Origin of the sequence: Thermosipho africanus Ob7 (genome assembly GCF_003351105.1) — a bacterium.
Classification (GTDB): Bacteria; Thermotogota; Thermotogae; order Thermotogales; family Fervidobacteriaceae; genus Thermosipho; species Thermosipho africanus.
Genome location: NZ_NKRG01000005.1, coordinates 57,672 through 115,342, shown reverse-complemented (window position 1 = coordinate 115,342; position 57,671 = coordinate 57,672). Strand labels below are relative to the sequence as shown.

At 29.3% G+C, this 57,671-nt stretch carries 48 protein-coding genes and 2 pseudogenes (2 of these 50 cut by a window edge); 8 read left to right on the top strand and 42 right to left on the bottom strand.

Annotated features, from left to right (window positions below):
• The 3 genes in view from OB7_RS06545 to OB7_RS06540 are tightly spaced (at most 54 nt apart) and all read right to left on the bottom strand, a layout consistent with a single transcriptional unit that may run on beyond the window.
• On the bottom strand, positions 1–184 hold the start of the coding sequence (locus OB7_RS06545; protein ID WP_114702811.1) for a carbohydrate ABC transporter permease. The gene continues 686 nt to the left of window position 1, outside the view; only the first 184 of its 870 coding nucleotides appear in the window; the start codon lies at positions 182–184; its stop codon lies off the left edge, out of view.
• Positions 185–238: 54 nt separating this feature from the next.
• Positions 239–532 (bottom strand): hypothetical protein, encoded by a 294-nt coding sequence (locus OB7_RS10040; RefSeq protein WP_249031042.1) that lies wholly within the window; start codon positions 530–532, stop codon positions 239–241.
• A 25-nt stretch (positions 533–557) separates the two neighbouring features.
• Complete coding sequence (locus OB7_RS06540; RefSeq protein WP_249031041.1) at positions 558–1,445, bottom strand: ABC transporter substrate-binding protein; 888 nt, start codon at positions 1,443–1,445, stop codon at positions 558–560.
• 277 nt (positions 1,446–1,722) lie between these two features.
• Here OB7_RS06540 and OB7_RS06535 point away from each other — a divergent pair, with 277 nt between their 5' ends.
• The gene (locus tag OB7_RS06535; protein ID WP_114702810.1) at positions 1,723–2,415 is read left to right on the top strand and encodes a hypothetical protein; all 693 of its coding nucleotides are present in this window, start codon (positions 1,723–1,725) and stop codon (positions 2,413–2,415) included.
• A gap of 52 nt (positions 2,416–2,467) precedes the next feature.
• Here the strand turns inward: OB7_RS06535 and OB7_RS06530 are convergent, their stop codons facing one another.
• The 14 genes and pseudogenes from OB7_RS06530 to OB7_RS06465 form a co-directional block, all read right to left on the bottom strand.
• The gene (locus tag OB7_RS06530; protein ID WP_114702809.1) at positions 2,468–3,295 is read right to left on the bottom strand and encodes a cytochrome b5 domain-containing protein; all 828 of its coding nucleotides are present in this window, start codon (positions 3,293–3,295) and stop codon (positions 2,468–2,470) included.
• Between the two features lie 20 nt (positions 3,296–3,315).
• Complete coding sequence (locus OB7_RS06525) at positions 3,316–3,690, bottom strand: hypothetical protein (protein ID WP_114702808.1); 375 nt, start codon at positions 3,688–3,690, stop codon at positions 3,316–3,318.
• A gap of 15 nt (positions 3,691–3,705) precedes the next feature.
• Positions 3,706–4,503 (bottom strand): thiamine pyrophosphate-dependent enzyme, encoded by a 798-nt coding sequence (locus OB7_RS06520; RefSeq protein ID WP_114702807.1) that lies wholly within the window; start codon positions 4,501–4,503, stop codon positions 3,706–3,708.
• Positions 4,503–6,173 carry a 2-oxoacid:acceptor oxidoreductase subunit alpha gene (locus OB7_RS06515; protein WP_114702806.1) on the bottom strand — a complete coding sequence of 557 codons (1,671 nt, stop codon included), beginning with the start codon at positions 6,171–6,173 and terminating at the stop codon, positions 4,503–4,505. Before OB7_RS06515 ends, OB7_RS06520 begins: the two co-directional genes overlap by 1 nt.
• Positions 6,174–6,342: 169 nt before the next feature.
• Positions 6,343–7,107, bottom strand: coding sequence for an SDR family NAD(P)-dependent oxidoreductase (locus tag OB7_RS06510; RefSeq protein ID WP_114702805.1), 765 nt, complete (start codon positions 7,105–7,107; stop codon positions 6,343–6,345).
• 16 nt (positions 7,108–7,123) lie between these two features.
• Positions 7,124–7,900 (bottom strand): metallophosphoesterase family protein, encoded by a 777-nt coding sequence (locus OB7_RS06505; protein WP_170128446.1) that lies wholly within the window; start codon positions 7,898–7,900, stop codon positions 7,124–7,126.
• Positions 7,901–7,943: 43 nt separating this feature from the next.
• Positions 7,944–8,981 carry an ACR3 family arsenite efflux transporter gene (arsB, locus tag OB7_RS06500; protein WP_114702803.1) on the bottom strand — a complete coding sequence of 346 codons (1,038 nt, stop codon included), beginning with the start codon at positions 8,979–8,981 and terminating at the stop codon, positions 7,944–7,946.
• Between the two features lie 4 nt (positions 8,982–8,985).
• Positions 8,986–9,330: an ArsR/SmtB family transcription factor gene (locus OB7_RS06495; protein WP_012580518.1), complete on the bottom strand. Its 345-nt coding sequence runs from the start codon at positions 9,328–9,330 to the stop codon at positions 8,986–8,988.
• A gap of 116 nt (positions 9,331–9,446) precedes the next feature.
• A complete protein-coding gene (locus tag OB7_RS06490) occupies positions 9,447–11,531 on the bottom strand; it encodes a hypothetical protein (protein WP_114702802.1) in 2,085 nt (694 codons plus the stop codon).
• 4 nt (positions 11,532–11,535) lie between these two features.
• Positions 11,536–12,960 carry an alpha-glucosidase AglA gene (aglA, locus tag OB7_RS06485; RefSeq protein WP_012580515.1) on the bottom strand — a complete coding sequence of 475 codons (1,425 nt, stop codon included), beginning with the start codon at positions 12,958–12,960 and terminating at the stop codon, positions 11,536–11,538.
• Positions 12,961–12,964: 4 nt separating this feature from the next.
• Positions 12,965–13,849 (bottom strand): annotated as a pseudogene (locus OB7_RS06480) (glycoside hydrolase family 130 protein).
• A 22-nt stretch (positions 13,850–13,871) separates the two neighbouring features.
• On the bottom strand, positions 13,872–14,702 hold the full coding sequence (locus tag OB7_RS06475) for a carbohydrate ABC transporter permease (RefSeq protein ID WP_004103036.1): 831 nt from the start codon (positions 14,700–14,702) through the stop codon (positions 13,872–13,874).
• On the bottom strand, positions 14,699–15,577 hold the full coding sequence (locus OB7_RS06470; protein ID WP_004103034.1) for a carbohydrate ABC transporter permease: 879 nt from the start codon (positions 15,575–15,577) through the stop codon (positions 14,699–14,701). The genes OB7_RS06475 and OB7_RS06470 overlap by 4 nt, the downstream gene beginning before the upstream one ends.
• 11 nt (positions 15,578–15,588) lie before the next feature.
• A complete protein-coding gene (locus tag OB7_RS06465) occupies positions 15,589–16,062 on the bottom strand; it encodes a substrate-binding domain-containing protein (protein ID WP_282956782.1) in 474 nt (157 codons plus the stop codon).
• 298 nt (positions 16,063–16,360) lie between these two features.
• On the opposite strand from OB7_RS06465, the gene OB7_RS06460 reads away from it, so the two are divergent.
• Entirely contained in the window at positions 16,361–16,972 is a 612-nt protein-coding gene (locus tag OB7_RS06460) for a DUF2202 domain-containing protein (RefSeq protein WP_004103016.1), read from the top strand.
• Positions 16,973–17,055: 83 nt separating this feature from the next.
• Here OB7_RS06460 and OB7_RS06455 read toward each other — a convergent pair whose 3' ends face one another.
• The 17 genes from OB7_RS06455 to OB7_RS06375 form a co-directional block, all read right to left on the bottom strand.
• A complete protein-coding gene (locus tag OB7_RS06455; RefSeq protein WP_012580493.1) occupies positions 17,056–19,215 on the bottom strand; it encodes a beta-glucosidase family protein in 2,160 nt (719 codons plus the stop codon).
• A 17-nt stretch (positions 19,216–19,232) separates the two neighbouring features.
• Positions 19,233–22,301, bottom strand: a complete 3,069-nt coding sequence (locus OB7_RS06450; RefSeq protein ID WP_249031038.1) for a hypothetical protein — start codon at positions 22,299–22,301, stop codon at positions 19,233–19,235.
• Positions 22,302–22,314: 13 nt separating this feature from the next.
• Complete coding sequence (locus tag OB7_RS06445; RefSeq protein ID WP_004103010.1) at positions 22,315–23,205, bottom strand: aldo/keto reductase; 891 nt, start codon at positions 23,203–23,205, stop codon at positions 22,315–22,317.
• A gap of 12 nt (positions 23,206–23,217) precedes the next feature.
• Complete coding sequence (locus OB7_RS06440) at positions 23,218–24,219, bottom strand: substrate-binding domain-containing protein (RefSeq protein ID WP_012580492.1); 1,002 nt, start codon at positions 24,217–24,219, stop codon at positions 23,218–23,220.
• Between the two features lie 12 nt (positions 24,220–24,231).
• Positions 24,232–25,071, bottom strand: coding sequence for a glycoside hydrolase family 16 protein (locus OB7_RS06435; protein ID WP_114702800.1), 840 nt, complete (start codon positions 25,069–25,071; stop codon positions 24,232–24,234).
• A gap of 24 nt (positions 25,072–25,095) precedes the next feature.
• Positions 25,096–25,926 carry a glycoside hydrolase family 16 protein gene (locus tag OB7_RS06430; protein ID WP_004103002.1) on the bottom strand — a complete coding sequence of 277 codons (831 nt, stop codon included), beginning with the start codon at positions 25,924–25,926 and terminating at the stop codon, positions 25,096–25,098.
• 10 nt (positions 25,927–25,936) lie between these two features.
• Positions 25,937–26,839 carry a carbohydrate ABC transporter permease gene (locus OB7_RS06425; RefSeq protein WP_004103000.1) on the bottom strand — a complete coding sequence of 301 codons (903 nt, stop codon included), beginning with the start codon at positions 26,837–26,839 and terminating at the stop codon, positions 25,937–25,939.
• Positions 26,840–26,852: 13 nt separating this feature from the next.
• Positions 26,853–27,704 (bottom strand): carbohydrate ABC transporter permease, encoded by an 852-nt coding sequence (locus tag OB7_RS06420; RefSeq protein WP_012580491.1) that lies wholly within the window; start codon positions 27,702–27,704, stop codon positions 26,853–26,855.
• Positions 27,697–29,937: a DUF5696 domain-containing protein gene (locus OB7_RS06415; protein ID WP_114702799.1), complete on the bottom strand. Its 2,241-nt coding sequence runs from the start codon at positions 29,935–29,937 to the stop codon at positions 27,697–27,699. Before OB7_RS06415 ends, OB7_RS06420 begins: the two co-directional genes overlap by 8 nt.
• Positions 29,927–31,918: a YIP1 family protein gene (locus OB7_RS06410; RefSeq protein WP_114702798.1), complete on the bottom strand. Its 1,992-nt coding sequence runs from the start codon at positions 31,916–31,918 to the stop codon at positions 29,927–29,929. Before OB7_RS06410 ends, OB7_RS06415 begins: the two co-directional genes overlap by 11 nt.
• A 15-nt stretch (positions 31,919–31,933) precedes the next feature.
• Positions 31,934–32,806 (bottom strand): carbohydrate ABC transporter permease, encoded by an 873-nt coding sequence (locus tag OB7_RS06405; protein ID WP_114702797.1) that lies wholly within the window; start codon positions 32,804–32,806, stop codon positions 31,934–31,936.
• Positions 32,807–32,824: 18 nt separating this feature from the next.
• Positions 32,825–33,709: a carbohydrate ABC transporter permease gene (locus OB7_RS06400; protein WP_114702796.1), complete on the bottom strand. Its 885-nt coding sequence runs from the start codon at positions 33,707–33,709 to the stop codon at positions 32,825–32,827.
• Positions 33,696–36,590 (bottom strand): extracellular solute-binding protein, encoded by a 2,895-nt coding sequence (locus OB7_RS06395; RefSeq protein WP_114702795.1) that lies wholly within the window; start codon positions 36,588–36,590, stop codon positions 33,696–33,698. The genes OB7_RS06400 and OB7_RS06395 overlap by 14 nt, the downstream gene beginning before the upstream one ends.
• 53 nt (positions 36,591–36,643) lie before the next feature.
• Positions 36,644–38,056, bottom strand: coding sequence for an ABC transporter substrate-binding protein (locus tag OB7_RS06390; RefSeq protein WP_012580488.1), 1,413 nt, complete (start codon positions 38,054–38,056; stop codon positions 36,644–36,646).
• 316 nt (positions 38,057–38,372) lie between these two features.
• Positions 38,373–39,767, bottom strand: a complete 1,395-nt coding sequence (gene pepV, locus OB7_RS06385) for a dipeptidase PepV (protein WP_004102978.1) — start codon at positions 39,765–39,767, stop codon at positions 38,373–38,375.
• A gap of 35 nt (positions 39,768–39,802) precedes the next feature.
• A complete protein-coding gene (locus OB7_RS06380) occupies positions 39,803–40,423 on the bottom strand; it encodes a hypothetical protein (protein ID WP_012580487.1) in 621 nt (206 codons plus the stop codon).
• A 64-nt stretch (positions 40,424–40,487) separates the two neighbouring features.
• A complete protein-coding gene (locus OB7_RS06375) occupies positions 40,488–41,252 on the bottom strand; it encodes a sulfite exporter TauE/SafE family protein (protein ID WP_004102969.1) in 765 nt (254 codons plus the stop codon).
• A gap of 218 nt (positions 41,253–41,470) precedes the next feature.
• On the opposite strand from OB7_RS06375, the gene OB7_RS06370 reads away from it, so the two are divergent.
• From OB7_RS06370 to OB7_RS10035, 3 genes and pseudogenes are all read left to right on the top strand, one after another.
• Positions 41,471–42,796 (top strand): GH1 family beta-glucosidase, encoded by a 1,326-nt coding sequence (locus tag OB7_RS06370; RefSeq protein ID WP_004102967.1) that lies wholly within the window; start codon positions 41,471–41,473, stop codon positions 42,794–42,796.
• Positions 42,797–42,859: 63 nt separating this feature from the next.
• A complete protein-coding gene (locus OB7_RS06365) occupies positions 42,860–43,195 on the top strand; it encodes a transporter substrate-binding domain-containing protein (protein ID WP_004102965.1) in 336 nt (111 codons plus the stop codon).
• Positions 43,196–44,398: 1,203 nt separating this feature from the next.
• Positions 44,399–45,175, top strand: a pseudogene (locus tag OB7_RS10035) (GGDEF domain-containing protein).
• On the opposite strand, the gene nadC reads toward OB7_RS10035, so the two are convergent.
• The 4 genes from nadC to hcp all read right to left on the bottom strand — a co-directional run bounded on the left by nadC (position 45,165) and on the right by hcp (position 49,399).
• Positions 45,165–45,980, bottom strand: coding sequence for a carboxylating nicotinate-nucleotide diphosphorylase (gene nadC, locus OB7_RS06345; protein ID WP_114702794.1), 816 nt, complete (start codon positions 45,978–45,980; stop codon positions 45,165–45,167). The pseudogene OB7_RS10035 and the gene nadC overlap by 11 nt on opposite strands.
• Positions 45,981–45,983: 3 nt before the next feature.
• Positions 45,984–46,886 (bottom strand): quinolinate synthase NadA, encoded by a 903-nt coding sequence (gene nadA, locus OB7_RS06340; RefSeq protein WP_198429592.1) that lies wholly within the window; start codon positions 46,884–46,886, stop codon positions 45,984–45,986.
• A gap of 12 nt (positions 46,887–46,898) precedes the next feature.
• Positions 46,899–47,633, bottom strand: coding sequence for an aspartate dehydrogenase (gene nadX, locus OB7_RS06335; RefSeq protein WP_114702793.1), 735 nt, complete (start codon positions 47,631–47,633; stop codon positions 46,899–46,901).
• Positions 47,634–47,740: 107 nt separating this feature from the next.
• Positions 47,741–49,399, bottom strand: a complete 1,659-nt coding sequence (gene hcp / locus OB7_RS06330; protein ID WP_004102940.1) for a hydroxylamine reductase — start codon at positions 49,397–49,399, stop codon at positions 47,741–47,743.
• A 227-nt stretch (positions 49,400–49,626) separates the two neighbouring features.
• Here hcp and OB7_RS06325 point away from each other — a divergent pair, with 227 nt between their 5' ends.
• Both OB7_RS06325 and OB7_RS06320 read left to right on the top strand, forming a co-directional pair.
• The gene (locus OB7_RS06325) at positions 49,627–50,904 is read left to right on the top strand and encodes an ArsB/NhaD family transporter (protein ID WP_004102938.1); all 1,278 of its coding nucleotides are present in this window, start codon (positions 49,627–49,629) and stop codon (positions 50,902–50,904) included.
• Entirely contained in the window at positions 50,868–51,794 is a 927-nt protein-coding gene (locus OB7_RS06320; RefSeq protein ID WP_373419053.1) for a DMT family transporter, read from the top strand. The genes OB7_RS06325 and OB7_RS06320 overlap by 37 nt, the downstream gene beginning before the upstream one ends.
• On the opposite strand, the gene OB7_RS06315 is transcribed toward OB7_RS06320, so the two are convergent.
• Both OB7_RS06315 and aglB read right to left on the bottom strand, forming a co-directional pair.
• Positions 51,767–52,471 carry a class I SAM-dependent DNA methyltransferase gene (locus tag OB7_RS06315; RefSeq protein WP_114702792.1) on the bottom strand — a complete coding sequence of 235 codons (705 nt, stop codon included), beginning with the start codon at positions 52,469–52,471 and terminating at the stop codon, positions 51,767–51,769. The two genes, OB7_RS06320 and OB7_RS06315, sit on opposite strands and share 28 nt — an antisense overlap.
• A gap of 1 nt (position 52,472) precedes the next feature.
• Positions 52,473–53,906, bottom strand: coding sequence for a cyclomaltodextrinase (gene aglB / locus OB7_RS06310; RefSeq protein ID WP_012580479.1), 1,434 nt, complete (start codon positions 53,904–53,906; stop codon positions 52,473–52,475).
• A gap of 84 nt (positions 53,907–53,990) precedes the next feature.
• Between aglB and OB7_RS06305 the strand changes: the two genes are divergently transcribed.
• Complete coding sequence (locus tag OB7_RS06305; RefSeq protein WP_004102930.1) at positions 53,991–54,713, top strand: SDR family NAD(P)-dependent oxidoreductase; 723 nt, start codon at positions 53,991–53,993, stop codon at positions 54,711–54,713.
• A gap of 31 nt (positions 54,714–54,744) precedes the next feature.
• On the opposite strand, the gene OB7_RS06300 is transcribed toward OB7_RS06305, so the two are convergent.
• Together OB7_RS06300 and guaB are read right to left on the bottom strand one after the other, a co-directional pair.
• Positions 54,745–56,442: a methyl-accepting chemotaxis protein gene (locus tag OB7_RS06300; protein WP_114702791.1), complete on the bottom strand. Its 1,698-nt coding sequence runs from the start codon at positions 56,440–56,442 to the stop codon at positions 54,745–54,747.
• Positions 56,443–56,725: 283 nt separating this feature from the next.
• Positions 56,726–57,671, bottom strand: the 3' portion of a protein-coding gene (gene guaB, locus OB7_RS06295) for an IMP dehydrogenase (RefSeq protein ID WP_114702790.1). It continues 506 nt past the right edge of the window; only the last 946 of its 1,452 coding nucleotides appear in the window; the start codon falls outside the window, past its right edge — the gene reads right to left on this strand; its stop codon occupies positions 56,726–56,728.

Below are 57,671 nucleotides of genomic sequence, written 5' to 3'. Positions count from 1 at the left end.
CTTTTTTGAAGTACTCATCTCTAAAAATTGTCAAGTAATTATTAATTGTAAAGACATTATTGTCGTCAAAAAAACTATAGTAAATTGCAGAAACAACTGGCCTTAACCAAAAAATTATATAGTAGATTAACGTTGGGGCAATAAGAAAATATGGAATCCATTTTTTTGAAAAAGTCTTTGTCAAAATTTATCACCTCTCATTTAAATAAGGGGGCATGCAGCCCCCAAAAATTTATTTTTATTTTCTTTGTGCATCAATTTGAAGTTGATAAAGTTCAAGCATATCAACATCCAATTTCCCTTCTTCAAGAATCATCTTTTTAAAAAGTTCATCATAGACAAGTTTTACTTGTCCCCAATCTTTCCAAATTGGTGCAATGTAAGAAAGAACTCCCTGATTCATAACTTTAATAGCATTTTTAATAACTTCATCTTGTTCATCATTTCCTAAATACTTGATTGCTTCATCAACTGGAGGGATAAATCCACCTGTTCCTTTATGAGATTTAACCATGATATCAGGTCTTGTCATATATTCTAAGAACTTTAAAGCGAGATCAAAATGTTTTGTACCATTGACAATTGCAAGACCACTTGTTCAGCAATTGAACCAATACCTGCAGGTCCTTTTGGAGCAGGGCAATAATAAATTGAGTTGGATTGCTCTTATAAACTTCACCAACACGAGCACAATGTGCAACAGTCATCCAAGTTTCTTCTCTTTTCATTGGAGGTCTTGTATCATCGTATGTTTTTACTGCAGGTGAAAATGCATCTTTCATTTTATAAATCAAATACCATGCAGCAACTGCTCCAGGATTATCTAAATTTGGCCAATGACCACCATATGATAAAGAAATTGCACCTATTTGGTAAATGAGTGATTTCATAGGAACACCAGTTACAGCAAATTTACCTTCTCCCTCACCTTGAGCAACTAAATTTGCCCATTCAGCTAACTGCTCCCAGGTAAGATTCTGAACATCAACGTCAGCTGGCTTATATTGCAACGCTTTTTTATTAATGAGCGTAAGATATACATCAGCTCCAACAGGGAGGAAATATCTTTTACCATTAAAAACAGTCATGGAATCAAAACCTTTAGAAAAGTGCCTATCGGTCCATTTGCTAACATAAGGTGAAAGGTCTACTACTAAACCATTTTCAACCCACTCTGGCATTTTAGTGGCATAAGCAATAATAACATCAGTAGTAATTTTTCCTGTTTCCTTTTGTACTTTTACTTGTTTTAACATTGTTTCATCATCCATTGTTTGGAAAACAACTTTAACGTTATACATTTCCTCAAATGGCTTGATAATCTCATTTAAAATAAATTCTTTTTCTGTTGGAGGAGTCCAAAGCCTTGAACTAACAACCAACGTTTCAACACTAAAAGCCATAATAACTGTAATTACTAATAACAAAACAAATAATCTTTTCATAACCCCACCTCCTCATGGAATAAGTTAGAATTATACAATTACTTTGAAAACAAATTTTATTGTCAAATATGTTAAAATAATTACAAGATTCTTTATAATCATCTAGTATTTTTTCAAAATATTGATAGATAGTTTTTCTAATAAAGTTATGGTCAACTTCAACTCGATAATACCATATTTAAATTTTGTAAAAAAATATTATTTATTTCAATTTTATGGAAATAATCTCCATTATATTCTAAAATTTGAAAAAAACTTTCTTTTATGGAGGTGTATTATGAAACTAAATTTTAATAAATATATCGAAAAGTTAAAAGAATTAAAGGAAAACTCATTGGTTAATTTACTAAAAGAATGGAATCCAAAAAATGAACTTTTTCTTAAGGTAGATGAAAAAGGTAACTATAAGGATTTCAAGGGAGATACAATTATTTTTTTCTTGGAAGAAGAAGAAGAAGATAAAAAAAAGGTTTTAAATATTCAAAAAAAATTATATTCTAAATTAGGCAATTATTTAGCACCCCCTTTATCAGAAAAATATTTTCATATGACATTACATGATCTTTGCAATTATAATATAACTAAAGAAATTGAAAATTGTATAATGAACAATAAAGAGAAGGCAAGAAAAATACTAGAAGAAATAAAATCAAGTAAAAAAATCAAGATGAAATCTTTAGGTCTCTACAATGGTGGCTCAGCCATTGGAATAATGTTTTCTCCAACAAATGAAGAGGAATTAAATCTACTATTAAATACTAGAAAAAAATTTGATACTTTGATCAAACAAAATGACTTTTACATTCCACATGTAACATTAGGATATTATTTGCCAATTGATTATAATGATAAAATTAGAAGAAAAATATACAACACATTAGTTCAAATTAATGCCGATCTTGAAATAGCGATAAATTTTAAAAACTTAGAGTATGTTATTTTTGAAAATATGGATATGTATAAAAAATAACATAAAAAAAATTCTCCCCCTTTGATATATAAAAAGGGGGAGTAAATTTGTTTTATTTTATAATGTAACCTATTAAATAACCATTTTTAAAAACTTTATTTTCCTTTATTGTATAATTTTCATTTTTTTGAAAAACTAAGTATCCTATTTTAAATACATTATCTAATTTTTTCATTCCATGTGGAGAAAATTTTATTATTTCATATGTTAACTCTTCGCCTGCCGAGTGTTTATTCATATGGTTTCCATTTTTCCATCTTTTTGAATATGTTACATCGTATATTTTTCCTTCAACTGCTACATATGCTTTCATACCATTTTTACCATTGTACATACTTAAATCTCTGTAAGGAATAATTAAAAGACCTACTTGATAAATATTATCCCAAGTTGTAAAGTCTGAATATTTTTTCTCTTTTATAAAATATGTTACTTCCTTATCTTCCAAATTAAAACCTATTTTTTCTTTCCAAGTTTTTGAATTAGTTACATCGTATACTATTCCTTCATATGAAATTAAAAATTTTTTACTATTGAATTTCTTTAAATCTTCAATAGTAAAACCTAATATTCCAATAGGCTTGTATTTTTCAACTATAGCTTTTCCATGTGGTGAAATAGAATATATTTCATAAGTGTATTCCTTCCCTGCTTTAAATCGTCCATTTGCATGCACACCGCCCACCCAAGCTTTTACATCGCTTAAATCGTATACTAATCCATTTACTGAAACCCAAGAAATTCCATTTTCACCATCATTCTTAGTAAGACTCTCATATGATATAACAAACATATTTTCATTATTTAACATATCTTCCAATGATAAAGAAAAGCCTAAAAACACAATAAAAATTAAGAATACACTAAATAACCTTTTCATAACTACCCCTCCTTCAAAAATTAAAATAGCCAAGGATTTAATAAGTGAATTAATAAAAATGCAACCAATAATACACCTAAGCTTCTATGAAAGTAAATCCACTTACGTTTTAAAAATTTCAATTTTCCTAATAAATAAAATAAGAACATCAAAATAATCATCCACCATAATAAACTACCTGTATGAAAATAAAAATTATATCCTAATGCTAAAAAACCATGTATAAAACCACTTATTACCAAAAAAATACCTGTTATTTTGTGATATTTTTTTAAAAATCTTATTAAAAATGTTAATTTGCCATTTTTTAGTTTTTGATTTAAAAGCCTTAGAGGAAATGAACTAAAGTTAAATACTAATAGTGATACATTGAACCAGCCTAGAAATTCAACCATTATAATCTCTCTCCTTTAGAATAATTCTATCCTTGGATGAAAATCTTCATATACATCTCTTGAATCATTTTTGTAAATTAGACCAAGTGCTAATTTACTAGTATCCATAGCAATCTCAAAAGCTTTTTTTCTATCAGTTGGGTCATAATCTTCTGGAAGAATATATGTATTTTCTTTGTACCATTGATATGTATTATATTTATTAAAAGTAACACACGGTTGTAAAATATCTATCAAAGCATATCCCTTATGGTTAATTGCTTTTTTAATTAATTCTACAGTTAATTCTGTATAACCCATAAACGTTCTGGCAACAAATGATGCATTCAAAGCAACTGCAACAGCAATCGGATTAAATGGATCAATATAAACTCCATCAAATTGTAATGTCGTTTTTACGCCTTTTGGAGTTGTTGGTGAAGCTTGACCTTTTGTTAATCCATATATCATATTGTCATGAACTATATTAACGATATTAGGATTCTTCCTTATTGTATGAATAAAATGATTACCTCCTTCTCCATATGTACATCCATCACCACTTTCGGCAATTACAACTAGGGAAGGATTTGTCAATTTTATTCCAGTTGCAACTGGTAGAGTTCTACCATGTAAACCATTAAACATATTCACATTAACGTACTGAGGCATCTTTGCTGCTTGACCAATACCTGAAACAATAACAACTTGATTAGGCTTTAAGTTTAATTCAGAAAGTGCAGTTTTTAATTCATTAAGTATTCCAAAGTTACCACAGCCTGGACACCAAGCAATATCAGCATCAGGAATATCATATAATTTTACGTTCAACATTATAACGCCTCCCCAATCTTTTCTTTCAACTCTTCTACAGAGAATGGAAATCCATCGTATTTCAAAATCCTATTCGACGTGTCAATACCAAATTCCATTCTAACTAAATCTGCAAATTGCCCAGTAGCATTTTGTTCAACAAAAATAACTTTCTTAGCCTTTTTCAAATAATCTTCAACCTTTCTTGCAAGAGGATAAACCTGAGGAAAATGTAACATAGCAATTTTTTCATTATTTAATTCTTCTATCGCTTCTTTTAAAATTTGAGAAGTTGAACCCCAAGAAACAAAAAGATATTCATAATCTTTATTCCCACACAATACTGGTGAAATAAAATCTTTTAAAATTTCATTTAACTTTTTCATTCTTTTATTTACCATATCTACTCTAACTTTTGGACTTTCAGTTATATGTCCGTATTCATCGTGTTCATCACTATCAACTCTAACTACACCTTCTCCATATCCAGGAATTCCTCTAGGAGAAATTCCATTCTCAGTAAGTTCATATCTTTTATAATCTTTTGTAGTTTCAACAATGTATCTATGAACTTCAACACTTGGCAACTTTTCAACGTTATAATATGTATCCAAAAAATATTGATCTGTTAAAATAAATACTGGAACTTGAAATTTGTCTGCAAAGTTAAAAGCTTGAGCAGACAAGTAAAAAGCTTCTTCTAGAGTTGAAGGGGCAAGAATTATTCTTGGAAATGTACCATGGCCTGCATATAGGACTAAATTCAAATCACCTTGTTCTGTCCTTGTAGGAAGCCCAGTAGCCGGGCCTGGCCTTTGACCTAAATGAACAACTATCGGTGTTTCAATCATTCCAGATAAGCTGATTGCTTCTTCCATTAACGCAAAACCACCACCAGAAGTAGAAACAAGTGCACGTGCACCAGCATACCAAGCCCCTATAACCATATTTGCAGCAGCAATCTCATCTTCAGCCTGATCCACAATTATTTTTTTATCTTTAGACATTTTTGCAAGTTCAGTAAATACAGCAGTAGCAGGAGACATTGGATAAGATGATATAAAATTACAGCCACCAGCAACCGCTCCATTAGCAACTGCTTTTGAACCATTAAATAACATATGCTTCTTAACATCATTGTTTTTTTCAATTTCAAAATTAATATTCAAATCTTTACCAATTTCAAAGCCCTTTAAAATTGAATTTAGGTTACTTTGAATAACATTTTCTCCTTTTTCTGAAAAATATTGTTTTACTGTATTTTTAACAACTTCCATATCAGCATTAATTATTCCAGACAATATTCCTGCAGCAACAGAATTTGCATAAATAATACTTCCAAACTCCTTGGAAATATCAATTAAAGGCACAAAGATAGCATTTTTTTCACCTTTTATGAATTTTTCTTCTCCTATAATTATTGTTTCATCGTCTATTCTATCACGCAATCTTTCAATAGCATTTGAATTTAAAACAACTAATAGGTCAATCTTTCTTCTAAATGCCCTAACAGGCTTTGAAGAAATAACAATTTCAGTAGAATTATTTCCACCTCTTACTCTTGACATATATTCTTTTGTTGCAAATACATAGTAGCCAGAGTTTTTGGCAATATTTGTAAATAAATTTTCAACAGTTTGCACTCCTTGACCAGCAGCTCCGCTAAGTACTATTGAAAAAATTTCTTTCATATAATCACCCCTTTTAATTAGTTCTAACTAATTATACCATATTGATAATAATTCTCAAAATTAACATTAATTTAAAACTTTTTATATAATAAAAATTTTATCGATTTATATTAAACACTTAAAAAAAAAACGGGCTTAAATAAGCCCGTTTTTTAAATACATTATATAATCAAAAATTTTTTTCTAATAGCTTTGATATAGATTTATCACTAAAAATTTTTCTTACTAATAGATAGGAAAGTTTATTGGAAAATCCTGGAATATAAAGTGGTTTGTTTTTTGAATAAGCTTTTAATGCTCCTTCGACAACTTTCTTTGCACTCATTGTTTTATCTGAATTCTGCATATTAGCTCTTTCAAAAAATCTAGTTTTTGTCTTTCCAGGTGCTAAACACATAACATGAACATTGTGTTTTTTTAGCTCAGCCCAGAGTGCATACGATAAACTATAAACATAGGCTTTTGTCGCACCATATACTGCAAAGTGTGGAATAGGAAAGAATCCTGCAACTGAACCAACGTTTATTATTCCACCTTTTCCTTTTTCAATAAACTTTTTTGAAAAATGATAACTTAAAATCGTTAATGCTTTAATGTTTACAGATATCATATTTTCATATATTTCTTTATTACCATTAACAAATTCTCCGTACCAACCGAATCCTGCATTGTTAATTAGATGATCAATAGGATAATTATCTAATTTTTTAATAAGATCTTCCATATCGTTTGATAAATCAAAAGACAATGTCTCAACCCTAATATTTTTATTAACACTTTCTATTTTTCTTTTCACACTTTCTAGTCTCTGCTCACTTCTTCCCACTAAAACCAAATTCAAATCCATTTCAGCAAGTTGATATGCAAATTCCTCACCAATTCCTGAAGAACCGCCTGTTATTAAAACCCATTCACCTTTTTGAAATTTTGGCATAATTTTACCTCCACCATTAAACTTTAAAAATACCTAGATCATTTTTTTTATTTTTTGATGGTCCCATATTAAATGTTGAACCAAGAGCCAAAACAGTTGCAAGTTCAATTGGAAGACCCACTTTAACTATTTTTTCAACGGTTTTTTTAACATCGTACTCGACAAATTTAAATCTATAACTAAACACACCTTTATCAATTTCTAATATTAAATAAGTTGCTCCTGGTTTTCCATCCTTGGTTCTACCAACACTACCAGGATTTAAAATTGTTTTTCCATACAAATGCTTTGCCATAGCCAAATGAGTATGGCCATTAACTATGATATCTTCTTCAACTGATCCTGCAATTAATTTTAATCTTTCTGGATCGGTAGATGGTTTTACATATTCCAATAAGTGATTCAAAGGACTTCCATGCACAAGTAAAATTTTAACTCCTTCAACTTCTAATGAAAGTTTTTTTGGAAGATTTTTTAAAAATTCTTTGTTATTTTTACTTGTTACTTTAATTGTCCATGATAATGATTCATCACCAACTTCAGTTTCTCTTCCAGGATTATAAGAACAACCACAACTTGTTTTTTCAAACCCAACTGCATCATCATAGTTTCCCATTACCGAAATAATATTTTCCTTTTTTATTTTTTCTATAACCTCATTTGGACTTGGCCCATAACCTACAAGATCCCCAAGGCAAAATATCTTATCAACATTTTCCTTTTTTATATCTTCTAAAACACTTTCCAAGGCTTCTAAATTTGAATGTACATCTGAAATAAATGCTATTTTCATCATTTTATCAACCTCCATTATTATTTATACCACAATTCAATACCTATGCTTTTTTAAATTTCTTTCTCGTTGTATTTGCTATTTTAACTAGTGTAAGCATTACTGGAACTTCAACTAATACTCCAACAACAGTTGCAAGTGCAGCTCCTGAGTTCATTCCAAAGAGAGAAATAGCAACTGCAACTGCAAGTTCGAAGAAATTGCTTGCTCCAATCATTGCAGCAGGTACAGCAATTGAATGTGGAACTTTCCAAAAATAAGCCCAGAAATATCCAATGGTAAAAATAAGAAAAGTTTGAATAATTAACGGAATTGAAATAAGTAAGATGTGTATAAAATTCTTTTCTATAGTCTCACCTTGGAAGGAGAAAAGAAGTATTAAAGTCAGAAGAAGCCCAATAATAGAGATTGTTGAAAATTTTGGAATGAATTTTCTTTCAAGATATTCTTTTCCCTTATTCTTAATTACATAATGCCTTGTGATTATTGCTACAATTAAAGGAATAAGAACAAAAATAACTACTGAAAATATAAGTGTTTTGAAAGGTACTGTAATATTTCCAACTTTCAACAAAAATGAAACAATGGGAGCAAAAGCAAACAATATTACAAGATCATTAATAGCTACCTGAACAAGAGTATATAAGGCATCTCCATTTGTCAAATAGCTCCATACAAAAACCATAGCTGTACAAGGTGCCGCTCCAAGCAAAACAGCTCCTGCCACATATTCAGATGATAACTCAACACCAATTATATTTCCAAAAACTACTTTTAAAAAGAAATAGGCTATAAAGTACATTGTAAAAGGTTTGATCAACCAATTAACAGTGAGAGTAATTATAAGTCCTTTTGGATTTCTCCCTACATTTTTAATACTTGAAAAATCTATTTTCAGCATCATAGGATAAATCATTAACCAAATTAAAATTGCAATTGGAATTGACACATTTGCATATTCCCATTTGCTTAGAGTTTTTGGAACTTGAGGAAAAATTTTCCCAAGTAAAAATCCACCAATTATACAAAGAGCTACCCAAATACTAAGATACTTTTCAAAAAATTTCATTTTCTTTTTCATCATTTTACCTCCTTTCACATCTACCAGGATTTTTTAAATACTCATTCATTTTTTTTAAATCATTTTTAAATGGTTCAATTTTAGCCAATTCTTTTAATATCTCATTTATGAAGCTATATCTTTTTAACATCTCTTGGTTTAAACTATAGTAAGTCCAATATGAATTTTTTCTTTTATTAATTAAATTCAAAAACTCAGCCTGTTTTAAATGTTTTGAAACATTAGATTGGGTTATATTAAGAACATTTTCAATATCACAATTACATACTTCTGTATTAGAAATTAAAAATAGTATCCTTGCCCTTGTTTCATTTGAAAATAATTTTATAATTTCTATAACTTCAATCATAAAACCACCTCTTAACTATATGACCATATGGTAATATAATTATAACTTTTATTCCTATATATGTCAAAAAAAATTCCCGCACATATGTGCGGGAATAAAATTTTTTTATATTTTAATTACCACTCTCCTGTAATAGCAAACACGTGAACATTTACTTCGTTTGGAAGAATTATTTCTTCTATTATGCCATTTATCTCAAATCTAATAATTTTTAAACCACATTTAATAAATTGTTTTTCTCCTGTCAAAACAAATCTATAATCTGAAATAATATCAATTTTTTCAGAACACCAATCAGGAATTTTCATTTCAAAATCTTTGCCATTAACTTTAAAGATTACATTATAATCTCCATGATTTGCAGCAACTAAAAGATATAAGTTTTTCACAAATGTTTTTTCAAATTTTAAAACTTGTCCATTACACCTTATATTGTCATTTCCATTTTCATGTATTTTAAATGGTACTTTATAATTCTTTATCTTTTCTATTATCTCTTGTGGAAGATAACTCCCAAGAACTGATCCAAGATTATCAAAATTTCCTTTTTCATTTATTGAATCAGCTATTCCATTGTTGTTCAAAACATTTTCAAGATTAAACAAGATAAAATTGTCATATTTTTTGAATGTTAAAAAACTTTCCGTTTTGTTTTCAAAATCTCTAATTTCTACTTTTTCTATTTTGAGTGTTAATTTCCCGTTTTCGTAAAAAGCAGAAATATCAGATGTTGAAACTCCTATTTTTTCAGGAATTAAAACTACTTGATCAATAATTCCTGCCCCTTTTAATATAACCCTAAACTGATCTAGCTTTAATTCACCAAGATGAACATAACTTCCATTTAAAGATCCAGTTACTTTATCATAACCAGATGAAACCGTACAATCGTATCCACCATTTCCAACTATTATAACATCATAAACTCCAGGAGAAACATTGAACTTGAGTCTTACATTATCTTCAAATGAAAGAGCGCTTGAACCACCAAATTTAGCATCAACCAAAACTTGAACATCGGATAATCCCCAGTCACCAGCTTCTGCTTCCAAAACTTGTAAGGGATATGATTTTAAGAGCTTTCCTTCCGATAATTTTTTTAATTTATCGGGCATAATTTCTAAAAATAACATTGTTCTAACTGCTGAAATAGTTGATTCAGCACCTGCATTGTAGTTTATATGAGCAAATTCCATTCCATCATATCCTTCACTATTTGGACCATACATAGGTTTTCCAAGCCTATTTAACCCTTTGTACCATCCTGCCATGAGGGAGGCTAAAACACCTATTTCTTCATCTCTTGTTTCGAGATAATATTTTATTGCTCCAACTGTAATACTTTCAACTGCATAAGAAAGTTCAGGAAAAAGTTTTACTTTGTCTGAAATTTCATATATAAACCCCGTAGACAAGAAAATTGGCCCTTCTATTTCAAGAGCTTTTTTTGCGTATTCTAAATATTTTTTATCTTTTAAAACTCTATAACTTTCTACAAGAGCTTCCACATACCTATTTCCCCATCCATGCCAGAGTATTTTATCTTTATAAGTTTTAAAAAATCCATACTGATAAAGTCCCAATATGGCATCTGCAGAATTCCTGATTTCATTTTTAACATTAATTCCCAAATCATTTAATGCACACAAACCAAGAATGTAAACTGATGTCTGATCGCCCACTCCATTTAACAATCCAGCATCAACATAGTTGGATAATAACTCATAACCCTTCTTAGCATTTTCAAGAAATGTAAAATCATATTTTGAAATTTTTGATAAAGCCCAAAATGCCCTAACAGCCCACCATGAATGCTGCTTTGAACTTGTTATACCAGTTTTGTTTATAGTACCATCAACATATGCAAAATTATAAAAGTCTCCGTCATAATCTTGCATTTGAACAATAAATTTTGCTGCTTTTTTTGCTAAATCAAGATATTTACTATCTCGAGTAAATTCATACATTTCAACATATGTAACAACTGCTCTTGAAACATCATCAACACATATATCCCCTTCTCCTTTTGCAGGAATTTTCCTATAACCATCTGAAGTTTTATCAGCATATACAAAATATCCTCTCACCATTTCTCCATTTAATACAAAATCTTCTCCTAAAAACTCCAAGTGATTTGTATTAATTTGTGAAAATAAAAATGCTCCAAAAAATAAAAAAATAAAAATTAAAATCTTTTTCATATAATCACCTCTTATAATACTCTCTCATTTTTGCATTTTCTGGCAAATTCATTATTTCATTTAAAACTCCTTCTACCTGCTCTTCAGACCTGGTTCTTGGATCTCTAAAAAGAAGTTCTTTTAAAACATTTATATCTCCTTTAGTAAATGCTTCAAGTGCCATTTCCATTCGCATTATTCTCGGCTTTAAGTAATACTTAATAACTCTTTCTGATAATTTTGGCATAATTTGTTCAGGATGTATTCCCGATGAATCTACCCACGCTGGAATTTCAACAGCTACATCGTTGTCTATTCCTTCTATTGCTCCGTTGTTTAGTATGTTAACAACAAATCTTTGTTTTTTATTGTTAACTATTGAATCTATAAATGGAACGTGTTGTTCTCCACTAAATTTTTTTGGATTAATTATGCTTTCAATTTCTTCTTTGAAAATTTCATTATTCATATAATCTTTGTAAGTATTATAATCCAACAATTTGATATTTGGATTCATTGAAACAAAATTTGCTAATTTATTAATCGTTTCAGTAATTTCTTTTATGTTGTTCTGATACCATTTCCAACCAATTTGTGAATCGGCACCACCAAATTTTCCATACCATTTTTTCTTTGTTTCAAGGTCATAATTATATTTCCAGGAAGAATTCCTCACAGTATCTCCTATAGGCATTTGTCCATAAAATTTATACATATCTATAGCAGCTAAAGAAAGCTGGTCATCAAAAGGATGTTTTGGTTCATAAACATTATTTCCTATCCATTCATCTATTACCTTATATCCATCTTTACCATCATACAAAAATCTATTTAACCATATACCATGATTTACACCTGCAACTTGCCAATCTAATTTGCTTATATCAAGCCCTATAACTTCAGCTAAGCGATGTACACCGTAGTGTCCATGACAAAAACCAACCATATTTATTGGTACATTTCTTAAAATCAATGTGGTTCCTTCAAACACTGGATTTGCAGCCTGCAATAGCCATGCGTCTTTTTCACCCTTTTCTTCAACTAATCTTGCAACTTTTAAAAATAAATCCAATTGATTAAAATTCGATATTGTGTAATAATCTGATACCATGTTAAATTCTTGTGAATCTATTCCTCTATAGTAGCCCCATTTTTCTCCTATTTTCCTAACTTTTTCTAAATAATCATGCCCACCTGCCATAGCTGTATTAATTACAAACCTTGCTCCATCAATTGCTTCCTCAAGGTTTGTAGTAGTTTTAAATTTTAATTTTGCTCCCATTTCTTCATTTAATTTATTTGCAAGGATGTATGTTGAATTTAACCTTGATTCATCTATATCCATCAAACAAATTTCAACATCTTTAAATTCAAGTATTTTTGTAAAATCGCTAATAATTCTTAAAGAAAAAACGGCGCTCCCCGCGCCAACTATTGCAACCTTAAACATATATTTACCCCCTTATCCATTTTTCAACTTTTTCAATCTCAATTGTTGCAAGTGCTATGTAATTATCAGCTGCCCCATAATAAACATAATACTTGTCTTTATATCTAACCATTGCATCTGAAAATACTACATTTGGAACTCCTCCAAATATTTCTCATTCTTCTTCTGGTTCCAAAATTGGCGTCTCAGAACGTTTAATAACCTTTGTTGGATCATTTAAATCGAGTACAATAAATCCCAATCTGTATGTATATCTTGGCCCCTCTTGAACTCCATGGTACAATAGAAGCCAGCCATATTCAGTTTTAATTGGTGGAGCTCCTGCACCAATTTTAACATTATCCCAGTAATCTTTTCTTGGAGATGCTATTTTTACATAATCTCCCCAGTGAATTAAATCATCTGAAAAAGCAAGCCAGATATCTGGTTCTATCCTGTGTATAAGAACATACTTTCCATTAATTTTTTCTGGAAATAAAGCAGCATCCTTATTCGGACTTTCGGGAAGTATAGGTCCAAATCTTTCGTAAGTTATAAAATTTTTGGTACGTGCCATTGCAACCTTAATTCCAGTAGGAGAATATGCTGTGTAATTTACATAATAATATCCATCTAAATATGTAATTCTTGGATCTTCAACGCCGTATAGTTCCTCTTGAGTTGCTGGTGAAAAAACTGGTTTTTCAAATCTATTCCAATTTACTCCATCAATACTTACAGCATAACCCATTCTAGAAACCATATCTTCACCCTGCGCTCTGTATAACATATGAAACAACTCTCCATCGTATACTACTGCTGGATTAAAAACAAATCTACTTTCCCAAAGGTGATTTGGATTTGGTGCAAATAAAGGATTTCTTGGATGACGTTCAAGTTTCAGCTCCATATAAATTCCTCCTCTCATCAACTTATTTTAAAGATACTGAAATTCCCTGCAAGAAATATTTTCTAAAAATTAAGAAAATTAAAACCATAGGTATTGTTTGAATTACTGAACCAGCAAGTATTGGTCCAACATAACTACTATATTCATGGTTGAAACTTGCAAGCAAAACCGATAACGGCATTTTATTGTAATCTTTCATAACAATTAAAGGCCACATGAAGTTATCCCATGCACCTATAAATGTAAATAAGCCAACAATAGATGCTGTGGAACGTGCTAGTGGAAACATGACTCTTGTTACAATCCAAAAAGTATTTGCTCCGTCTATCTTAGCTGCTTCAATATAATCATTTGGAATTGATTTAAATGTTTGGGCAAACATAAAGCTTCCCCAAGCACTTATTATAGAAGGTAAAATTATTGCTGAATATGTGTTTAACAATCCAAGAGTTTTTATTAAAACAAATAACGGAACTATAAACATAAATCCAGGAAAAAGCATTTGAAAAAGAATAAAATTAAAAACACCTTTTCTACCCTTAAATCGAATTTTAGATAAAATATATCCAAAAAATGCCGAGGAAACAATTACAGAAAAGGTAATAGTAACTGAGATGAATATACTATTTAAGAGTGCTCTAAAGAAAGGTCTTTGAAGTTTATCTGACATCAAAAATATAAATTTATAATGCTCTAATGTAAATTTTGTAGGCCAAAAGCGTGTATAAATTTCACTTGTTGGCTTAAAAGATGAAAAAAGAAGCCAGAAATATGGGTAAATCCATATTATAGAACCTAAAAATAATAATGTGAAAGTAATGTACGGAAATTTCTTTTTCTTAGTTTTTTTCATACAAGAGACACCTCTCTTTCAACTAAAAAACGAACAAGCAAAACACAACCATAACTTAGAAGCCCTGTGACTACAGCCAAACTTGCCGCATATGAAGGATCCATTCTCTGAAAAGCCGTTGTATAAATATGCATCATAAACGTAAGAGTCCTTCTCATAGGGCCTCCACCTGTTATCATATAAGGTTCTGTAAATATTCCAAATGTTAAATTAACAGCAAAAACAAGAACTGTAGTTAATGCAGGATTAATTAATGGAAATGTTATTTTCCAAAACTTTTGCCAGTTAGTAGCTCCGTCAAGTTCGGCTGCCTCGTATAAAGATTTTGGAATAGCATTTAAACCTGCAAATAAAATCAATCCATAATAACCAACAAACTTCCATGTTACCATTATTGCAATTGAAAGAAGAGCAAGTTGCGGATCACTAAACCAAGGAACAGTAATACCAAAATTTTTATATAAAAAACTATTTATTGGACCACTCTCTGAAAAAAGATTAGAAAAAAGAATCGAATATGCAACACCAGATGAGACATTTGCTATCAAAAAGCTTAAAGCAAAAAAAGTTCTAAATATATTTACTCTGTATAATGCAAGCGCAAAAAGTAATGACAAACCAAGTACCATCGGAATGAAATAAACCATAAAATTAACTGTATTTAAAAAAATTCTCCAAAAAATTGGATCACTGAAAAGCCTTATAAAATTTCTAAATCCCACCGGTCGCGGTGAACCAAAAAAATTCCATTTAGAAAATGAAAGAATTACTAACCAGACAAAGGGATAACCCCAAAAAATTGCTGTGTATATTAAGTAGATGGAAGAAAATCCCCACCCAAGATAATTTTCTCTTTTTCTTAATTTAGAAACCAAATAAATCCCTCCTAAATAGAACTCTTTCTTTTAATAAATTTTGTGAATAGAGACATCATTATTGGATGTATGTCATGTCCCACCAAAAGTTCATATATTCTCTTAGCAGCTAGTGAGCCCATTTCATCTTTAAAAACTTTTAAAGTAGTCAAAGGTGGATCAAAACTCTCTGCACTTATAATGTCATCAAATCCTATAACTGAAACATCTTTTGGAACTTTGAAATTTCTCTTTTTCAGTTCCCTTATCACCCTCATTGCAGTTATATCATTTGACGCAAAGATCGCTTCGGGTTTTTCGTTCTTTCTAAGCATAAAATCTATTACATCAGACATGTTATCTTTAATGTCGTCATATTCATAATATTTTGGAAGAAGTCCAGCTTCTTCCATTGCACTTGTGTACCCATCAAATCTTCCTTTAAATCCATATGAATTTAAAGGTCCATTCACATAGCAATATAACTGTTTGTAAAAGAACTTTATAGTTGAAAAATATAATTTTTATGGAAAAGTTGGCTAGTTTTAGCCAACTTTTTTAGTTTTTCATTTTTTGAATGATATAAACAAATGTTGAACAAATATATATGGTATATTACTTGAATTTTCTGTTTTCTCTTAATTTTATCCTACTCATATAATATATATCTACGTTTTTTGATATTTTTTATTTTTTTAATCCATTTCTAAGTAAATCCTAAGTAATTTTTAAGTATTCATTAAGCTTTTTAGTGTAAGATTAAAATTGTCAACGAAAAATATCATAAAAGGAGAAGTGATTAACATGAAAAAAGTAATAGCTTTTGCAGTTTTAAATTTTTTATCAATTGTTTTATTTGCTGGAAATTTAACTGTGGATAAACAGGTAAATTCTTTACCATATGAAACACTTTCTGCAAGTGAAGTAGAGGGTATAATGCAGATGAGGGAAGAAGAAAAATTAGCAAGAGATGTTTATTTGGAATTATATAAAACATGGGACTTACCAGTGTTTTATAACATTGCGCAATCTGAGCAAACTCATATGGATGCAGTAAAAACTTTAATTGAAAAGTATAATCTTAAAGATCCAATAACTGATGAAGATTTTGAAAATATTGGAGTATTTAAAAATGAAGAACTGCAAAATTTATTTAATGAACTTTTATCACTTGGAGAAAAATCATTAAGCGATGCTTTAAAAGTAGGAGCAACAATTGAAGATCTAGATATTTTTGATTTAGAAGAATTATTAAAAAGTACTGATAATGAAGATATCAAATTTATTTACAACAATCTAATGAAAGGATCAGAAAATCATATGAGATCGTTCATAAAAAACCTTGATAAACTCGGCAAAACTTATACTCCACAATTTATATCATTGGAAAGATTTAGAGAAATTTTAAAATTTTGAATAAAAATTATTAAGACTTTAAAAACAAAAATCCCCATCTTTCATAATGAGAGATGGGGATTTACATTTTTTCATTCAAGTTTTTATAAATTAAATACTTTTTCTTTTAAAAATACTTTTTCTTCTAACCTTATATCTCTTGATGAAGCTCCGACTCTTATTCTATATTCTCCTTCTTCAAGTACCCATTTATCCTTACAAAAACTAGTTAAATCTCTTAATGCAATCTTTATTGATATTTCTTCTTTTTCGCCTGGTTTTAACATTTTCGTTTTATAAAAACCTTTCAATTCCTGGAACGGTTTATCTAACCTTGCTTTAGGAGCTTTAACATAAACCTGAGCAATTTCTTTACCTTCAACATTACCACTATTTTCAATTTCAAAACAAATTTCGATATTTTCATCATCATGCTTCACAATCAAATTTTTGTAATCAAACTTAGTATATGAAAGGCCATATCCAAACTCAAATAATGGATCGATTTGGAATGTATCATAATACCTATAACCAACGTAAATATCTTCCTCATATACTACCTCTAATGGATTTTCAACTGGTTTGCCAGGAAACGACTTTGAAGGAATATCCTGATAATCCTTTGGAAAAGTTGTTGGAAGCTTTCCAGAAGGATTTACAGTCCCCAAACAAACATCTGCAACAACTCTTCCAGCTTCTTGCCCCGGCTGCCAGATAAGTAGTAATCCATCCACCAACTCAATCCAGCTTGCAATTTCTATAGGACCACCTATATTAAGTAACACTATAACCTTCTTTCCTTTACTATGAAATTTTTTAGACACATTTTCTATAAGCTTTTGTTCATCATCACTTAAATAATAATCTCCTTTTACAGCCCTTCTATCAACAAATTCACCAGAAATTCTACTAATTACAATAATAGCTAAATCATTTGTTTCAGAAGCTTCATCAATCATACTTTCATCCAAAATATCTTCTGGTAGTTTTGGAGGAATTTTTAAATTAAACTCATTGACATAATTTGGCCTATAATTTCCATTTCTAAGTTCAAATACTTTCTCTTTATAGAAATTTCCAATTTTTTCATCTACTTTAACTCCTTTTTCTTTAAAACCTTCAAAAATACTTATAGTATACCTTGGATGTGTATCTCCACTACCAAATCCACCTTTTACAGTTTCAATCTGACCTGTTCCAAAAATTGAAACTTTTGCATCAGCACTAAAAGGTAATACATCGTTATTCTTCAAAAGAACAACTCCTTCAGAAGCAGCATTGTAAGAAATTCTAGCATGTTTTTCAAAATCTGGAGCATTAGAATATTTATATCCTTTGAATGATGGAGTCTTCATCAAAATATTTAAAATTGTCCTTACCCTTTCGTTAATAATATCATCAGTAATTTCACCCTTTTCATATGCCTGTTTCAACTCTTTAATTTCATCTTTTCTATCTTTAAAAACATTGTAAGTTTTGCCAGGCATAATTAAATCATTACCTGCTTTTATTTGTTCAACAGGATTATCACCAGCAAACCAATCACTCATTACAAAACCCTCAAATCCCCATTCTTCTCTCAAAACCTTTGTTAAAAGCCATTTATTTTGAGAGCAATATTTTCCATTTAATTTATTGTAAGCACTCATAACCGTCCATGGCTTTGCTTTTTTCACTACAATTTCAAATCCTTTCAAATAAATTTCTCTTAATGCTCTTTCTGATACAATAGTATCTATCTTCATTCTATTTGTTTCTTGATTATTTGCAGCAAAATGTTTTAAGCTTGTTCCAATACCCTCTGACTGAACACCTTCTACAAAAGCAGATGCAAGTTCACCTGTCAAAATGGGATCCTCTGAATAATACTCAAAGTTTCTTCCACACAAAGGATTTCTATGAATATTTATTGCCGGAGCAAGCAAAAAATCAACTCCATATTCTTTAGCTTCATTCCCCATTGCTTTTCCAACTTCAAACAAAATCTCTTTATTCCAAGTAGAAGCAAGCATCGAAGCAATAGGAAATGCAGTTGCATGATATTTATTACTGTCATTTTCTCTTTCAGGATCTATTCTCAAACCTGCCGGGCCATCAGCATGAACAGTAGAAGGTATTTTTAACCTTTCTATTTGGTGAGTTTCACCCGCTGCACCTGGTACTCTAGATGACTTATTTCCAAACATTCCTGGGAGTCCTACTCCCACTAAAAGTTTTAACTTTTCTTCAACTGTCATTTGTGAAATTATTTTTTCAATATCCATTATTATGCCCCCTTAAATTATTCAAAATAACATATAACTTCGTCTATTTTTTTATTTCTCAATTTATGAGCCAATTCTCCTTTTATTTTATTCCCATGTATCTCAAATTTTTTACCATCTACAAAAACTTCAATTCTGCCAATCTTTTCTTTTAACTGAGGATTAACATATTTTACTTTAGTCTTTGAAAATAGTTTGAATTCAATTACACCGTTTTCAAAGAATTCTTTATTTATTTTCGGTTCAAAGGTAAATGTAAGTTCATTATTTTCAAGTGTAAATAATTTATCACCTATGAACATGTACTTCCACATACTTAAAAATTCTGCCGTTGAACCACTAAGGCGTGCATAAAAACCTTGACCGTGAAGATTTGGATTTGAATTTGCACTACTCACTATAAACGAAGAATTTTCTAAAATACTTCTACCATACACCTTATAATCCATGTAAGGTGGAAGTGCTGTTTTTATATCTTCATAAAACTCTTCAAGCATATCCGATTTAATTAATTCAAGTAGATACTTAAATTCCATATGCATGAAAACAGATTCATTTTCGAGCCAACCAGGTGTAAATGCTCTTATTCTACCAATACTATAGGGTTGATTTAAAATACTCTCAGAAGTTTTGTACATCTTTAGTTTTTTATCATAAATATTTGAATTCTTTACAAAATCATATAATTTTTTCTTCTCGTCTTTATCTATAACCTTAAATGCTCTAACAATTCCTTCAAGAAAATAAGGTAAAACATTAACCTCAAATTTCTTAGGTATAATTACACCATCTATAACTTCATAATCGACAAGCTCATAAGTAAAAAAGGTAGGATATATACCTTTTCCGTAATTTTTAGCCCTTTCAATTCCCTCATCAAGCTTTTTTATCATCTTCTTTAAAATTGCTAATAATTCAACTTTTGAAATCTTCTTTTTATTTCCTGTTATACTATAAAATACCTTACTTCTATATTCTTCTTTTGCATTTGAAACATTGTCCCAGTATATAAACTGATCATTGTCATTAAAATAATTTTCAAGTTCCACTTTTATTTTTTGAATGAATTCTTGCAACTCTTCAAAAACTTCAATATCTTTATTGTATTTTTTTAGTTCTTCATACATAAAATTAATTAATCTTTTCAACTCAAAAGTCTCGCTCATTCCAGAACCAAAGAGTGCTGGAAGCCCATTTAAAGCATCATTCCATCCTGGTTTGTTGGCTTCCATTTCCAAGCCCATTCCATAAGGATCAAGTGTCGCAAATTTATTTACAGCAAGTAATAATAGCTTTTCAAACATATTTGTTTTATAAATATTACCGTTTCTATCTGTCAAATAATTGTGACCTCTTTCTTGAATTATTTTTAATTTTTCATGAGATTCTCCAACTGCAGCAATTTGCCTTACCTTTCCTTTATATAATTTATACTTTTCTTTTCTTGGTTTGACATATGCATGACTGTCATATATTTTATATTCAAACTTCTCGAATAATGTTTTCTGTAATTTATCTGGATAAATTTCTTTATAAGTATCAACTAAATCCATTAAATAAGTCCAATGATCAATCCAGTAACCTTCCCCAAATTCCGCTTGTTCATGCTGAGAAGAATGATAAAAAATTTTCGAAACAAATTCATCCTCATTAACGTTCTTATCCTTAAGTTTTTCAAGAATTTCCCCTGGAGTAAAATAATTATTTAAAATAAATTCCTTTAATTCTTCATTCACACCATCTAATATCGAGGGGTCACCTTCAAATTTAAATCTTGTTCCTTTAACAACCAATGGATTGTTACCGTCAGCCTGTATTAAATTCACAAACATGCTTAAATTAAAATCCTCTATTTCTGGATGAAAGATAACATCATTCCTTCTGTTTTGTGCAACATCTCTGAAATTACCATTACCTTGAGAATATTTTTTTGCCTCTAATACGAAAAAATTATAATCTCTTTCTAAATCTCCATGTTTTCTTGAATATATATGATAAACTACCTTACCATCTTTATTTTCAAAAACTAATGGATATCCTCCTCTTAATACATTATCAAGATAATTCTGCTCACAATACTTATCAAACAACTTGTTGGAGGTTTTTGTTTTTATTTCACTAACCAATTCCTCAACAATTAAGTCTGCTTCTTCTTTTTTTGAAATGATATACTCATCCTTTTTAAGAGTATTGATATTATTATTTATCAGTCCTTTCTCTTTAGAAAAACCTATCATGCTATTAATTACTACTTTATCTTTTAGTTTTCTCTCAAAAACTCCAAAAGCACTTGGGAGAAGATTTTCATCATATTGTTCTTTTCTTAGTACTTCTTTAATTCCTAATTCTTTAAATACAAGCGGAACTTGGAGTGATGTTGAATTACCAAATAAGACATTTTTATCGTATATTACCTCAAGTAACTCATCTCCACTTGATGCAAAATAAAAATAACCATTATTAATTTCTTCTACAATTTCAAGATCACCAATTGTTGTCCTCACACTATAAAACGGTACCTTTTTTTCATAATTGTATACATGCATCCATGCACGTGCAGTATATCCCATTTCTTTGTAAAGACCATTTGAAACACCATAAGGAATAACCTCGGGGAGACCATCTATAATCTCAATATGTTTTTCATATTTATCTTCATTTTCAATTTCTACTCTTCTTACTAAAGCTGCAAAATCTTCATTTGGAAGGACAAAATAAATAACTTTTACCTTCAAACCCAATTCATTGTTTCTTTCCTCAATTTCAAGGCTATTTTTATTAATTCTCATTTCCCTTTTGAAATTAGTTAACTCAGAAAATGGTTCATAATATCTACCGTCAACTTTTATGAATGTTCTAAATCCTTTGAGCGGAGTATCCGTATGACTCTGCCCGGCAGGTTTAAATTCGAGAATTGAATTTGCCTTATTTTCAATCCCAAAACTTGCTATACACTGTCCCCTATTCACATAGAATACCCATAAAGGTATTCCATTTTTCCCGGCAATTCCTGGTAAAAAACTTGAAAATAATTTTTGCTTTGAATAGTTTTCAATCACAAAGTCAAATTTTTTCAATTTTATCACCTCTCATACATTTTTATAATACATCTATTCCTCTTGAAGCTTTCAATAAATAAAACCATTCTTGCCTATCAAGTTCTATATTTAAAGCCTCAACAGCTGTTTTTATTCTTTCAAAATTCCCACTACCTACAACAGGGTAAATTTTTGAAGGATGCTTATAAAGCCATGCATATGCTATATGCTCAGGAGTTGTATAATGATTTTTTGCAACCTCAACAAGTGCATTATGAATTCTTAAAACCCTATCATCTTTTCTTATATCTTCTTCTTTAAACAATCTTCCACCAGCAACTGGGGACCAAGCCATTGGTAAAATACCTTTTTCTTGACAATAATCCAAAGTTCCGTTAAAAAAAGAATCTACATTCCATAGTGAGATTTCAATCTGATTGTAAAGCAAAGGCAATGATAATTTTTCAACAAATAAAGACATTTGACTTGGATAAAAATTTGAAACACCAAAAGACAGTACCATTCCTCTTTCCTTTAATTTTTCAAATGCTCCAGAAATTTCTTCCACATCCATCAATGGATCTGGCCTATGAATCAAAAGAACATCTATATAATCAGTTCTCAAATCTTTCAGAGTCTTCTCCACAGATTCTATAATATGCTTTTTTGATGTATCATAATGTTTTACATACACATTAGGATGCTTATTTGAAAGTAAAACAATACCAACTTTTGAAATTAACTGAATTTTTTTCCTTAAAGAAGGATCTTTTTCTAGTACTCTTCCAAAAATTTCTTGAGCCTCATAATCTCCATAGATATCAGCAAGATCAAATGTTGTAACACCTAAATCTATTAACTTATAAATCAAACTTAACAATTCTTCTGTGGTATATTTCCAACTTTTAATTCTCATTAAACCATGAATAACTCTACTTAATTCAACCCTCATTTTTTCACCACCTCATTTAATTTTTTTTACAGATTCCCTTATAACTAACTCAGGCGGAATAACAACATTTCTAGGAAGTCTAGATCTTTTAGATGTAATTCTTTCTATCAAAATCTGTGCAGCAGTATAACCTAGTTCCCATCTCGGTTGTCTTACTGTTGTCAATTTAGGTTCAATATAATCAAGAAAAGGTGCATCGTCAAAGCCTATAATTGATACATCATCTGGCACTTTTATACCTTTTATCCGCAAAGCATCTATCGCTCCAATAGCTGTCCAATCATTAACAGCAAAAATTGCAGTAAAGTTTAAACTATTTTTAGTAAGATATTCAAATATAGCATCTTTACCATCTTGAGAATTATATCCTCTTATATTTGTATAATATATCTCTAAATCATCCACACTTTCCAAAAATCTTTTTACTCCTTTTTCTCTTTCATTAGCTGCTGGAGACCATTCAGGGCCTGGGATAAAAAGTATTTTTCTATGACCGTTTTCATATAAATACTTTATTGCATTATATGCACCCATCATATTATCAACATTTACAACGTCAAAATTTATTTCTTCCACACTAAAATCAAGAACTACCAATGGAATCCCACTTTTCAAAAACTTTTCGATATAGTTTTCTCCTCCTAAAAGCTCTGCAACTATTATTCCATCAATCTTTCTTTTAAAATATTTTTCGAGAATGTGTTTTTCATTATCAATATCCGCCTTTGGAATTGAAAGAATAACGTCAAAACCATTTTCAAAAGCACAACTTTCAATAGCCATAACGATATCGCTATAGTGATATCCTCTTATATCTGGAACTAATACACCAATAGTTTTAAAAAACACTTCGTTATTACCAAAGTATGGTTTAGGTCTAAAGTTTAATTTTCTCATTGCCCTCAAAACTTTTTTACGCGTTTCTTCTGAAACTTTATCACTACCATTAATAACTCTTGATACAGTAGCTATTGAAACATTTGCCTCTCTTGCAACATCCCTGATTCCTGCCACATAAACCACCTTCTATTCATTTTTTTGCCAAATCCTAATATAGTCAACATACATTTTAGCAGGAAATTTGGTCGTATTATCTGGATATCCAGGCCAGTATCCTCCTACTGCTAAGTTTACTATTATAAAGAAATAATTATCAAAAACCCATGGATATCCTTGACTCAAAATAGCTTTTTTAGTAACTGTGTAATAAACCGTATCATCCACATAAAAAGAAATTTTTTCTTTATCCCATATTACACCAAATCTATGAAATTCTTTTGTAAAATCTGGTTCCTCAATTTTCAGTCTATATTTCCAAGATTTTGCTTTATCCTTACTATATCCTGGGCCATGAATTGTTCCATAAACTGTATATTTATCATGTCCTAAAAATTCAACAATATCTATTTCACCACACATCGGCCAACCCACATATCTATAATTTGTCCCTAACAACCATACGGCCGGCCACAATCCCTTACCGTACGGAAATTTTGCACGAACTTCTATTTTTCCATATTTTATTTTGAATTTTCCTTCAGTATTTATCCTCGTAGAAGTATAATAATATTCACCATATGAATCTCTAATCTTCTCTTTCCTTGCTTCAATAACTAAATATCCATTTTCAAGGTACATATTTTTTCCTTCGGTATAATATTGAAGTTCAGCATTACCCCAACCTGGATTCCATCTAGAATGTCCATTTCCAATATCAAACTTCCAAACCTCAGTATTTAATTTATCTCCGTTAAATTCTTCAGACCAAACTAACTTCCATTCAGATTGTCCCATCTCTTCGCCTCCATTTGCAAAAAAAATCGAAATTAAAACAAGACAAAGAAAAATAACTAATACCTTTTTCATATAATCACCTCACAATAAATCTTTTTATTCTTCTTTTTTCCAAACTCTAATATAATCAACATACATTTTAGCAGGAAATTTAGTCGTCTCATCTGGATATCCAGGCCAGTATCCTCCTACTGCAAGGTTTACTATTAAATAAAATGGTTTATCAAACACCCAATTGTAGCCTTTGCTTAACACAAATGACTTTGAAACAGAATGATAAATTTTTCCATCAACATAAAATTCAATTCTTTCATCATTCCAAATTATCTCAAAAGTGTGAAAATCTTCTGTAAAATTTGGAGATTTTGTTATATAAATATTAGAAATACCTTCACTCCCTGAATATCCCGGCCCATGAACTGTACCATAAATTTTATTTGGTTCATGTCCAAGAAACTCAACTATATCTATTTCACCACAATTAGGCCATCCCACTTTATTAATATTTTCGCCCAACATCCAAACTGCTGGCCACAATCCTTTTCCATATGGAAATTTTGCACGAACTTCTACTTTTCCATATTTTACTTGAAATTTTCCTTGAGTTGTCATTCTCGCTGAAGTATAGTTATATGTTCCATATGAATCGCTAACTTTTTCTTTTCTTGCTTCAATAACTAAATATCCATTTTCTATATAGGAGTTTTGTCCATTAGTGTAATATTCAAGCTCTCCATTACCCCAACCTGGAATTTTTTTTAAATGACCATTTCCAACCTCAAAATTCCAAACATTTTTATCTATTAAATAATCATCAAAATCCTGTGACCAAACAAGCTTCCAGTTGTCACCATCAGAATCTATTAACTTACAAGAGACAAAAATAAATAAAATAATTGTTAATGTAAATATTAATACTTTTCTCATAATATCACCTTCATTCACCAGTTATTCCTGTTCTTTCAAGGCTTTCCACAAATTGCCTTTGTAAGAATAAATAAGTAATAAGTAATGGTAAAATTGTTATAAAAGTTGCGGCAAGACGTATTCCTTCATTAATCCTGTTAACTGAATTTCCTGTCGATGATGGAAACATCTGGGCATATCTCCATATAAAATCTCTTAAAGCAATTGGAAGTGTTTTAATTGAATTTCCCAAAATAAGACCTGAAATAAGCGTTTCATTCCAATACCATACAAGAGAAAAGATAAAAGTTGTTACTAATGCTGGAATTGAAAGTGGAAGCATTATAGTCCAAAAAATTCTAAAAGGACCAGCTCCATCAAGCTCTGCTGCCTCATCAAAAGCTTTTGGTAACATTTGAAAAAAATTATAATAAAGCAATATAAAAATTGCACTTTTTATTCCCTGACCAAAAAGTGCAGGTAAAAATGAGGCAAGCGGGGTTCCGACAAGCTTTAACTTACTAAAAAGCATGTACTTAGTGACAAGTGTGGTCTGAGCTGGAATCAAAAATGTTGCAAGAACTAAGAAAAGCCAAAACTTTTTTAAAGGAATATCAAACCTCTGAAGCCCATATGCAATTATTGCAGTACTAAAGGTTTGAATCAACGCAGGCACCACTGAAAGATAAATACTGTTAATTAATGTCTTTGATACATCCAAAACTTCCCAAGCTAATTTATAATTATCAAGAGTTGGATGTACAGGTATCCACCTAATTGTTGGATTAACAAGATCTTCTACACTCATAAAACTGGTAGTTATCATGTAAAGTAATGGATACAAGTATGCATATCCAATACCAATTAATAAAACATATAAAACTAATTTTGCAGTTGGAGTTTTTATGTATTTGTAATAAAAAGATCCTCTCATTTTTTCACCCCGTTTAATCTTTCTTTCTTAATAGTAAAAATGCAATACCTATAATTATCATCACTGATACAAAATAAATCCATGACAAAGCAGCTGAGTATGAATATGGCTTATCAATATCAAACATATGTTGAGTTATGCTTGTGTTTACAGAATTGTTTGCAAACGATGCAAGATCAACTATAGTATAAATAGTAGTAATTAAAATAAATGGTCTAATCAAAGGCAATGTAATTTTCCAAAAAATAACCCAAGAATTTGCACCATCAATTTTGGCCGCCTCATATATTGAGGGACTTATTTTTTGCAATCCTGCTAGAAAAAATAAAATTTGAACACCAGAAAACCACAAAATAAGTACTAGATTATCAAACATGTATAAAAATGGAAAACTAATTCTGTCCGGAAGTGTTGTGAAAAATTGATAGATAAAATATTTACCAGGATCCACAATTTTTGATGCATTATTTGCTACTAATTCTGATACAACTGGCCCACTTATAATAACCACAGGTAGAAAATATAAAAGTCTGAAAAATGCTCTTAACTTTATTTTATTATTCAACAAAATAGAAACAATTAAAGCAAAAATTACAATCAAAGGCGTTGATAAAACAATGTTTATAATTGTATTAGTAAAGTTAATCGGAAAAGTTAAGTCACCTCTAAATGCATATTTATAAAATTCTAAACCAACAAAAGTTGATTCAACACCAGAAACAGTGAATCTGACTTTGAAAAAGCTTAGGTATAGCGAGTAGAAAAAAGGATAAGCTGTAAAAACTATAAAACCGATCAGCCAAGGAGAAAAAAACAAGTATCCAATTAACGCTCTTTTTGTCTTTACTTTAATTTTATTACTCATATTTATCTTCCCCTTTACTAATCAAAATCCATGATTCTGGCAGTACCGTAAAATTACCATATTCATATTTATTCTCTGTATAATTTATTAAAAAACTTACTCCATTTTCATAACTTACCAAGACAATTCCTGGAGCAATTACATCTCTATCAGAAATAGAAAAGCCTCTAACATGCTTTAAAGCCTTATTAATTTCTTTATAAATATCAACTATACTATTTTTCCAATCTTCAAATTTTGTTGAGGGATAATACAAAAGCGGAGTTTTTGCTAAATAATAATTATCTATTTCAGTTAAAATAAAATTTGGATATGCGCCAAAATCAATTGCTTTTAAAACGTCTAATTTTGAGAAAAAACCATCGTTCATAAAAGGAACAAAATATTCTATGTATCCACTTAATAAAATTTGGAGAAAAGGAACAGTATCAGTTTCATAAAGATATTGACTATTGTTCATTGGAATATTAATTATCGAATTGGTATACTTCCATAAATAATCATTAGCATTAAAAAATGATACATTTATATTTTTTGAAATATTTGCTATTGTTTTTATTATCAATTCTTTGGCTTGATTTCTGTAAATTTCGTTATCTATTAGTAATTCCCCATACAACTTTATTCCATACTCCTTTAATGCTAAATTTTTAATTCCAAGTTCATTCATTTTTAAAGCTTTTTCTTTTAAATAATCACTTGAAAGTTTTATATTTGTATAGTATGATCTAAAAAACCAAAGATCTCTATTATTTTTATCTTCATATATCAAAGATTGAGATAGGTTAGTTCCTGCTTCTTTATTAATATTTATCTGTTGTTGAGTTACCTTTGTAACATTCTCCACAAGATATATTTTTATGTCATTATCGTTAAATTTCTTATACAAACTCAAAAGTCCATCTTTCCCTCCAACAGATTTTTCAAAAGAGAATTTTGAGATTTTATTTCCGCTCCGACCTCTTTCTTGCCAACCTTCTAAAAAGATATTTAATTTGTTAACGCCTAAATGCTTAAAGTAATCAATACATCCTTTGATGTAATTGTATGTTGTTACTTTTATAGAATTAAATCCCAAAACTTTTTTCTCTAACTCTGAAACTACAAAGTCAAGAGAAAGAGGAATATTCCCACTTTTTGGTTTCTTAACTAAAACTCCTTCTTTTACAAGGATATTCCTATAAAATTTTGCCATCCCAACATAGCTTGCCTGTTCACCAGTTAAAAAGTACACTCTATACCTTACGTCCAATTTATTTTTTAATTTTTGTGGAACCTGGATTCCATTACCGCTTCTAGTTGTTGGTTGTAAATACTTTTGCCTATAAATAAATTTAAAACTTGCCCAATAAAAAGGACTTATTACACCACTTGGGTAAGCTACTATTGAACTATACTCTGCACCAGAAATAATTCTTCCAAAAATTGCATTTTGATTTACACCATGGACTATTCCAAACACAGGCATATAAATTGAAGGCTCTTCTCTTAAAAAATCATTTGGTCTACTAGCTTTTAAGTCGCTAACTTCTCTGAGATTATCAATACTATAATCCTTTCCGTAAATCCTTTTTTCAAACATACTTGAATTTAGAGATGATTTAGAAAATCTTATTAATGCTCCTGGACCATCTGGGATAAAAATATATCCAGATTTTTTATTTTCTCTCACTGCACCCAAAAAAGGTGCAATATATATTGATGCTAGTTTAAAATTACCTTTTTCATCAATGCTTTCATATGGAATGTAAAATTCTATATGGTCATCATTTAAATATATGTATAGTTTTAGTTTTATAGCAAGACTTTCATAATTTGCTTCTATTTTAATCCCATTCTCAAGTTTTGAATATTTCTTTATTACACTTTTATCTGATATACTTAAAAGATAATTTAATGCATTATCATCAAAATACTCTATTGTCAAAACAGAAGATGCTATTCCTTTCCATATATTGTTCATTCCTGATAAATTTTCCGAATCCACTAATCCCCATAAATATCCACTTTCTTTATTAAGAATCCTAATAGAATAATTTTTCTCATCAAACCAGAGTTCTAATTTTTCTGATTCAGCAATTAATTTAAAACCCTCAGTATTTAAATCATTTATAACTCGATTTTTTTCATCAGGTTTTGTAAATCTATTTGAAAGATAATCATTCCCTATTGAAAACAAAAGACTAGAAATTAAGATAAATCCGAAAAGGGCTATCTTCAATTTATCTGACACGATATAACACCTCCTGAATTATTCCATACACTGTTTCAAATATTTGATCCCATAACATATAAACTATTGAAAATACAAGAACAATTACTAAAATCCAAATCAAAGAATATAGAATACTGCCAATTGTCCCTTTTACGTGATAATCATGTGTTTCTTTAACACCAACAAAAAGAATAATAAGTGTCCAAGATATAATAAAGAAAGAACCAAAATTTATAAGGAAGCTTTCATTATATGTCAATATATATGTAAGAAATATTATAAAAGGTTGAAAAATTATATAAGGTGCAAATGAATATGCAGTAAAAATATAAATATTTTTAAGTGTTCCTCTCCCATCAGTTATTGAACTAACAAGATAATTAGAAAATACCCACAACAATACTGGAACAATTGTAGATAAAAGAACATAACCAACTGATCTTTCAGAAGTATTTAGATTAAACAAAAAGCTTCTTCCCATATAATCAAAAATTACAACTATAGCAAATAAACCATAAATTATTGTCGCTGATAAAATACTTCCATAAGTTCCTTTTCTTAAATAATAAAAACTATCAATTGGATGTCTTAAAATATTTTTTAAATAAAAAATATCACTCAAAAGTTTATTTTTAATTGTTATTTTTAATTTATAATTTTTCAATTTTAGAATTCTTCCCACTATTTCATAAAATATAAATATTAAAAACAAAACTATTAATATTGCTTTCATATTATTCTGTAAAAATTGATTTCTTATTTCCCAAAACGCATTAGAGTACTCTCTTTTATTATATGCAACCTTAAAATGCAAAGCAGCATATTTATAATTGCCTTCTTGAAAATATGCTTTCCCAAGTCCATTATGAATGATACTTGAATAACCATCATATTTTAAAACATCTTCCCAAATAGATTTACTCTCAATATATTTACCTTGCATATATAAATCCAAAGCCCTGTGTATCTTCAAAGCATAAACAGTTGGATTAAACACTTGAACAATTCCTTTTTCTTTATCAAGAACATATATCTTTCCCTCTTCATCAACTTCAATTGATGAAGCTACTGAAAAAAGACCATTTTTGTCATATGATATTGCCCTTCCACCAAAAGAAAATATTAAATTTCCTTCCTGATCATATTCATAAATAAGTCCTGTTTCAGTTAAAGCAAATATTCTTCCTTCTTTATCAACCGTTATATCAACAAAATTTTCCTCATCCACCATCAAATTTAAACGAGATAAATACAAAATATTGTTTCCAAGTGTATTGTGCTTCTTTATAGCATCTCCCCTTTCTTTTTGGGTAATTGTATATACTAATCCTTTATCATCAATTGCTATATTAAAATATGGTTTAGGTGTTCTCGTTAGAAGTCTTTCTTTTTGCTGCTTTGAATAAAATAAATCAATAAATTTATCTAAAGCAGTTATTCTTACTTTATTTGCTCCAAAATAACCTAAAAACTCACCATTTCTATCAAGCTGAATAATTCCATCTAAAGACCCTTCACTTACAATATAAAAATTCCCCCTTTTATCAACGACAACTTTCTTTGGTTTAAATTTTGTGTATTGACCAAACAATATACTTTTTGGTTTACCTATTCTTCTTATTTCATTTCCTTCTTTATCAAAAATAACAATTTCTGATAACCCAGCATCAGCAACATAAATGTATTTATCGTCAACAAATACACCTGTTGGAGTAAAAAGTGACCATTCACCAACTTCAATATATTTTCTTGTCTTTAAATCATAGACAACTATTCTAGCATTTCCAGAATCAGCAATATAAAGTTTTCCACCTTCTAAATACATATCTTCAGGATAATAAAGTCCTGCATCTTCCAAAATAATTTCACTCACTAGATATGCATCCTGAGTTATTTTCCATTTATTATTTTGCCCAATTGTATATGTATAAAATGTACTGTTAGAAGCAATAATATAAATTGCTAGAATTAAAAAAAGACTAATGATTCTCTTTCTCACAATTATTCCTCCTAACTACTTCAATCCACTATGTGCCATTGTATTCATTACTCTAGATTGCATGAAAATAAAGAGCACAAGATTAGGTACAAACATTATTAAACTTGCTGCTGCTGCAATACCTTGACCAGCAATTGTGTTTCCCGTAACAGCTGTTAAATTCGATACATAAAATGCAAAAGTTCTAAGATTCTCATTGTTTATAAAATAAGTTGACGCATCCGCACTATTCCACGCAACCTGAAATGCAAGAATACCAACCGTAGAAATTGCAGGTTTTAAAAGTGGCATTATAAGATTAAAAATTATTTGAAAATCATTTGCACCGTCAATTAAAGCAGCTTCAATTAATGCATCAGGTATTTGATCCACAAATTGCTTAATTAGAAATATACCTATTGGCATTGCAAGAAGAGAAAGAATGTTAATTATAAAAGTATCAATTAAACCAAGTTTTTGAATAATTAAATATCTTGGAATAATTACTGCAACAGGAACAAACATAAGCGCTAAATTATTTATTGTAAAAATCAAATTTTTAGCTTTAAATCTTTTTTTTGAAAGTGCATATCCTGCAAATACCGAAATTATAATTGTAAAAATAACAGTAAATAATGCAGTTAAAATACTATTCATCAAGTATCTACTCACAGGTATTGTTGAACCTTTTGTTGCAGCAAAAAGTTCGTAAAAATTATTTAGAGTAGGCTTTCTAACAAAAAACCTTGGAGGGTAAAGAAAAAGTTCGTCTATTGGTTTAAAGGCTTGAGAAAATATAAAAATAATTGGTAAAAGCATAAAAGCTGCTATGGGAATTAAAATAAAATAAAATTTTATTTGACTTTTATGAAATCTTTTTGGATTAGTTTTAGGTGTAAATCCTGCCAAAGTATCACCACTCCCCTATTAATTGTCTCCGAATAATTTCCATGCAATTTTAGAAAACAAATAAATAATTATTAATAAAACAACTGAAACTGCTGCTGCATAACCCATTTCATACCTTAAAAATCCATAATCTTCTATGTGATTGACAATTAATTGACCAGCATACTGTGGAGTAGGATTTGTACCAGATAAAGCTACTCCAATGCCAGCTGTAGTAAAAGTTTGAACAATCGACATAACTGCACCAAATAACATCTGTGGCTTCATCGCAGGTATTGTAATATAAATTATTTCCTGTAATCTATTTTTTATTCCATCAATATAAGCAGCTTCATATAATGTTTCATCAACATTTAAAATACCAGCAAGCATCGCTAAAAAACCAACTCCCATGCTACTCCATAATGAAACTATTATCATAATAGTCAATAAATATTCAGGGGACTGAAGCCACTGTATTGGCTTGTCTATAAATCCTAACTTTAATAATAGTGCATTCAAATAACCTTGTTGATCACCATTAAACAAAACCCTCCATACTACTGCCATTGTTACACCTGCTGTCAGCGAAGGAGAATATAAAATCAGGGCAAAGATTGTTCTTGGAACCTTAGTAAGTTGTGCTACAAGCCAGGCTAGAATAAATGATAAAATGTATCCACCAGGACCTACAATTAAAGAAAACTTAATTGTATTTGGCAAAACCTTTTGCATAAAAATCTCATCTCTTGTAAAAAGATTTACGTAATTTTGTAATCCTATCCATCTTGGAGATTGAATAGCATTAAAATATGTAAAAGAAAGGTAAATTGCAACAATTATTGGTAACAAAATGAAAATTATAAATAAAGTTAAATAAGGTGATAATAATATCCAATGCATATACTTTTTAATTTTCTTCATTCAAACCACCTCGTAATAATTCATAAATTGAATCATAAATAGGAAATTTTTTTATAATCTTTCCATTTTTTATATAACCAAATTCAGCAAGTTTTCTTTCAAGTTCACGATTAATTAATATTTCTGCTCTATCAATTGTTGGTCTTAAACTTTTTCCCTCAATAACAACTGCATTCCATATATTACTTACTTCTCTCTCTGTCATATAGCCACCAGGATGTCTTTGGACCTCTTTTATCCATCTCCATTGTTCCAAAATAACTTTTTTGTGATTTTCAGGAAAATAATCCAATTCATTAAATGCTGAAATATTAGCTGTGTTAAACATATATTCTGGTCCATATCTATTAACAAGCATCCTAGCATATTTTACTTGAGTTTCTTTTGAAAGCCACCATTTTAAAAATGTCCAAGCTTGTTCCTTTTTATTAGAATTTTTGAATATTACATCTGCTCTATCACTTGCAACCTGATATCTTACATTTTCATTTTTTTCATTAATAATACCAGGCGAAGGTGCTATATCCCAAAGGCCATAAATTTCATCTGCTGCATTTGACAAAAGTATATAATTAGCAAAATCTGCAACACCAATTGGAATAAGACCATATCTAAAACTATTGTAAAAACTTGCTACTTGTTCTGGTAAACCATAGATAGAAAATAATTCTGTCATCAATTCAAATCCTTTTACAGCCTTTTCTTCACCTATAGCAGCTTTTAAACCATCTTTTGTATATATTCTTCCTCCAGCTTGAAAGATGAAAGGAGCAGTTGTATTAAAAAATTTTGTAGTTTGTTCACACATAGGTATAAAGAAGTTCATACCTCTTCGCTGAATCTCAGGAAGAATTTTTTTCACATCTTCCCACGTTTGTGGAATTGGAATATCGAGCTTTTCTAGAATATCCTTTCTATAAAATAAAACATAGAAATTTTGAGCTTCAGTAACTCCATAAATCTTATTTTCCAATACATAAGGTAGCAGAGTTTCTAGATTATAATAATCTTTCAAAGTGTCAACAAAGTCTGGAAAATTAGATAATGGGTATAATGCTCCTCTAATAGCAAGATCAAAAGGAATCCAGCTACTTATTCCTAATGCTACATCAGGGGTATTTCCCGCTGCACTTGCCAAAATTAATTTCTGTTCGTTTTGCATTATAGAAAGTTTAACTTTTATTCCATATTTTCTTGTAAAATCTGAATCAATTAAATATTGAAGAGTTTCAACGTATTGAACTGGTCTATTTACCCAAACTGAAAGTTCATCATCTGAAGACTTTTCATACACTGAATAATATTCATTTTTATTTGTGAATGACAAAAATAGTTTATACAATTCAGCATATGAATTAATTAAGAACTTGCTTTGACTATTTTCAACAAATTTATCGTTTGAATAAATAAATATCTTGTCAATTCCTAAAGGTTGTTTCTTCAAATTCAAAGAAAGATTAGACAATCTTTGTGCAATTGAAGCTGCTCCTTCGCTTAAAACATCCAAATAAAACGGGATTCTTTCAGGTTCTTTTATAATTTCTCTGATTAATTCTGCAGCAACAATCATATCTGAAATTGATGCTCTTCCTTGCTCACCAAGTATTTCCAATAAAGATGTATATTTATCTTCAAGAACATCAGCAAGATTTTCCAAATCACTAACAACATTAGGCATATATTTTTCTATATTCCATGTTCTATTAGGATCAAAATTATTACCTATTAACTTTCTTATATCAAGACCAATATCTTGTAATTTTCTTACGCTTTCTTGTAAAAATTGAATGTATTTTTCAAAGGGCCCAGTTGCTACTTCCAAAGTTAGAAAATGAAGCCCTTTATCTAAATAAACAAAATAAGGCTTTACACCATCAGAAAGCGTAACAGTAGTCCATTTATACCCTGTATAATAAAATGGATAAAATTCAAATTCTTTAAATGGTATTTTCCCATCTATTTTTATGTTTCTGAATGATGGAATACCTTTGTTAATAGTTTGTTTATATCTGAAAGCAATTTTGTATAATCCTGGCTCATCTATATTAAAAATCCATATTAGTTTCTGCCCAGAGGATGAGAATGTATCTTCCAAAATGTTATTAAGTCTTTTTTTCGTAATTTCAAATGGCGTTATTTCAGGTGTTTGTTCATTTCCAATACTTGATGTAAAATCAGACTTTAAAATTAAATCTTCAGCCTCTATCATTAAATCTTTTGTAGAATAGTTATCGTAATTTTTTATGTAATCTTCATAATTTAATAACTCCTCTTGTTTTAAAAGATATATACTTTTTATAGTAATATCAGATTTTAAATTTTTTAAGACAATCTTATTATTACCACTTACAAACTCAAAAGTAAGTGGTTTAGAAATAATTCTTTTTGCATCTTTTAACACACTGTACAATGCTATATCAACCCTGTATTGCTCAGGTACCACTTCATTACCATATCTGTCCAAAATTAGCTGTGATTTATCATAATATGCATAATTATCCAAAAGCCCTATGAAACTTTCTTCACCTTCCTTTGAAATTTCTAGAGAACCGTTGTTGGTTGTATTTGAATCTATCTTGTAAACTAATAATATATTAAAAATTCCACCTTTTTTTAAGTAAAAATTAATGGTTGTAGATTCATCAGTATGTAAAACCATTTCTCCTGAATAAATTGGTGTTTTTTCCAAATTTTCATAAAATGAAAAGTATCGTCTTAAAGCTTCATCAGGAGTAATCTGAACATTTATTTGATTTTTTTTGATACTTTTAATGTAATTAGAAAATTCATAATAGCTTTTCTGACCAAATAAAAATAATATTAGAGATATTACAAATAAAGTAATAAAAATAAGACCAATGATTTTTATAAGCCGAATCACCCTAATACCTCCTATTAATCATTAAAGCTCCCCGAGTAACTCGGGGGGCTAAATTACTTTTCACTTTCTATTTTTTTCCTAAGTTTACTAAAATTCTTTTGAACTTCTTCAACTTGCTTTATAAATTCATTCCATGCCTGTTCTATTATTTCATTAAGTTTTTCTTCTGTTTCTGCTGCTATAGCAGTAGGTTCTGCATCACCACTTCTAATTTTCTCTTCAGTAGGAATCATTACATCATTAATAGCCTGGAACCATCCAGGTATAACTTTCCACATATCAACCTGAACAGTTTTATCAAGATTTTCAAGCATATATTTTACTCCATTAGGGATGAATTTAGCTTCTTTAAATTCTTTTACAACTTCTGGATGCATTGTTGCAGGAACAAACCAAAACGAGTTACCAATCGCATCAGTTACAGAGGTAACATATTTAAATTTAACAACAACACCTTTAGGATCATAAGTTATGTATTTCAAAAATTTGAATGCTTCTTTCGGATGTTTAGTTGTAGAAGTCATAAATGCGTAGTTAATGTGAATAGGTTGTCTCATCCCAATTTCATGATCATGTGGTAATGGATACATATCCATTTTCCATGGAAGTGACTTTAAACCTTCTTCGTCCCAATCCCATGTACCTTTAAAGCCCATTAAAATTTTTCCTTCAAAAAATGCATCTGTATCTTCCCCAAATTTTTTCTGATAATCATCCAGTTCTCCCTGATCTCTTAGCTGTTGATTAAAAAGCATAGAAGCATCAAGGCCAGGAATTTTTCTCAATTTTTCTTGAATTTCAACAGCCTTAAGCCATCCACCATTTATTAAATCAAATCTTTTTTTGTTAAAATCAAAACTCCAGAAAGTAGTACGATCACTAAAAACAGCTGCCATGTATGCATCAAATTCCCATAAGTTATCAATTCCAGAGTATTCTCTGTTTGTTGCACGTCTTGCAAGGTACATGAATGTGTTAATATCCCAATCATAACTAGGAACAGGTAAGTTTAATTTTTCAAGCAAATCAAGGTTTAAAACTATAGTATTAAAATGAAGCCTTTCACCAAGAGCATATGTCTTTCCTAAAAATTTGAAAGCATTTTGTATAGATTCAGGTACATAATTATAATCAGGATCGTTTTTAATAAACTCATCTAATGGATAAACCCAACCTTGTGATACAGGATAGACAATTGGCTCCCACGACTGAGCAATTACATCTGGAAATTTTTCCCCAGATGCTGCTTTGGCGGTTAATAAACTATTTATAATATCACCAGGAGTCCATGGGATTTCAACAATTTCGATCTTAATATCCGGATTTTCTTTTTCAAATTCTTCTGCTATTTGTTGAAATATAGGAACATCCCAACTAAAAACTCCCACTGTAACAACTGTTTCAGAAAATGCTAAAATTGCAAAAAATATCATTAAAAATCCAAATAATACACTAATTTTATTCATTTTACCACTCCTTTCAATTAAATTGTGTTTAAAATAATAAAATTGTTACACAAGCATCTTTTTAGTAAAATTGCCAAATTAAGAATTTCTAATGAAATTATATCTATGTAACATGTTACACACAAAATCATGAAATCATTTTTTTTGAAAAAATATTATAGAAAAACGTTACAGAAATCCATTTAAATACCATATAATCATCGAAAAAAATAATAAATAATTAATTTTCATTGGTTTAAAGCAAAGAAACACTTTTCATTTAAATAAAAAATCCCCTACTAAATTTAGTAGAGGATCAACAGGTTTAAGCAAATTTTTATTCAGTTAACCACTTATAAATCAATCTTGCATATATTCTAATAAATTTCTTATAAGATTCTAGCGACCAATGTTCATTAGGTTGATGCATACCTGTATCTTCTCCTGGAAATACTGCACCAAACGCTACTCCATAAGGTACAGATTTAGCATAAGTTCCTCCGCCCAATGCTATAGGTTCTTTTTCATCTTTAGTAACATCTCTATACACCTTAAGTAACATCTTTACAAGTTCACTGTCTTTAGAAACATATAATGGTTTACTGTGTGAAATTTGAAGAAGATCAAATTCTTTAAAAGCTTCTTTAATTTGATTAGTAATCATTTCTATATTCATAAATATTGGATACCTTATATTAATTTTGACTTCTAAATCCCCATTTTCAATATTTATCGTTCCTAAATTACAGGTAAGTTCTCCACTTGCAATATCTTTAGAATAAATACCAAGGCGGATACCATTAATATCCAAACCAAGTTTTTCATTCAAAACTCTTATTACAAAATTATCCTTACCAAAATCAATGTTTGATAAAAGATTTAACATACATGCGATAGAATTTAGGCCAAGTTGTGGAGTTGAAGCATGTGCAGATTTTCCAATAGTTGTTATTGATATTCTATTTCCATTAACTTCATATTTTAATTTACACTTTGTATTAAAATTTTCAACAAGATAAGCTACTTCATTTACCTTATCAGTTTCTATAACTACGTTACATTCTTCCGGAACAACATTAACTGCAGTCCCCGCTTTCATCTTTATCAGTTTAGTATTATAATCATTATTAAGATAAGTACTTATTTTATAAGTTGTATTTCCTTTTTCCGCAAAAACAAGCGGAAATGTCCCATCAGGTGTTACAGCTGCATCTGGATATGGTTCATTTTTAAAATAATATTTTAAACATTTTGAACCATTTTCCTCATTTGTTCCAAAAATTAACCTAACAGTGTTTTTTGGAGTTTTTACCAACTCAGATGCTATTTTTAAAGCATACAATGCTCCAATAGTTGGTCCTTTATCATCTGAAACTCCTCTTCCAAACATTTTTCCATCTCTAATTACAAGTTTATAAGGATCTGTTTCCCATTTTTCTAAATCTCCCTCAGGAACTACATCTAAGTGTCCTAATATTCCATAAAGTTTTCCTGAATTACCATAAGTGACATGCCCAGCATAAAAGTCAATATTTTTAGTTTCAAAACCTAACTTTTTTGAAATTTTTAATGCTTCACTCAATGCCTTAGCAGGCCCTACTCCAAATGGTGCATCTTGACTTGCCGGTCCCATCACCGATTTAATTTCAATTATTTTTTCAAGATTTTCTAATACTTCATCAAAATACTTATCAACAAGTTTATCAATTGCATCTTCAACAATTTGTTCCATAGTCAACCTCCTATTTTATAAATTCTTTTCATAAACTAAAAAGTATAATATATTAAATCAATTTTTCTATTATTTTGAGAAATAAATCCAATTTCAAAAACTAGATAACCTTCATCGTGTGTATCAATATAAACCGACGCTACTACATAGTCTATGTCATAGTTTTTTGGAGAGTCATCCTCAAACATTGAATTTAATAAACTAGATAGATAACTATAAATGGTTAAGGCTTCAGAATTTATTGAATTATTTGAATCATAAGCTATTTTATTAAAAGCATTATAAAGCAAATTCAAATCCGAATCAAATAAAGATACCGAATATAGATATAGGTCACCTTGTACTTGATACTCAGATATAAAATCTAATGGCAAAATATAATCAGAATTAACATCTCTATTAGAAAAATAACTTAAAAGCGTCAAAATATGATTTTTAAAATACTCATCGTATGGCGAATAAAGATATTCATAATTTTTTTTACTCAAACCATAATCTGTAAGAGAAATTTTAAAATCATAACTTTCTAAACTGTAAATTAAACTAGTGATTTCAGAAACTAAGACATCACTTGGAACAACCAATACATAATCTATTGTTGATGAAAATAAAAATATAGTAAAAACAAGTAATAAAAAAACTAAGATTTTTTTCATAATATCGCCTCCAAAAAATAAGATACTAAAATTATATCATAATAGGAGCATTAAAATAAAATTATTAAATTAACTCTCTTAAAGATTTAAAAACTACCAAAAATAATATTACTAACACAATTGGTTTTATTATTTTATCTCCTTTCTTTATAGCTATCCCTGAACCAATCCAATTTCCTAAAATTCCAAAAAATGCTGCAGGAAGTCCTATATGAAAAAGTACCTTACCATTAATTAAAAAAGCTATAAGTGCACTGATGTTGGAAGATAAATTAACAATTTTTGCTGTGGCACTAGCACTTATTGAATCAAATGAAAGAAAGCTAGTGTACATAATTATCAAAAAAGTACCTGTCCCAGGCCCAAAAAAACCATCATACATTCCAATAATAAAACCTATAAAACTTGAGATAAAAAATTTCTTTTTAAAAGAAGTTTTAGGAATTTTACTAATTACCTTTTTTCTTTTATTCATTAACATAAAAGCACCAGCAAAGACAATTAAAACAGAAATAATTACTTTTAAATAAGAGTCTGAAATTAAAAGAGCAAGTCTAGCTCCAAAGAAAGAACCTAAAAATGAAAAAATAGCCGAGATAATACCAATTTCGAATACAACGTATCTTTCTTTTGCATATCTAAATGTACTAAATATACTCCCAATTGAAGATGAGAGTTTATTAGTTGCAAGTGCATTATGAGAAGGGATACCTAAAAATAAGTAAGCAGGAAGTGAGATAAGTCCTCCACCACCTGCTATAGAATCTACAAAACCTGCTAAAAATATCATGAAAAACAAAAATAAGTATTCATAAATTGATAAATGCAATTTTGTCAACTCCTTTTTGTTTTTATTCCTAACTAAATTTTACCTCTTTTTGTATTTTTGTGAATTGGTATGATATAAAAAAATGTTGAACAAACACATATAACATCATCAATTGTAATATTAATTTACTTTACATATAAATATATCTACACGCAGACAAAATTTTCAAGTTATAGTGATATAATAGAACTATAAATAAAAAGAAATGAGGTGAAAAAATGGAAAGAAACGATTTTCCAAAAGATTTTATTTTTGGCGTTGCAACAGCTTCTTATCAAATAGAAGGCGCATATAATGAAGATGGAAAGGTTCCTTCAATATGGGATGTATTTTCACATACTCCAGGAAAAATTAAAAATAACGAAAACGGTGATGTTGCTTGTGACCATTATCATAGATACGAAGAAGATATAAAAATAATGAAGGATATAGGGGTTGATGCTTATAGATTTTCAATATCCTGGCCAAGAGTTATGAAAAATACAAAAGAAAAAAACGAAAAAGGAATTGACTTTTATAACAAGCTAATTGACAAATTACTTGAAAATAATATAATTCCGTTTATTACAATCTATCACTGGGATCTTCCGTTATTTTTATATGAAAAAGGTGGATGGTTAAACGATGACATAGCACTTTATTTTCAAGACTATTCATCAATATTATTTCAAAATTTTGGAGATAGAGTAAAACACTGGATTACATTAAATGAACCTTGGTGTTCTTCATTTCTTGGATATTTCTATGGAATTCATGCCCCAGGACACAAAAATCTGCAAGAAGCTATTAAAGCTGCCCATAACTTGCTAAGAGCTCACGGATATTCTGTAGAAGCATTTAGAGATCTAGTAAAAGACGGAAAAATAGGGATAACAAATGTTACAACTAAAGTAGAGCCTGCTGATGAAACAGAAGAAGATTTTTATGTCGCTCTTTTAGTTGATGAATTAACAAATGGATGGTTTTATGATCCAATAATTTTTGGAAGGTATCCAGAAAATGCAAGAGCAATTTTACAGAGAAATGGTATAGATATTTTCGAAAATGATATGGATATTATTTCAAAAAAGATCGACTTTTTCGGAATAAATTATTATACTAGGCAACTAGTCAAATATGCTCCTGAGGAACCTTTCATGTTTAAAACTATAGAAGGTGAACTAGAAAAAACAGAAATGGGTTGGGAGATATATCCTGAAGGATTATACGATATGCTTTTAAAGATTTATAACAGATACAAAACCCCACTTTATATAACCGAAAATGGAATGGCTGGTCCAGACAAGATTGAAAATGGAAAAGTGCATGATACATACAGAATAAACTATTTAAAATCTCATTTTGAAAATGCTCTAAAAGCAATAAAAGATGGAGTAGATTTAAAAGGATACTTTATCTGGACTTTAATGGATAATTTTGAATGGGCAGAAGGATATTCAAAAAGATTTGGAATAGTATACACTGATTATACTACTCAAAAAAGATATTTAAAAGATAGTGCAATATGGCTAAAAAAATTTTTAGAAGGGGAAATAAATCTATAAAAATTTTTCATACCTTTACAGTTTTTTTTACTATTTAGTCTTATTGGATTTTCTCAACCTCTTATGAAAATACTTGATACAGGAAATATATCTATTGGAATTAGAAATATTCCAAGTGAAGTTGTCTATTTTTCAAGTAACAAAGAAAAACCTGGATTTTGCTATGAAATCGCCACAGAATTTGCAAAATATCTTGGAGTAAACCCTGAATTTAAAATAGTTGATGGGTTTTCAAAATATTTTGAAAATACAATTTTTAATTCCATTGATATGATCGCTGATATTATTACTATAACTGAAGAAAGAAGTAAAACTTTAACTATGATCAAATTTGTTGAAAATGTTGAGATATTAATTGGCAGGAAAGATGAAGAAATTACTAATATATCAAAGATTTAGTTGGAAAAAAAATAATTACTTTTGAAAACTTTACTTATTTTAAAACTCTACAAAAAATATTGAATGAAAACAATATCGATTATTATATTAGTAATGTTACAATCAAGAATAATGAACTAGTTTATATTAATAAAAGTAAAGTTAACAATGATCAAGTTGAAATTTTATTAATAAAAAGAAATACAAGTTACTCACCATACTTTTTATATTTACAACTCATTGAAAACAAAGCAGATTTCACAATTATTGATTCATTTTCTTTTGTTAAAAATATTATAATACTTTATTTATGAAACAAAATTTAAAACCTATATTTCCTTTGACAAAAGAAGTTGAATATCTTTCTTTCTGTTTCCCAAAAGATGCTACATTACTGTCATCTCAATTTGAAAAGTTTCTAGATTATTACAAAAATAGTGGGAAATTTGATAAGCTATTTAAAAGGTATTTCATTATAAATTATTATGTATACTTAAGTATAATTGGACTGATAAAATGACTTTACAAAAAAAGATTTTTAGAGCACTTTTATTTTCAATTTTTATAACAGCATCTATTATTTTAATTATTACATCAATATATGAAATCTCAAGAACAATAATAAATGAGAAAATGAGGAATTAATTCTTTTAACAAAGAACTTTAACTCTTACTTTAATATTATCGAACCATATATACAACATAATAATAAAGTAATTTACAGCAACGATTTTGTATTTTTATTTGGGCAAAATGAAATTCTTAAAAATTTTTCCAATATATCAGTTAAAAAAACATTGATGAATTAATAAACAAGAATGAATTTATTAAAGGTGTTTTCATTAATATTAATAATAAGCCTTACTACATTTTTGACCCAATCGATAACAATATTGATTTATCCAAAAATTACAATATAAATAAAAATGAAATCTATTACATTTTAAAAAATAAAATATCCATAATTGAAAACGCTTACTATATAATGATAATAGATCTTGGTAATTTATACAAAAGTTTTTAATATCAAATAATCTTTCACTAGACTCACAACTTATGATTAAAGACAGCCATATTTGTTATAATCCAGAAAAAGATATTATAAAAAAAACTACAAATCTTGAATGTTTCGGAGTTTTTGATTTAAACGAAAAATTTTTATATAGTAAAAGATAAATACTATTTACTAAGAATACTTTTTCATACGTTTTATACTATTTACTAATGTTTTTTGTTGCAATACTTATTTCATACTTTTTATCAAAAAAATTATCAAAAAACATAGGGTATTATCTAAAAAAAATATCCACTACTTTATCAAAATTTTCAGAAAAACACTTTGAAACAGTTGAGGTTGAGGAAGGCATGGAAGAAGAAATTAAAGTTTTCGTAAATACTTTCAACAGCGTTAGCAATAAATTAAAATATACTCTTGAAAATATAGAGAACATAATCTTTCAAAAAACAAATGAACTTAAAGAAAAAAACAAGATGTTAAGTGAACTTTCAATAAGAGATCTGTTAACTAATTTGTACAACAGAAGAGAATTTAATCAAAAATTTCCAAAAGATTTTTCCTTATCAAAAAGAGAAAACATGTACCTCAATTTTGCAATTATAGATATTTATCACTTCAAAAAAATAAATGATTGCCATGGGCATCTTGCAGGTGATACTTGTCTGAAAAACTTTCAGAAATTTTCAAATTAAGCTTTCAAAGAATTTCAGATAACATTTTTAGATACGGAGGCGAAGAATTTGTAATATATTACCTCTCACAGAATAAAGAAAACTTCTTTGAAATTCTTGAAAACCTTAGAAAGAAAGTAAAAAAAAACACCAATACTAATTGATGGAAAAAACATTCAACTTACAATTAGTATTGGTGCTATAAGTCAAGTTCCACGAGAAAAAGATTATAAAAACATTATTAAAAAAGCTGATAACAACTTATACATTGCCAAAAATTTAGGGAGAGATAGAACAATTATTAATCAATGACTTCCATGGAAAAATCAACATATTGAACTTCACTGGTTAATTTTCCTATTGAGATAACATCAACGCCCTTTATTAAATATTCATCAAGATTTTTCTCGTTAATTCCACCAGAAACTTCTATTATTATATCCTTCCTTTTTTCTTTAATAATTTTAATAGCTTCTTTTATGTCTTCTGGCGAGAAGTTATCAAGCATAATAATATCTACTTCTAAATCAAGACATTCTCTCAATTCTTCAAAATCTTCTACTTCTACTTCTATTTTTGATGTAAAGGGTTTTATAACTTTTACGGCTTCTACAGCCTTCCTTATACTTTTATATATCTTCTTATGATTATCTTTTATCATTACAGTATCAGAAAGATTCAATCTGTGAGTATTACCTCCTCCATGTAAAACTGCAATCTTTTGCAGATCTCCAACAAAAGGTATAGTTTTCCTTGTAGCAGCAATCACAATATTATATTCTTTTGCTTTTTTAGACAGCTTAGCTACTTTTGTTGCAACAGCACTCATAAGTGAAAGAAGATTTAGTACACTTCTCTCAATTACCAATAAGTAATATGCATCTCCCATTAACGTAAAAATTATACTATTTTTATTTACATACATTCCATCTTCATATTTTGTTTCAAATTCTATATTAAATCTTTTAAAAACTTCTTTTACAAGTTCAAGCCCAGATAAAACCGCGGAATCTTTTAAAATTATAATAGATTTTGCAACTTTCCCTTTTAAAGGATAAGCTGAAAAATCAATAAGGCCTTCATCCTTTCTTATCCATTCAATAATCTTTTCTACCATAAATTATGCCTCCATTAGCTCAAACATCTTTTTAATAGGCAAGACTGCCTTATCTGCAATTTCTTTATCAATTTCTATTTCAAACTCCTCATTTTCCAAAGCTTTTAAAACATTTTTGAGTGTATTTTTCTTCATGTTATTGCAAATAGCTGTATCTACTGGTATAAATTCTTTTTCTTTATACTTATTTTTTAATTTATTAACCATATCTTTTTCTGTAACAATTATGAATTTTTTATCTTCAATTTCTCCAGGAATTTTTTCCATTTGAGAAGTACTACCTATATAATCAGATACTTTTTGAATTTCTTCAGGAACCTCCGGATGTGAAATTACCTTGGCATCTGGATACTTCTGTTTTAATTTTAAAACATCATCAATCTTTATATAATTATGCACATAACAGTAGCCAGTTTCTCCAGGCACAGGAATAACTTTTTTACCAGTTTTTCGGGCTACATATGCTGCAAGATTTTTGTCAGGTCCAAAAAGAACTACATCGCTATTTAATTTTTTAACTATCTCTACTGCATTAGCAGAAGTACATGCAACGTCTGCATACATTTTTGATTTCATCGTACTATTTACATATATAACAAATGGCGCGTTATATTTTTTCTTAGCTTCAATAATCATTTCTGGGTCCAAAGAATTTGCCATAGGACAAGTTGCTGCTTTCACTGGAACTATAACTTTTTTCTCAGGATTTAACATTTTTATAGTTTCTGCCATAAAATCTACACCCAAAAACAAAATTTTTTCAGCATTAAGTTTAGTTGCAAGTCTTGCAAGCTGCAATGAATCACCTAAGTGATCTGCAATTTCTTGTATTTCTTTTATTTGATAGTTATGTGCCAAAATCGTATAACCTTTTTCTTTTGCAAGCTTTCTGATCTTTTCCTGTATTTTCTCCATTTTCTATCCTCCTATCTTAACATTTTCAAAATTTTTCTTTATTAATGCTGCAAGAGATAATGGAGCTAATAAACTTGTTTTTGGATTATTTGAAGGATTATTTGAAAAAATAAATTTATAATTCCCAACACTTGATACAACTTCAACTTCATGAATATTCTTTTCTACTTTTGGATCAGAATAAATTTCAACATGAACTTTTCTAAAATCTCCCACAGAAAGGGCAAGGGTAACAGAAACATTTGTATTTTTTGGAAATCTCTTAATTGCCTCTATACTATCTCCACTAAAAATTAACACCTTTTCTTTATCGTCCCTTGAAAAAGCTTTAGGAGGTTTGCGAGTTCTTAAAACAACCTTTTCAATATATTCCTTTATTGCATTAATTACATCTATTCCACCTATTGCTCCAGAAGGAATATAAATCTTAGAAGTTGAATTTTTTAACAATCTAAAAAATTCATTCCTAAAATTTTCATCAGCAAAAGCACCTGTACTCAAAATGTAAAAGTCCTTATTTGAAATAATTATGTCTCTATAATATTCTTTTACCGCCTCAACAGATGCACATTCAACTACAAATGAACAATCATTTGGAATTAAAAATTTTTCAAGTTTTTTCCCATTAGAACTTGCGACATTTTTCTCATCAAAGTAATAAAAATCTTGAATATAACCTTCCAGCTCTTTTAAAATAACATTTGCTGCATTTCCAAATCCTAGAAATAATGGCTTCATTCTCAACACCTCCATTTTTAATTTTACACTTGTAAATTACATCTGTCAATATAATAAAAAAATAAAAGGCGCTCGAAAACGAGCGCCAATTTTAGAATAAAAAATTCTTATGCAAGCATTTGTTTCATATCATCTTCAACAGTTGAAATTGTTGAAATATTGAATTTTTCTACAACAACATTCAAAACATTTTTGGAAAGAAATGCGGGAAGTACTGGTCCAAGTTTTATCTTTCTAACTCCAAGATAAAGTAGTGCGAGTAAAACTGCTACAGCTTTTTGCTCATACCAAGCAATGTTATATTCTATTGGAAGTTCGTTAATATCATCTACATTTAATATTTCCTTAAGTTTTAATGCAGTAACCGCTAAAGAGTATGAATCGTTACATTGTCCTGCGTCCAAAACTCTAGGAATTCCATCAATATCTCCTAAATCAAGCATGTTATATCTATACTTTGCACATCCTGCTGTAAGAATGACAGTATCTTTTGGTAATTTTAGTGCAAATTCTGTGTAATATTCTCTTGCTCTCAATCTTCCATCACAACCTGCCATTACAAAGAATTTTTTTATTTTTCCTTCGTTTACAGCTTTTAAAACTGAATCTAATACCTTCTCTACCTGATTTCTTGCAAAACCTATAATAATTTTCTTCCCTTTTCTCTCTGGTATTGGTCCTAGTTCAAGAGCTTTTTTTATTACAGGCGTAAAATCTTTTGGTTGTCCATCAACTCTATTTGGAATATGAGATACTCCATCAAAGCCAACTAGTCCCGTTGTAAATACTCTATCTTTATAACTATCTTTTGGTGGTACCAAGCAATTTGTAGTCATTAAAATTGCTCCACCAAATTCTTCAAATTCTTCTGTTTGTTTCCACCATGCACTACCAAAATTTCCAGCAAGATGTTTATATTTTTTTAGCTTAGGATATGCATGTGCAGGAAGCATTTCTCCATGCGTATAAACCATTATACCTGTTCCTTCAGTTTGTTTGAGTAATTCTTCAAGGTCAAGTAAATCATGTCCACTAACTAAAATTGCAGGTGCATTATATGTTCCAGTATACACTTCTGTAATTTCAGGATGCCCAAAAGTTGAGGTATTTGCTTGATCAAGTAATGCCATAACTTCAACTGCATATTTTCCAGCTTCCAAAACAAGCGATTGCAATTCATCAGCAGTAATATCCTTTCTTAATGTTTCTACTAGACCTTTTTCAATGAAATACAAAATCTCATCTTTAGTGTATTTTAATATATATGCATGATCTGCATATGCTGCTATGCCTTTTAATCCATAAATTAAAAACTCTTTTAACGACCTTACATCTTCATTTTCTTCTGATAAAACTCCAACTTGCTCTCCTTTTTTAAGATAAACATCTTTTCCACCATTTTCAAACCAATCAGCAGCCTCTGGAATATCTTCGTTAAACTTCTTTCCATATTTTTCTTCATATGATTTTAAAAACTTCTCTCTAACTCTGTCTCTAAGCTCAATTGCCCTGTCAATAAATTTTGAAATTCTCTCTGCTGAAAAGTTAACATTAGTAATTGTTGCAAATAATGCTTCAGCAACAAATAGATTTGCCTCGTCATCTTTTATGCCTAAATCTTTTGCTTTAAGGCTCCAATATGAAAGACCCTTAGTAACCCAAATTAACATATCTTGTAGTGTAGCGACTTCTGGTTTTTTGCCACATACACCAATTGTTGTACAACCTATACCCTTTGATGCTTCAGAACATTGAAAACAAAACATACCTTTCACCTCCATTTTCATTGTAGCGTTTTCAATTTAATTATACTAGACTAAATTACTAATGTCTGTAACATTAGTTACGGAAAAAGAAGTTTTTTAAATTTTCTATCTGCTAAAAATAATAATGGTATAATAATGATGTAAAATCTGGGACCAAACATATGAGACAATAGCCAAAAAATACAACTACAATATACAGAATTATTTTTCCAAGAAGGTGTAAAAATATGATTCCTAAAATCATATCATTAGTTATTTTCTTTTTGACATATTATTTAATTATTTTTGGAAAAGGAAACAAAGCAGTAATCGCTTTTAGCATGGGCCTATTAATTTCTCTAGTTAAAGTTTCAGATACTTTGCGTGTGTCTAATGTTGGGAGCTTTATAGATTTTAATACATTAGGTATTTTACTTGGAATGATGATAATTGTAGGCATACTTAAAACAACTGGATTATTTCAGGCAATAGCGATATATATAGTTAAAAAGTCTAACGGAAATCTTATATATATATTTGTTTCTACATTAATAGCAGTTGCAATATTATCTAGTGTTTTAGATAATGTAACTACTTTATTACTGTTTTCTCCAATTATTATATATATCTGTCAGGAAATTGAAATAAAACCAGAAACTTTTTTATTTCCTATGATTTTTGCAGCTAATATAGGTGGTACTGCTACTATGATAGGTGATCCTCCAAATATCTTAGTTGGTAGTGCTTCTGGAACAAGTTTTTTAAAATTTCTACTAGTTATGATTGTTCCTTCATTAATTTCTCTTTTTCTAACAATTTTGTATTTTTTATACACTCTTAAAGAACTCAAACTTGTAAAAAAAGATAAATTAAACATAGTTATGGAATCCGATCCTAAAAAAGCCATAGTTGATTATAATTTATTGAAAAAAGGACTATTAATTTTCGTACTAGTTATCGTTGGATTTTTCATACATGAATACCTCGATTATGAAGCTGCTCTTATAGCCTTAACTGGTAGTGCAGTAATGTTAATGATATCAAAAAAAGACTTTGATGAGATTTCAAGTGAAATAGAATGGGATACACTATTCTTCTTTGTAGGGCTTTTTGCAATTGTAAAGGCACTTGAAGATGTTCATGTTATTCAAGATATAACAAATTTAATATTTAATTTTACTTCACACCCCTATATTTTAATATTAATTGTACTTTGGGGGTCAGGCATATTAGCAGCATTTATGGGGGCTGTACCAGTTGTAACTATTTTCATACCTATTGCAAAAGCACTAGTTGGAACTTTTCCTAATAGCGATCTTCTATGGTGGGCCCTAGCTTTAGGGGCAAGCTTTGGTGGTAATGGTACTATTAGTGGTGCTGCATCAAATATGGTTATAGTTGGAATGATAGAAAACAATTTTAATAGAAAAATAAAATTTGCTAAATTTATGAAACTCGGTATGAAAATTGCAACATTAGGACTATTAGTATCATCACTTTATCTATATCTTTTGTTAAAATTATAAAATTACAACGAAAGGAGAGAGTTAATATAAAGGTTATAATCTCAGGAATTGCAATGTCAGTAATTTTCGGGCTTTCATTTTTATTTACAAAAAATGCACTTGATTTTACAACTCCATATAACTTTCTATCAATAAGATTTTTATTTGCATCTTTATCATTTTTAATATTATTTGCTTTAAAAATAATAAAGATTAAAAATACCAAAAAATTATATAAATTACTTATCGTTGCTTTTTTTCAACCGATTCTATATTTTATTTTTGAAACAAACGGTTTAAAATTTGCTAGTTCATCTGAAGCAGGAATTTTAATTGCTACAATACCAATTTTTATAACATTTTTATCACCGTTTATTTTGAAAGAAAAAGTTCCCAAAATAAATTACTTATTTGTATTTTTAAGTTTTTCTGGTGTACTACTAATAATGGGATTAAATGTTAATGAAGGATTTAAAGGAAAGATTTTAATCTTGTTTGCTGTGTTTTCTGCTGTTTTTTACAATTTTGCATCAAAATATTTTTCTAAAGAATTTTCACCACAAGAAGTAACGTTCGTTATGATGATAACTGGTTGGATTTTTTTTACAATTCTTGCTTTAATAAACAGAGAATTAAATTATAATGTAATATCAAATAAAAATGTTTTTATCTCGGCCATATACCTGGGCATTTTTTCATCAACAATTGCATTCTTTTTAATAAACTATATGCTTTCAAAAGTTTCTCCTGTTCAATCATCAATATTTTCAAATTTAACTACTGTTGTCTCCGTTATTGCTGGATTTTTTATTAGACACGAAAGAATAACCTTTAATCATATTATTGGAATGTCGCTTATTATATTAGGTGTTTGGGGAGTAAATTATTTTAAATATCGTAGTGAAAAATAAATATGTTCTCCAAGCACAATATTATATGACTTTTCAATTTCTTTTTCTAAATTATCCGAATAACCACAACCACGAATTTCTAAAACTTGAAAACCATATTTTTCAAGTTCTTTTATATCTTCTAATGTAAAACATCTAGAATTAAAAACCCCGTATTGTGAACCAACAGTAGTTATATGATACTTTTCAAATATTTCCATTTCACGTCTACTTCCATATTTCTTCACTAACTTTCTCATATAGTAATAACTATCTACCGTCGCAAATAACAATCCATCTTTGTTAATAATATTAGAGAGTTTTTTCATAACTAAATCTAAGTCTTCAACATAACTTAATACATCTCCCTGAATATTTAAAATATCGAACTTATCATCACTGTCAAAACTTTCTATAGTAGTATTGAAGTATTTTACTTTATCTTTAAACTTTTCCTTGGCAAACTCTATCATTTTTGAAGATGGCTCAAGAGCATACACAGAAAAACCCTTATTTAAAAAATATTCAAGCCAATAACCAGTTCCACTTCCAACATCAAGAACTCTAGCACTTTTCATATTTATTATTTTATCCATATAATGCTCTACAGCCTTTCGCAATGTTAACCATTTCTTGTTATTATACATTTCATCATACATATAAGCTATTCTGTCATAGTATTCATATGATTTCATCATATTATCTTATCCTTTTATATTGATCATAGTTTCGGACTATTTTATTATTTATCTTTAGCACTCCAAAACTGCGACCTTTCATATATAATTTTAGTGTTCCACCAGAAACATAAAATTTTTCTTCTGATAATAGATCAACAAATTCTGTTCCACTTAATATTCTTCCATCAGGAACATTTACTACCATTTCAATTTCTTTATCATTTTTGTTTACATAAACAATAATATTATCTAATACCATTTGAGATTTTCTCATAAATATTAATGGCTCATTTGATAAAAGCTCAAAACCACCATATCTTAGAGCAGGTTCTCTCTTTCTTAAATAAATCAATTTTTTATAGAATTCTCTTAGTTCATTATCCCATTTCTTTCTATCCCACTCCATTGTTTTTCTACATTCTGGATCATTACCGCCATCAATACCAATTTCTGTTCCATAATAAATTACTGGAACACCAGGATATGTAAATTGCAGTAAAACCGCAGCTTTTCTCTGAAATTTATCTCTTAAAACTGTAGAAAGCCTTTCGCTATCATGACTATCAAGCATATTCCAACATGCATGAATATTTTCAGTTTCTTTATATGCTTTTTCAATGTAAAATCCACAATTTGGATTTTTATCATTTAAATATGAAATTACATTTTCTCTGAAGTGATAGTTCATTATTCCATCGACCATACTCCAATACGACGGATACGTCCATAGCTCACTTACAACATATTTTTCCGAAGAAAATTCTTTTACTTTCGCAGTTATAAATCTATTCATTTCAGGTCCCAAATCTTGCCCACAATCAAGACGCCAACCATCAATACCAAGCTCTAAATATTTCCAAAGAATTTTAGAAATATATTCTTTAACAACTGTTTCCTCTAAAACAAGTTCTGGTAAACTCCTAGTACCCCACCAACCTCTGTAATGATTTTCATAAAATACAAACATATTTCTATACTTTTTACTACCTTTTAAAGCTTTTCTAAACAAAACATGCTCTTTTCCAACATGATTGAAAACCCCATCAAGAATAAGCTTCATATTATTATTATGTAAGTTATTTATTAAATTTTTTAATGCCTTTAACCCCCCAAATTGGGGATCAACTTTAAAATAATCCATCGTATCGTATTTATGATTTGACTGTGCCATAAATATCGGAGTTAAATAAATTGCATTTACCCCTAAATCTTTCAAATATTCTATTTTTTCAGAAATTCCCCATAAATCACCGCCATAAAATATTTTTACGTGAGAACCATCGTTTGATCTTTTTGGAGAAATTCCCCATTTTTCAATTTTACCTCCGCGTTTTTCGTACAAATGACGTTTATCCTCAACAGTTTTTCCTTTTCCTATAAAAAATCTATCTGGAAAAATTTGATAAATTACGGTATCATATACCCAAGATGGTATTGGAAATAAATGCTTCATATTTAATACCTCCAATTTTAAAAATTACATTAAAGAGTATAACATAGAAAAAAATTTTTTAAAGATTTAAGGAGGTGATTTCCATTGGAAAATAAAGTTGCTTTAATAACTGGTGGTGCAAGAAATATTGGGAAAAGCCTTGCAATAGGTTTTCTAAATAACGGCTACAAAGTTGCTGTAATAGATCACAACAAAGAATTACTTGATAAATTACCGGAAAATGGAAATCTTTTAAAATTTTTCGGTGATGTGTCTAATGAAAAAGATGTTATAAAATTCATAGAATATATAGAAAAAAACTTTAAAAGATTAGATGTAATAATTAACAACGCAGCAATTTCAAACTTTAAAAATTTTCTTGAAATTACATTGGAAGAATGGGAAAAAGTAATTAAAGTAAATCTCACTGGGTATTTTCTAATTACAAAATACGGTGTACCACTAATACTCAAAACCTCAGGAAAAGGTTCTATTATAAATATTGCATCAACAAGAGCTATTATGTCTGAAAAAGGTAATGAAGCATATAGTGCTTCAAAAGCAGGAATCATTGGACTTACACATGCACTTGCAAATTCATTAGGCCCCAATATTAGAGTTAATGCAATTAGTCCAGGATGGATACTTCATGAAGGCGAGCAAATAAGTCAAGAAGAACATATGCAACATCTTGTTGGCAGAGCAGGTACACCAAATGATATTTTAGAACTTGCATTATTTCTTGCAAATGAAAAAAAGTCGGGATTTATAACCGGACAAAATATAGTTATTGATGGTGGAATGACTAAAAAAATGATATATATTTAAGGCCCCTTAAACTAAGGGGCCTTAAACTAAACTATATTTTAAATTTCTTTATCACACTGTCCATTGAATTTACTACCTCTCCTAATTCTTCACTTAGTGAGGCTATGTTCTGAACACCTTTTTCAAGATTATCAATCATCTGTTTACTTCTTTCAATCTCATCAACTTCTTCCATAAGAGTTCTTGTTGTACTATCCACTGCGCTAGACATTTCTTCAGCTGCTGCACTTTGCTCTTGCGCAGCTGCGGCAGTATTATTTATCATATTTGTAATATTAAATATTTCATTTTCAATGTTTTCTAGCTGTTCTTTAACAACTCTCGAAAAATCTGAAGCTTCTTTAATACTATCAACTGTTTTTTTAGTATTTATGTTTACCTTTTCTGCATTATTCCTTATTCCTTCAAGAATTTTTCCTATATTTTCTGTTGCTGCTTTACTTTCTTCAGCAAGTTTTCTTATTTCATCCGCAACAACTGCAAATCCTTTTCCTGCTTCTCCGGCCCTTGCTGCTTCAATTGCTGCATTCAATGCAAGTAAATTTGTTTGCTCAGAAATTTGATTAATAGTTTCCAAAATTTCACTTATATTTGCAGCCGATGTAGATAATTCAGATACCATATTTGCAGTGCTTAAAATTTCTGAATATCCTTTTTCTATTAGTTCATATACTTTATTAACAGATTCTGTTCCAGATTGTACGTTTTGTGAGATTTCATTTGCTCTTTCTGAAAGATCCATGGATGATTTTGAAACATTCTGAGCACTTGCTGCAACTTCCTCAATGCTTGAATTAATTTCTTCAAGTGAAGCGGAAATATTTTGAGATTCTGCAACTATTTTTTCAAATGTGCTTACAACATTTCGTGCAACTTGTTCCTGTTCTTCTGAAACTTCTCTCAAATTTTTTGATGAAACTTCTACAGTTTTTGAATTATTATTCAATTCATTAACTATATTCCTTAATCCATCAACCATATTGTTAAGCATTTGTGCGATTTTACCAATTTCATCTTTTCTTTCAACTTCAACCTTTTCTGTTAAATTACCATCTGCAACATCTGATGCTAACTTAACAACTTTTTCTACATCCTTTTTAATTTTCTTACCAATAAATAATACAATAACAAATATTACCAGAATAATTATCACCGAAATTATAATATTTGGTATAATGATACTGTTTAAATATTTTTGAATATCATCATCATATAAACCTGCACCAATCATAAATTTATATGGTTCAAACCATCTTGCATATGCAACTTTCCCAACTTCTTTATTAATAGAAGGCTTATTCCAAATATAATTGTAAACAAATTCACCATTTTTTCTTGCACCTTCAACTAAATCAACTAACACATATTTACCATTTGGATCTTTCACATTATCAGCTTTTTTACCTTCTAAAGTAGGATGAACAATTCCAACATAGTTTTTATCAAATATAAATACGTAATTACTACCTTCAAATTTCATAGAACCTACGTATTTCTTAATCAATTTAATAGCCTCTTCATGAGTTATTTGACCAGATTTTTCCATATTGTATATATTTTCTATAATTCCATAAGCACTATCCACAACATTTTTTACCGCATCTACTTTCAAATCCGTTAGCTCATTCTTTGTAATCAAAAAATTAGCTAATAACAAGGAAAATGTCAAAACCAAAGCTGATACTAAAACAATAGTTAAGATTAACTGAGTTAAGCTTCTAAATTTCATCTTAATACCTCCTTTGAAAGTAAGTTTATTTGTATGTTAAGAAATTAAATACTGATATTATTATATCAAAAAATAATCAATTTAATTAACGCAAAGTTAACTATTTTACAAACAGGTTACTATATTAAGATAAACTTTAGATTAAAAAAGTAAAAATAATAAAAAAATTATCCGATATTAACTAAACTTATAAAAACTTTAATTAAAACTATATTATTAATTAAATAAAATAAAACCAGCACCGAGTGCTGGTTTTAAAATATTATTTTTATTCAAATTTTGATTATATATTCTTTGACCAATAATTTGGTGGCTCTTTAGTAACAATTATGTCATGTGGATGGCTTTCTTTTACAGAGGCAGGTGTTATTTTTATAAATTGAGCTTTTTGCTGAAGTTCTTTAATATTTGCAGCTCCAACATATCCCATACCTGATCTTAATCCGCCAATCAATTGATAAACAACATCTTTTACATTACCTTTAAAAGGAACCATCCCTTCTACACCTTCAGGTATAAATTTTTGATTTCCGCTTTGAAAATATCTATCTGCACTACCTCTGCTCATCGCTCCAAGTGATCCCATGCCTCTATATGATTTATACTTTCTTCCTTGATATAATATAGTCTCTCCTGGTGCTTCCTCAGTACCTGCAAATATACTTCCTAACATAACTGTTTCAGCACCTGCAGCTAATGCTTTTACAATATCACCAGAAAATCTAATACCACCATCTGCTATAATTGGCACATCATATTTTTTTGCAACCTCCACACAATCCATTATTGCAGTAAGCTGTGGAACTCCTATTCCTGCAACAACTCTTGTTGTACAAATTGAACCCGGGCCAATTCCAACCTTTACAGCGTCTGCACCATTTTTAATTAACTCTTCTGTTGCTTGAGCTGTTGCTACATTACCAGCAATCACCTGAAGATCTGGAAATTCTCTCTTTACCATTTTTAAAGTTTCAATTACTTTTTTAGAATGACCATGTGCGGTATCGATAACTATTACATCTACTCCGGCTTTTACTAATGCTTCAACTCTAATAAGAGTATCTTCACTTGTTCCAACTGCTGCGCCAACTAACAATCTCCCTTTTGAATCTCTTGATGCATTCGGATGTTCAACTACACTCTTAATATCTTTTATAGTAATTAATCCTGCCAGCGTACCATCTTCATTAATAAGAGGAAGTTTTTCAATTTTGTTTTCATGTAAAATA

Excerpts from the sequence above, each read along its gene's own strand:
- OB7_RS06510 (WP_114702805.1), bottom strand. The coding sequence starts at position 7,107 with ATGCCAAAATTTCAAAAAGGTGAATGGGTTTTAATAACAGGCGGTTCT.
- pepV (WP_004102978.1), bottom strand. The coding sequence starts at position 39,767 with ATGGAACAAATTGTTGAAGATGCAATTGATAAACTTGTTGATAAGTAT.
- OB7_RS06420 (WP_012580491.1), bottom strand. The coding sequence starts at position 27,704 with ATGAGTAATAAAATTAAAGTAAAGACAAAAAGAGCGTTAATTGGATAC.
- OB7_RS06365 (WP_004102965.1), top strand. The coding sequence starts at position 42,860 with ATGAAAATACTTGATACAGGAAATATATCTATTGGAATTAGAAATATT.
- OB7_RS06425 (WP_004103000.1), bottom strand. The coding sequence starts at position 26,839 with ATGAGAGGATCTTTTTATTACAAATACATAAAAACTCCAACTGCAAAA.
- OB7_RS06315 (WP_114702792.1), bottom strand. The coding sequence starts at position 52,471 with ATGATGAAATCATATGAATACTATGACAGAATAGCTTATATGTATGAT.
- OB7_RS06300 (WP_114702791.1), bottom strand. The coding sequence starts at position 56,442 with ATGAAATTTAGAAGCTTAACTCAGTTAATCTTAACTATTGTTTTAGTA.
- nadC (WP_114702794.1), bottom strand. The coding sequence starts at position 45,980 with ATGGTAGAAAAGATTATTGAATGGATAAGAAAGGATGAAGGCCTTATT.
- OB7_RS06535 (WP_114702810.1), top strand. The coding sequence starts at position 1,723 with ATGAAACTAAATTTTAATAAATATATCGAAAAGTTAAAAGAATTAAAG.
- OB7_RS06380 (WP_012580487.1), bottom strand. The coding sequence starts at position 40,423 with ATGAAAAAAATCTTAGTTTTTTTATTACTTGTTTTTACTATATTTTTA.
- OB7_RS10040 (WP_249031042.1), bottom strand. The coding sequence starts at position 532 with ATGACAAGACCTGATATCATGGTTAAATCTCATAAAGGAACAGGTGGA.
- OB7_RS06520 (WP_114702807.1), bottom strand. The coding sequence starts at position 4,503 with ATGTTGAACGTAAAATTATATGATATTCCTGATGCTGATATTGCTTGG.
- OB7_RS06390 (WP_012580488.1), bottom strand. The coding sequence starts at position 38,056 with ATGAATAAAATTAGTGTATTATTTGGATTTTTAATGATATTTTTTGCA.
- OB7_RS06540 (WP_249031041.1), bottom strand. The coding sequence starts at position 1,445 with ATGAAAAGATTATTTGTTTTGTTATTAGTAATTACAGTTATTATGGCT.
- hcp (WP_004102940.1), bottom strand. The coding sequence starts at position 49,399 with ATGTTTTGTTTTCAATGTTCTGAAGCATCAAAGGGTATAGGTTGTACA.
- OB7_RS06460 (WP_004103016.1), top strand. The coding sequence starts at position 16,361 with ATGAAAAAAGTAATAGCTTTTGCAGTTTTAAATTTTTTATCAATTGTT.
- OB7_RS06475 (WP_004103036.1), bottom strand. The coding sequence starts at position 14,702 with ATGAAAAAAACTAAGAAAAAGAAATTTCCGTACATTACTTTCACATTA.
- OB7_RS06530 (WP_114702809.1), bottom strand. The coding sequence starts at position 3,295 with ATGAAAAGGTTATTTAGTGTATTCTTAATTTTTATTGTGTTTTTAGGC.
- OB7_RS06495 (WP_012580518.1), bottom strand. The coding sequence starts at position 9,330 with ATGATTGAAGTTATAGAAATTATAAAATTATTTTCAAATGAAACAAGG.
- arsB (WP_114702803.1), bottom strand. The coding sequence starts at position 8,981 with ATGAAAAAGAAAATGAAATTTTTTGAAAAGTATCTTAGTATTTGGGTA.
- OB7_RS06515 (WP_114702806.1), bottom strand. The coding sequence starts at position 6,173 with ATGAAAGAAATTTTTTCAATAGTACTTAGCGGAGCTGCTGGTCAAGGA.
- OB7_RS06370 (WP_004102967.1), top strand. The coding sequence starts at position 41,471 with ATGGAAAGAAACGATTTTCCAAAAGATTTTATTTTTGGCGTTGCAACA.
- OB7_RS06400 (WP_114702796.1), bottom strand. The coding sequence starts at position 33,709 with ATGAAGAAAATTAAAAAGTATATGCATTGGATATTATTATCACCTTAT.
- OB7_RS06445 (WP_004103010.1), bottom strand. The coding sequence starts at position 23,205 with ATGAGGGTTGAATTAAGTAGAGTTATTCATGGTTTAATGAGAATTAAA.
- OB7_RS06455 (WP_012580493.1), bottom strand. The coding sequence starts at position 19,215 with ATGGATATTGAAAAAATAATTTCACAAATGACAGTTGAAGAAAAGTTA.
- OB7_RS06525 (WP_114702808.1), bottom strand. The coding sequence starts at position 3,690 with ATGGTTGAATTTCTAGGCTGGTTCAATGTATCACTATTAGTATTTAAC.
- aglA (WP_012580515.1), bottom strand. The coding sequence starts at position 12,960 with ATGTTTAAGGTTGCAATAGTTGGCGCGGGGAGCGCCGTTTTTTCTTTA.
- OB7_RS06505 (WP_170128446.1), bottom strand. The coding sequence starts at position 7,900 with ATGAAAATAGCATTTATTTCAGATGTACATTCAAATTTAGAAGCCTTG.
- OB7_RS06490 (WP_114702802.1), bottom strand. The coding sequence starts at position 11,531 with ATGAAAAAGATTTTAATTTTTATTTTTTTATTTTTTGGAGCATTTTTA.
- OB7_RS06435 (WP_114702800.1), bottom strand. The coding sequence starts at position 25,071 with ATGAAAAAGGTATTAGTTATTTTTCTTTGTCTTGTTTTAATTTCGATT.
- nadX (WP_114702793.1), bottom strand. The coding sequence starts at position 47,633 with ATGAAGCCATTATTTCTAGGATTTGGAAATGCAGCAAATGTTATTTTA.
- OB7_RS06430 (WP_004103002.1), bottom strand. The coding sequence starts at position 25,926 with ATGAGAAAAGTATTAATATTTACATTAACAATTATTTTATTTATTTTT.
- OB7_RS06325 (WP_004102938.1), top strand. The coding sequence starts at position 49,627 with ATGATTCCTAAAATCATATCATTAGTTATTTTCTTTTTGACATATTAT.
- aglB (WP_012580479.1), bottom strand. The coding sequence starts at position 53,906 with ATGAAGCATTTATTTCCAATACCATCTTGGGTATATGATACCGTAATT.